Consider the following 54,695-nt stretch of genomic DNA (forward strand, 5'->3'; position numbering starts at 1 on the left):
GTGTGCCCCGGCCCACCTCGGTCAGGCGGCCTTCGTGCGACACGCGCTTGCGCTGGTAGCCGGTGCCTTCGTCAAGCGGTACGGGGTGAATGGGGATGGTCATCGTCTCGGACTCCTGGCGGGCGGCGGTGGGTCGGAGACGGCAGCGCGCGCCAGGCCCTGGCGGCGCCGGGGCGGCATGCGCTTCACGGCCCGGGGTCGGGTCCGTTTGTCTCCATCGGTTTGTGTTTGCGGCGCAGGTTAGGGGCCCCGCGCAAGCACGGCAAGTTGGAAATACGGATACGCGTTATGGCCTTCGCCGATAAAGGGGGCGATGGCTGCGCGCAACAGACCGGGCATGCGCACCACCCGCTGGTGAACAGCGCACACGGCGCGCCAGCTTCGCCGTGCTAACGTCGCGTTTTGTCACATTTGTGCCCGCCGCATGTCCTCCCAGCCTTCCACCCCTCCGCCGCGCGTTGCCCTGGGCACCGGGCTGGCGGCGCTGCCGGCCGACGCCGACCGCGTGGTGTTGACGCTGGACGTACACGACGCCGAGCCCGAGCGCCTGACGCTGTGCGTGCGCGATCTCAAGCAGTTGTCGGCCAGCCCGGCCCAGATCGAGCGCTTCACCGGCTCGGTGTATTTCGCATTCCGCGGGCTGGAGCGCGACCCGCGGCAGGTGCACACCATCCCCGAGTGCCGCGAGGTGCTGCGCGGCCTGCACGGGCGCTGGCCTTATTGGATGCACTTTCTGGCACCCGAGCCCGACCTCTGGACCGTGCTGCTGTTGTGCCTGCTGCCCCTGGGCCCGGGCGTGCGCCTGCCCAGCGGACGCATCGGGCACGAGCTTGACCGCAAGGCGCTGAAGAACCTGGTGCTCGACCTGACCTCGGCCATGCACGAACTGCACGACCAGCACCGGGTGGCGCTGGCCGCGCGCCAGCGCATCTTCAAGAACGCGATGCAGGCCATCGAGCGCGCCACCGGCGCGCGCATCTGAGGCCTGCTTCTCAGGGCTTCGGGCCCACCGCCGGATGGCAGGCGCAGGCCTCGCCATGCGCCGCCGACACCAGCTCTTCCAGGATGCCGCAGGCACCGGCCTCGTTCTCACCGTGGCAGCGCTCACGCAGCCGCAGCAGCTGCTTCTCCAGCGCGCGCAGGCTCTGCAGGCGGGCCCGCACCCGCGCCAGCTGGGCCGCCACCACCTCGTCCACATGCCCGCCGTGGCCGCTGGGGTCGTCGAGCATGGTGAGCAGGCGCTGCACGTCGCTCAGCGGCATGTCGAGCGCGCGGCAATGGCGAATGAAGGCCAGCCGCTCCAGGTGGGGCGTGTCGTACTCGCGGTAGCCGTTGCTGCGCCGCGCGGGCGCCGGCAGCAGGCCTTGCTTCTCGTAGTAGCGAATGGTTTCGACATCGACGCCGGTGGCGTCGGACAAGGCCTTGATCTGCATGGCGGGCTCCGATCGATGGGCGCGGGTTGACACTGTAGCGACTCCAGGGTTTTCAATGGCGCCCTGAATGGAGAACCCCCGATGTCCTTGATGCATTCCCACGACCACGACCACGACACCCTCGAAGCCATCACCCCCGACCGCCTGCCGCGCTACCGCCGCGTGCTGTGGGCCGCCCTGGTCATCAACGCCGCGCTGTTTCTGGTGGAGATCGTGGCCGGCGTGCGCTCGGGGTCGTTGTCGCTGCTGGCCGACGCCATCGACTTCGCGGGCGACGCCGTGAACTACGGCGTGTCGCTGGCGGTGCTGGCCTCGGCGCTGGCGTGGCGCGCACGGGCCGCCTTGTTGAAGTCGGCGTCCATGATGGCTTTTGGCGCCTACATCCTGGGCAGCGCGCTGTGGTCGCTGTGGCGCGGCGACGTGCCCGAGCCGCTGACCATGGGGCTGGTGGGCGTGCTGGCGCTGGTGGCCAACGTGAGCGTCGCGGTGATGCTCTACGCCTTTCGCGAAGGCGACGCCAACATGCGCAGCGTGTGGCTGTGCTCGCGCAACGACGCCATCGGCAACGTGGCGGTGATGCTGGCGGCCCTGGGTGTGTTCGGCACCGGCTCGGCCTGGCCCGACCTGCTGGTGGCCTCGCTCATGGCCTCGCTGGCCCTGCAGGGCGGCTGGGTGGTGTGGCGCCAGGCGCGCCAGGAGCTGGCCAGTGGCACGCCGGCCCCGGCACACGACCACACACAGGGCCACACCCATGCACAGGGCCACGACCACCCTCACTGAACACAGGTAGGCTTGCGGGCAACACAACAAGACTTCAGGAGGTTCCCAGGTGTCCGACGCCCCCGCATTCGCCCCGCTCGAAGGCGGCTGTGACTGTCGCCGTGTGCGCTACCGCCTGCGCCAGTCGCCGCTGATCGTGCACGCCTGCCACTGCCGCTGGTGCCAGCGCGAAAGCGGCAGTGCCTTCGCGCACAACGCCATGATCGAATCCAGCGCGGTCGAGGATCTGGGCGAGCCACCGCTGGTGGTGGACACGCCCTCGGCCAGCGGGCGCGGCCAGCGCATCGCCCGCTGCCCCCATTGCCATGTGGCGGTGTGGAGCCACTATGCGGGCGCCGGTCCGGGGTTCCGTTTTGTGCGCGTGGGCTCGCTCGACGATCCCGACCGCTGCCCGCCCGACGTCCACATCTTCACCGCGTCGAAGCAGCCCTGGGTGGTGCTGCCGCCCGGCATGCCGGCCTTCGAGGTGTTCTACGAGCGCGAGCGGCTGTGGTCGCCCGACGCCCTGGCACGGCGCAGCGCGGCCATCGCCGCCTGGGAGCGCGACCATGGCTGATGGCGAAGCACACAACGACGCGCCCATCGTGATCGTGGGCGGTGGCGCCGGCGGGCTGGAACTGGCCTGCAAGCTGGGGCGCCGGCTCGGGCCGCAGCGCGTGACGCTGGTGGACCGGCAGCTGTTTCACATCTGGAAGCCTTCGCTGCACGAGGTGGCCGCGGGCACGCTTGACATCCACCAGGAGGGCCTGTCCTACGAGATGCTCGCGCACGACAACGGCTTTGTCTTTTGCTACGGCGCGCTGACCGGGCTGGACACGGCGCGCCGCGAGGTCGCCGTGGCCGCGGTGCACGACGAGCAGGGGCAGGAGCTGATCCCCGCACGCACGCTGACCTACAGCGAGCTGGTGCTGTCCATCGGCAGCACCGCCAACCACTTCAACGTGCCGGGCGCGGCCGAGCACACGCTGTCGCTGAACCAGCCGGCCGATGCCGAGCACTTCCGCCTGCGCCTGCTCAAGCTGCTCACCGCCGCCGAGCTGCGCAAGAGCGCAGGCGGCGAGGGGCGTGTGCGGGTGGTGATCATCGGCGGCGGCGCCACCGGCGTTGAACTGGCGGCCGAGTTGCGCGAGGCCAGCCAGGTGCACGCGCGCTACGGCTTTCGGCGGCTGGACCCGCTGCGCGACGTGCCGCTGACCTTGCTCGAAGGGGCCGACCGCATCCTCGCGCCCCTGCCCGAGAAGGTCTCGGCCTCGGCCACGGCCTTGCTGCGCGAGCGCGGTGTCGAGGTGGTGCCGCGCTGCCGGGTGGCGCGCATCACGCCCGAGCAGGTCGAAGACAGCGAAGGGCGGATATTTCCGGCCGACATCGTCGTCTGGGCCGCGGGCATTCAGGCGCCGCCGCTACTGGCCGCGCTGGGGCTGCCGGTCAACAAGGGCGGGCAGATCACCGTGACGCCGACCCTGGGCGTGGTGGGCGTGGCGCATGTGCACGCGCTGGGCGACTGCGCCGCCTGCCCCATGGCCGATGGTCGCCTGGTGCCGCCGCGCGCGCAGGCCGCGCACCAGCAGGCGAGCTTCCTGGCGGCGCGCCTGCCGCGCCTGTTGCGAGGCCAGGCGGTCAGCGACAAGCCCTATGTCTACCGCGACCACGGCTCGCTGGTGTCGCTGGGCACACGCAGCTCGGTGGGCAGCCTCATGGGCAACCTGATGGGGTCGAACTGGTTTGTGCAGGGGCTGCTGGCGCGCACCATGTACGTCAGCCTGCACCTGATGCACCACCAGGCGGTGCTGGGCACCCTGCGCACCGCCGTGCTGGCGTTTGCGCGCTTTCTCGTCAAACGCGCCACACCGCTGGTCAAGCTGCACTGAGCGCGCCGGGCGCCCGGTGCGTTCAGCCCGCGATCACAGCTCGAGCGCGTCGCGCAGCCGCCACCAGTGCATCAGGCCCTCGGGCACGCCCTCGCGCGCGAAGACGGCGGTGTGGGCTTCGCCCGCGGCGTCGAGGCGGGCCACGGCCCAGGCCAGCAGCGCAAAGGCCAGGCCGTGCAGCAGGTCGTCGGCGGTCTCGAGCACGAAGGCCGTGTCACCAGCGCCGCGCGCCAGCCAGCGCGGCAGCAGGCTGCGCGCCTCACCCAGCAGGGCGTTCAGGGCGGGGGCATCGCCCACCTCGGCCTGCAGGCTGGCCAGCAGCTCACCTGCGGCCGCGCCACCGTCGGCCAGCAGCTTGCGCTGGGCCAGGTCGATGGCCTGGATCTGGTTGGTCCCTTCGTAAATCATGGCGATGCGCGCGTCGCGCACCGTCTGCTCGATGCCGTATTCGTGCACGTAGCCGTAGCCGCCCCAGATGCCCAGCGCCTCGGCCGGCCCGTGAAAACCGTGGTGGGTGCAAAAGGCCTTCACCACCGGGGTGAGCAGGGCGGCAAAGCGGCGTTCGCGCGTGCGCACGGCGTCGTCGCGGTGGTGGTCGGCCAGGTCGAGCGCCAGCGCCGCGCGGTAGGCCAGCACGCGCTGCGCCTCGGTGTAGGTGCGCAGGCGCTGCAGGCTGCGGCGCACCGCCGGGTGTTGCGCGATCGGGCGGCCCATCTGCGCGCGCTCTTCGGCATAGCGCTGCGCATTCTGAGCCGCCATCTCCTGGTGTCCCAGGCCTTGCAGGCCCACGTGCAGCCGGGCCGAGTTCATCATCAGGAACATCGCCGCCAGGCCGCGGTGCGGCTCGCCCACCAGCCAGCCGGTGGCGCCTTCGTAGCGCATGGCGCAGGTGGCGCTGGCCTTGATGCCCATCTTCTTCTCGATGCCGTCGCAGTGCACCGCGTTGCGGCTGCCGTCGGGCAGGACCTTGGGCACCAGCGCCAGCGACAGGCCCTTGGTGCCGGGTGGCGCATCGGGCAGGCGACACAGCACCAGGTGCACGATGTTGTCGGTGAGGTCGTGATCGCCCCCGCTGATGAAGATCTTGTTGCCGCTCACGCGCAGGCTGCCGTCGGCCTGCGACTCGGCGCGCGTGCGCAGCTGGCCCAGGTCGCTGCCGGCCTGGGGTTCGGTGAGCGCCATGGCGGCCAGCCATTCACCGCTGGCGATCTTGTGCAGGTAGCGCGCCTTGAGTTCGTCGCTGCCGTGGTGCTTGAGGGTTTCGTAGGCGCCGTGCAGCAGGTCGGGGTACATGTTCCAGCCGTGGTTGCAGGCGTCGAGCATCTCGCGCATGGCAGCATCCAGCAGCAGCGGCAGGCCCTGCCCGCCCCAGGCCGGGTCGCACGGCAGCGCCGGCCAGCCGCCCTGCACAAAGGCCTGGTAGGCCGCCGGAAAACCAGGTGGCGTCTGCACTGCGCCATCGGCCGCACGTGTGCAACCGGCCAGGTCGCCCGTGCCGTTGAGCGGCTGCAGCACTTCGCTGGCAAAGCGCGCGGCCTCCTGCAGCACCGCGTCGGCGGTGTCCATGTCGAGCTCGGCGAAGGCTGGGCACTCGGCCCAGTGCGCCGGTGCGTTGAGCACCTGTTCCATCACGCGTCGCATCGACGCCAGTGGCGCTTCGTAGTGCCAGCTCATGCCTTTTTGGCCCCCAGGTAGGTTTCGATCACGCGCGCATCGCGCGCCAGTTGTGGTGCCGGCCCGGACAGGACCATGTCGCCGGTTTCCAGCACATGGCCTTCGTCGGCCACGTTGAGCGCGGCGCGTGCGTTCTGCTCCACCAGCAGGATGCTCACGCCGCGTTCGCGCAGGGTCTCGATGATGCGGAAGATGTCGCGCACGATCAATGGCGCCAGGCCCAGGCTGGGTTCGTCGAGCATCAGCAGTCTGGGCTGGCCCATCAGGGCGCGACCGATGGCCAGCATCTGGCGCTCGCCGCCCGACAGGGTGCCGGCCGCCTGCGCGCGCCGCTCCTGCAGGCGCGGAAACAGCTCGTAGACCTGGGCCAGGCCGTCGCGCCAGCGCGGTGTGCGCTGCTTCATGGGGCGCCAGCCGCCCAGCACCAGGTTGTCCTCGACGCTCATGGTGCCAAACAGCTCGCGCCGTTCCGGCACCAGGGCCAGGCCGGCCATCACGCGCTCTTCGAGCGTCAGGCGCGCCAGGTCTTCGCCATTGAAACGCAGACCGCCGCGCAGCGGCAGCAGACCCATGAGCGCGTTGAGCAGGGTGGACTTGCCGGCCCCGTTGGGACCGATCACGGTGACCACCTGGCCCGCGCGCACGTCCAGGGTGATGCCTCGCAGCACCTCGGCCTTGCCGTAGCCGGCGTGCAGGTTCTTCACTTCAAGCAGCAACTCGGCCATGTCTAGTGTTCCGTGCCCAGGTAGGCCGCGCGCACCTTGTCGCTGGCCTGGATCTCGGCCGGCGTGCCTTCCTGCAGCGGGGTGCCGAATTCCATCACCAGGATGCGGTCGGTCAGGTTCATCACGAAGTCCATGTCGTGTTCCACCAGCAGCAGGCTCAGGCCTTCGCCCTTGAGCTGGCGCAGCACCTCGGCCAGCGCCTGCTTTTCGCGGTGGCGCAGGCCGGCCGCGGGTTCGTCGAGCAGCAACAGGGCCGGGTCGCTGGCCAGGGCGCGTGCGATTTCCACCAGGCGCTGCGGCCCGAGCGCGAGGTTGCCGGCCAGCTCGTGCATCTGTTCGCCCAGGCCCACACGCCTGAGCTGGCGTTCGGCCTCGGCCATGGCCTGTGCTTCTTCGGCGCGGTCGAGCCGCAGCATGGCGGCCAGCGTGCCGCTGCGCGTGCGCAGGTAGGTGCCCAGGGCCACGTTCTCCAGCACCGTCATGTCGGGCACCAGCTTGACGTGCTGGAAGGTGCGCGAGAGCCCGCGGCGCGCAATGGCCCGCGCCCCCATGCCGTCGACGCGCTCGCCGCGCAGCCAGACCTCGCCGTCCGAGAGCGGCAACACACCCGAGACGAGGTTGAAGGTGGTGGACTTGCCGGCGCCGTTGGGACCGATGAGACCGAAGATCTCACCCGCGCGGATGTCAAAGCTCACGCCGTTGACGGCCACCAGGCCGCCGAAGGTGCGACGCACCGCCTTGACCTGCAGCAGGGCACTGCCCGCCACCGGCTTGTCTCGTGCGGGCAGCGCCTCGGCGGGCGCGGCCACGGTGGGCCGGCGCCGCGTGGGCAGCCAGCGCTCGATCACCGGCCACAGACCGTCGGGCGAGAACTTGAGCACCAGCACCAGCACCACGCCGAAGACGATCACCTCGTAGCTGCCCGAGGTGCCCAGCAGCGCGGGCAGCCAGGTCTGCAATTGGTCCTCGGCGAGCTTGACCAGCGCCGCGCCGGTGAAGGCGCCCCACACATGGCCGACGCCGCCGAGCACTGCCATGAACAGGTACTCGATGCCGAACTTGATGCCGAAGGGCGAGGGGTTGACGCTGCGTTGCATGTGCGCGAACAGCCAGCCCGACACCGAGGCCAGCAAGGCGGCCACCAGAAACATGAGCAGCTTGTGGCGAAACGCCGAAGCGCCCATGGCCTCGGGCATGGTGCTGCCACCGCCGCGGTTGACGTTGAGCGCGCGCATCACGCGCCCGGGGCGCGAGTCGAGCAAACGCGTCACCGCCACCGCACCGAGGACGGCCACCACCCAGATGAGCAGGTACATGCGCCGCTCTTCCTGCAGGCTCAGCCCGAAGACCTCGATCGCCGGCACACCGAGCAGGCCGTCGTACTTGCCCAGGGCGTCGAGGTTGCCCATGGTGTAGAAGAGCGCCAGGCTCCAGGCGATGGTGGCCAGCGGCAGGTAGTGACCCGACATGCGCAGGGTCAGCCAGCCCAGCACCAGGGCCACCACCGTGGTCACACCCAGGCCGACCAGCAGCCCCAGCCAAGGCGAGTACCCGTAGCGGACCGTCAGCCAGGCGGTGGCGTAGGCGCCCAGGCCAGCGAACGCGGCCTGCCCGAACGAGGTCAGGCCGCCGACCCCGGTGAGCAGCACCAGACCCAGCGCCACCAGGCCGAACAGGCCGATGTAATTGAGCTTGGTGATCCAGTAGTCCGGCACCGGCAGGAACGGCACCGCGGCCATGCCCGCGGCGAAGGCCAGCAGGCCGACGCGGCGTGGTGACAGGTCAATGTTCTTCATCGTGCGGATCGATAAATGAGCGCCACAGCAGCACCGGCAGGATGGCGGTAAAGACGATCACCTCCTTGAAGGCGCTGGCCCAGAACGAGCCGAAGGCTTCGATCAGACCCACGCCCAGCGCACCGGCGAGTGCCAGGGGAAAGCTGGTGAGGCCGGCGAACACCGCCGCCACGAATCCCTTGAGCCCGATGAGGAAGCCGCTGTCGAAAAAGATGGTGGTGGTGGGCCCGATGAGCAGGCCCGACAGCGCCCCGATGAAGGCCGCCAGCGTGAAGCTGAGCGAGCCCGCGGCGTCGGTGGAGATGCCCATGAGGCGCGCACCGGTGCGGTTGACCGAGGTGGCGCGCAAGGCCTTGCCGGTGAGCGTGCGGTCGAACAGCACGAACAGCGCAACGATCAGCGCCACCGAGACGCCGACGATGATCAGCGCCTGCCCGCTCAGCGTGACCGGCCCGAGGCTGATGCGCTCGTCCCAGAAGGGCGGGTTGCGAAACCCTTCGGCGCCGAAGAAGGCCAGCCCCAGCCCGGTGAGCGCGAAGTGCACGCCGACCGAGACGATGAGCAACACCAGCGAACTCGCGCTGGCCAGAGAGCGGTAAGCCAGCCGGTACACCAGCGGCCCCATGGGTGTGATCAGCGCCAGCGTGAGCAGCACCTGCACCATGAGCGAGGGCTGGCGCGGCACGGCCCAGGCGGTGAGGGCACAGGCCGCCAGCGGCAGCAGCGCCACCCGGGCCGCCTGCTGCCAACGCCGCCGCCAGGGCCAGCGCTCGCGCCAGCCCTGCACCGCATCGAGCACCAACACCAGCGCCACCATCAGCAGCAGCAGCCACACCGTGCCCGGCAAGGTGCCGCTTTGCATCAGCGCCAGGGTGAGGGCGGCAAACGCCACGTACTCGCCCTGCGGAATGAAGACGACGCGCGTGACCGCAAACACCAGCACCAGGGCAATGGCCACCAAAGCGTAGACGGCGCCGTTAATGACGCCGTCCACGCCCAGGATCGCGGCGATGGTCATGTCCATAGGGGTTCTTTCTTCCGGCACACCGCCGGACCGCGGCTGCGGCCCGGCTGGGGCCTCACTTCTCGAGTTTCCAGTCGCCGTTGACGACCTTCATGACCACACCGGTGTCGGGCACGAAGCCCCAGTGGTCGGTGGCGCTGTAGTCGAGCACACCGTGCGTGACCGGCAGCGCGCCCTGCGATTCGATGGCGTCCTTGAGCGCGGCGCGGAACTCGGGTGTACCGGGCTTGGCCTTCTTGAGGGCCACCGGCACTGTCTTGTCGAGCAGCAGGTAGGCGTCGTAGGAATGGGCCGCGAACTGGTTGCGCAGGCCGGCGCCATGGGTCTTCTCGTAGGCTGCGTTGAAGGCCACGCCCAGCGCCTTGCTGGGGTGGTTGTCGGGCAACTGCTCGGCCACCACCACCGGGCCCGAGGTCACGAAGGTGCCCTCGACAGCCTTGCCACCCACACGCATCAGGTCGCGCGTGGCGGCGGCGTGGGTTTGGTAGAACTTGCCCTTGTAGCCACGGTCGACCAGGCCCAGCTGGGGCATGGCGGCGCCGCTGCCCGAAGCCACGATGACCATGGCGTCGGGGTTGGCGGCCGTGAGCTTGAGCGCCTGGCCGGTGACGCTGGTGTCCGAACGCGCGAAGCGTTCGGTGGCCACCAGCTTGATGCCGGCCTTGTCAAGCAGCGGCGTCAGGGCCTGCAGCCACTGCTCGCCATAGGCATCGGTGTAGCCGATGAAACCCACCGTCTTCACGCCGTGCTTTTGCATGTGGTTGACCATGGCGATGGCCATGACGCCGTTGCTCTGCGGCATGCGAAAGCTCCAGGCGTCCTTGCCGGGCGGCAGGCCGATCGGCGAGAGCGCGAGTTGCGGCGTGCCGGACTCGGCCGCGACTTCGGCCATGGGAATGGCCACCGGCGTGGCGCCCGAGCCCACGATCACGTCGACCTTGTCCTGGTTGACGAAGCGGCGCGCGTTCTGCACGCCCTTGGTCGGGTCGGTGGCGTCGTCCAGGATGATGACGTTGACCTTCTCACCGCCGATCGTGGCCGGCCACATCTTCACGCCGTTGCTCATGGGAATGCCGAGGCCGGACGCAGGGCCGGTGAGCGGCACGCTCACGCCGACGGTGAGGTCGGCCCAGGCGGCCGAGGCCAGCGTGGCGACGACGGCAGCGGCCAGGGTCTGGCGGACGAAGCTCTTCTTCATGGGTTGTCTCCTGAGGTGTTGCGTGTGCTGATGGCCCGCACGCGCGAGGGCTTGGAATCAGTGGGTGGCGGCCGGGTTTTCAAGCAGCAGCGCGATGCCCTGACCACCGCCGATGCAGGCCGAGGCCACGCCCCAGCGCGCACCGATGTCGCGCAGCTGACGCGCGCAGGTGATGGTCAGGCGCACGCCGGTGGCGGCCAGCGGGTGGCCCAGCGCAATGGCGCCGCCGTGTACGTTGAGACGGTCCTGGTCGAGCTGCAGCTCGCGCGCCACGGCCAGGGCCTGCGCGCCCTGCGCTTCGTTGATCTCGAAACGCGCCACGTCGCCCAGTGCCACGCCGGCGCGCTCGAGCAGCAAGCGGATGGCCGGCGCGGGGCCGATGCCCATGATCTCGGGCGGCACGCCCACCACGGCGGCGGCCACCAGACGCGCCAGCGGCGCCTTGCCCGCGGCCTTGACGCCGGCACCGTTGGTGACGAGAGCAGCCGCGGCGGCGTCGGTCAGCGCCGAGCTGTTGCCGCCGGTCTGCACGCCGTCCTTGAACACGGTGCGCAGCTTGGCCAGTACTTCGGGCGGCGTGGGGCGGGGGTGGGTGTCCTTGTCGGCCACGGCGCTCTTGCCGCTCAGGCGCAGCCGACGGGCGCGGTAGCCCTCGCGCTCGAAGTCTTCGTTGGCCACCGGCACGATCTCGCCGTCGAACCAGCCCGCGGCCTGGGCGGCCACGGCGCGCTCGAAGGAGCGCGCCGCGAAGGCGTCGACGTCTTCGCGCGTGAGGCCGTAGCGCTGCGCGAGGTTCTCGGCGGTGCGGATCATGCTGATGTCGGCGGCCGGATCGGTGAGCGCCTCCCACATGTAGTCTTTGAAGCCGATCGGCGCGCCCAGGCGAAAGCCGCCGCGGTGGTCGAAGGCGGCAATCGGATTGCGTGTCATCGATTCGGTGCCGACCACCAGCACCTGGCTGGCGATGCCCGCCGCGAGCTGCTCGCCGGCCTGGCGGAACAGCTCGAAGCCAGTGCCACAGATGCGCTGGGTCATCAGCGCCGGCACCTCGACCGGCACACCGGCGTACAGGCCGATGTGGCGCGGCACATAGAACTGGTCGAAGCCGCCGGGTGCCATGTTGCCGGCGATGACCGAATCAACGGCCTGCGCTGACACGCCGGTGCGCACGAGCACCTCGCGCGCGACCTTGATGCCGAGGTCGATCGGGTTGGCGTCGGCGAAGGCGCCCATGTAATCCACCATGGGGGTGCGCACGCCGTCGAGGATGAAGACGTCGTCGAAGGTCTGGCTCTGGCCGCGGGTCATCGGGAGGCTTTCTCAGGGGTGGCGGGTCGAAGGGTGCCGGGCGCGTCGGCCTGCAAGGCCGCCACCTCATGGGCACGGCGTTGCAGCACGGCGCGCTGGTTGAGGTAGCCCTTGTCGGTGATCTCGCCGGCGTCGGCGTTGGGCGGTTCGTCGAGGACACGGGCGCGGGTGGGCGACTGCGAGGAGCCGCCGCCTTCAGCACGCAGCACGGCCAGGCCGCGCGCGATGTGCTGCTCGAGCAGATCGCGCGGCATCTGCAGGGCGGCGGCGGTGGGGAACACCAGCACGCCGATCTGGTCGCTGTCGTGGCCGGTGATGACCGCGTCTTGCGCGTACGGCGCCAGGGCCGAGACCACGCGCAGGCGCAAGGTGCCCACCGACACCCAGGTGCCGGTGGTGAGCTTGAAGTCCTCGGCCACGCGGCCGTTGAACACCACGCCATGCTCGGGCCGCCCGGCATCGGCCAGCAGCCCGGCGTCGCCGATGCAGTAGTAGCCTTCGTCGTCGAAGGCCTTGGCCGTGAGCTCGGGCGCGTGCCGGTAGCCGGGGAAGATGCTCACGCCCTTGATGCGCATCTCCAGCTTCTCGCCGTTGGGCACGAACTTGAGTGCCAGACCAGGCAGCACGCCACCGATGACGCCGGCACGCTCCATGCGCCAGTGCGCACTGGTGACCGCCGGTGCGGTCTCGGTCGAGCCCCAGGAGGTGGTGAGCCAGATCTCGCGACCCAGCACCTTCCTGGCGAGGGCCTGCAGCCGCTCCCAGCTGGCTTGCGGCAAAGCCGCGCCAGCGTAGAAGACCGCGCGCAGGCGACCTAGCACCCGGCGCGCGAGTTCATCGTCGGCTTCGAGCAGCGGCATGGCCATGTCGAAGCCGCGCGGCACGTTGAACCAGATGGTGGGCTGCATCTCGGCCAGGTTGGCCACGGTCTTGTCGATCAGGCCCGGTGCGGGCCGGCCCTCGTCGATGACCAGCGTGCCGCCGTGGCACATCACCATGTGCAGGTTGTGGTTGCCGCCGAAGGTGTGGCTCCAGGGCAGCCAGTCCACCAGCACCGGCTTCTCGTGGCGCAGGAAGCGCCAGGTCTGGGCAATCATCTGCTGGTTGGCGCACAGCATGCGGTGGGTGTTGATCACCACCTTGGGCGTGCCGGTGGAGCCCGAGGTCAGCAGGTACTTGGCGGTGGTGTCGGGTGTGATGGCCGCAAACGCGGCCTGCACCGCGGGCGTCTCGTCGGTGGCCAGCAGTTGCGCGAAGTCGGTCGCACCGGCGATGCGCCCGGCACCCTGGCTGAAGACCAGAGGCACGTCCAGGCCGCAGGTCTCGAGGGCGTGCCCATAGACGGCCGCATCGGACGCGTAGATCAGCGCCGGCTGCAGCGTGCGCAGGATGCCGTGGATCTTGGTGTGGTCCTGCGTCAGACGGCAGTACGCGCTGGACACCGTGCAGCTGGCGCGCCCGATGTGCTGCGTGGCCAGCACCAGCAGCAGGTGGTCGATGGCGTTGTCGGACACCACCACCACCGGCGCGTCTGGCGGCAGGTCGCGCTCGAGCAGGGCCTGCGCGATGCGCCCGACGGCGCTGCGCAGTTCGGCCCAGCTCATCCGGCGCCAGCCATCACCGGCGCGCTCGGCCACGGCCAGGGCGGCGGGCGTGTGTTGCGCCCAGTGCTCGAGCCAGTCGCCGACACAGCGTGCGTGATCGCCCAGAGGTTCGCTCGAACGCAGCACAAAGCTGCCGTCGGCGCGGTGCTCCACCGTGGCCGAGGGCGCGGCCAGCCAGTCGGTGTTGTTGAGCCAGTCGAGTGCGCTCATTGTCTCCATACAGTTGTGTATGTTGTGAGCGCGGATGCTATCGAGGGTTTCCACCGATGAACTACAGGGTTTTCCCCGAATTCCATACATTTCTGTATGGAAGTGCCGTGGGCGGTGCATAGAATGCCGCGCGATGAACAGCCCGGCCGAACCCAGCGTGCGCCGCCCGCGCAAACCCCGCGCCGGCGGCGAAGTGGCGCGCAATCCCCTGACGCCGGACACCTGGATCGAGGCGGCCACGGAAGTGCTGGTGAACCAGGGCATCGACCACGTGCGCGTCGATCTGCTGGCGCAGCAGCTCGGTGTTACCCGCGGCAGCTTCTACTGGCACTTCAAGGACCGTGAGGACCTGCTGCGCCGCGTGCTGCAGGCCTGGCGCGAAACCGCGACCGAGAACCTGACGGTACGGCTGGAGTCGGCCCATGCGGACCCGCTGGAACAGTTGCGCGATGTGCTCTCGCTGCCATTCCGGGGCCGTGCCGCGGCCCGCGCGGCGCGCATCGAGCTGGCCATCCGTGCCTGGGCGCGGCGCGATCAGATGGCGCGTTTTGCCGTTGACGAGGCCGACGCCAGCCGCATCGGCTACATCGCGCAGCTGTTTTCGGCGATCGGCTTTCCGGTGCTGGAAGCGCGCGCACGCGCCTTCATGCTCTACGGCTACATCGTCTCGGAGTCGCAGATGCCCTCGTTGAGCACCGAGGCGCAAAAGCAGGAGCGCCGCGCCTTTGCCGAGCGGCTGTTCACCCAGCGGCTGGCGCCGCCCGGGGCCTGATCAGACGCCGCGCTTGAACAGCGCGAGCAAGCCGCCCGCAACGACAAAGAGCGAGCCGAACACCCGGTTGAGCGCCCGCACGTGGCTGCTCGACTTGAGCGAGCCCAGCACGCGCGCGGCGAGCGCGGTGTAGCCGGCCATGACCACCAGATCGGTGAAGCCCAGCGTGAGCCCGATGACGAGGTACTGCGGCGCAAGCGGCTGCGCCAGCTCCAGAAACTGGGGCACCACCGCCAGCAGGAAGACCGTGCCCTTGGGGTTGAGCGCGTTGATGATCCAGCCGCGGGCGATCAGGTCGCGCGCGCGGCGGGGCAGCACCTCGGTGCTGGCCTGCACGATGGGTCGCGCCGGCGCACGCCATTGCTGGATGCCCAGCCACACCAGGTAAGCCACGCCGGCCCATTTGATGAGCGTGAACGCCAGGCTGGAAGCGGCCACCAGCGCGCCCAGACCCACGCCCACCACCAGAATCTGCGTCCAGATGCCCAGCACCAGCCCGATGGTGGTCAGGTAACCCCGGCGAAAGCCGTGCGAGAGGCCGGCACTCATGGCCGCTACAGCGCCCGCGCCGGGCGAAATGCTGATGGCCCAGGAAGCAGCGAAAAAGGCGAGCCAGGTGGCGAAATCCATGGAAGTCGGGTGATTGGTCAGCGGGGACGGGATGCTAGCGCGCCCGGCTTACCCCCACCACGCCGCAGGGAGTGGCACCGCTTCGCTCAGAACAGCTTCATCTTGAACTGCAGCAGCAGTGCGCCATCGACGTCGCCAATCGAGGGGATCAGACCCAGGTTGACGCCGAAACGGCGCCCTTCGATGGTGGCCATGGGCAGGGCGGCAAAGAAGGTACCGCCGCGCTCGATGGCGGGATAACCGTTGAGCAGACCGATGGCCGCCCCCAGCTTGACCGGCCCGATGTGCCAGGGCTGCCAATTGACGGCCGCGTATTGCGACGGTTTGCCCAGGCTGTTGTCGTACACCCCGGCCATGACCGCTACCTCGGGGTTGTGCCGCCACTCGATGCCGAAGCCGAGGTTGCTCTCGTTGTAGTTGGCACTGCGGTTGAAGTGGCGGGAAAAACCGCCCACGTTGATCCAGATCTCGGGCTTGCTGGCGGCGGCCGACGCCTCGGCATCGGCGGCGTGCACCCGCGTGGCGCCGAGCGCACCCAGCACCAGCAGACTTCCCATCAGGAAGCCGCGCATCAGCGGCGCGGCCTTCACTCGATTGACCATGGACACCCTTTCAACCGACCTGGTAACAAGTCGTGTGAAAAATGTCGGCCAGTTCGGGGGGTGTCTGTAGTCCGCCGGTCGGTGACGAACGTATCCGGTCGTGAAGCAGGTCCGGATCGGGCCGCTATCAGCGCTTGCGTGGCGCCGACGGGCCTCGGCCGTCGAGGTGACGGAAGTTGATGCGGCCCTTGGTCAGGTCGTAGGGCGACAGTTCCAGGGACACCCGGTCACCCGCCAGGATGCGGATGTGGTGTTTCTTCATCTTGCCGGCGGAATAGGCAATGAGCTGATGCCCGTTGTCGAGGGTCACGCGAAAGCGCGTGTCGGGCAGCACCTCGTTGACGATACCCATCATGTCGATCAGTTCTTCCTTGGCCATGCGGTTCCTTTCATGATGCCGAGCACATCGCGCCACGCCCGACAGCGCACACGGCCGATGGCGACCGTGGCGGTGTGGTGCGGGAAAAGGCCGCCTGCAGAATGGGCTCCGGCATCGGAGCGGCCGGTCGGTCAACCGGGTGCAGGGACTGGCGCGGGGAAGCCGGGATTGTACCGGGCGACCCGTTTTCCCCATCATTCGTCGGGCGAACGGGTGCTTCGCCAGATCGCGCGGACCAGCCAGGCACCCCCGATCACCGCCCCGACAAACCCCAGGAAACCAAACGCCGGCAAGCCCCAGATGCTCGGGCCGCCCTGAACCGTCATCACGATGGAAGAGCCCACGATCAAAGCGGCGATGACCAGCGCCATCGCCACCCGGTTGGCGGCGCGATCGATCTGGTCACCCACGCGCTTGAGATGGGCCAGTTCGATACCGACCTGCAGGCGGCCGTGGCGGGCGTTGCGCAACAGCCTCGACAGATCGGAAGGCAGCTGGTCGGCCACCGCAAGCAGGCCGCGCACGCTGCGCCAGGCGCGCTGGGCCAGCGCCTTTGGCCGGTAGCGGGCCCGCAAGGTTTCGCGCAGCATGGGCAGCGCTTCGCTGGCCATGTGAAAGTCCGGGTCGAGCCCGCGCCCCATGCCTTCGAGCGTGATGAAGGCCTTGACGAGCAAGGCAAGGTCCGACGGAAGGCTCAGCCGGTGGTCGCGCAGCAGCGCCGTCACATCACCCAGCATGGCACCCAGTTGCAACTGGGCCAGCGGCAGGCCCTGGTACTGGTCCACAAAGGTCTCGATCTCGGTTTCGAGCTCGGACAGGTTCACGGCGTGGCCGTTGCCCGCCCAGTCGAGCAGGACATCGATCACCGCCCTCGGCTGTCGTTGCACCAGCCCCAGCAGCAAGTCGAGCAACTCCTCGCGGCGCCGCGCCGACAGCCGTCCCACCATGCCGAAGTCGATGAAGGCGATACGGTTGCCGGGTAGGTAGAACACGTTGCCGGGGTGCGGATCGGCGTGATACACGCCGTCCTGCACGATCATCTTCAGCACCGCCTGTGCGCCCCGACGGGCCAGCAACTGGCGATCGAATCCTTCGGCATCGAGTCGCTTGAGATCGTCGCCGGGCACACCATCGATGAAGTCCTGCACGTTGACGCGCTGGCGGGTGTGCGCCCAATGCACGCGCGGCACCACGATCCAGGGCAACCCCACCAGGTTGGCCGCGACGCGCTCCGCACTGCGGCACTCCTGCGCCAGGTCGAGTTCGCGCTGCAGCGAGCGCGACAGCTCGCGCACCAGCTGTTGCGGACGGTAAGGCTTCAGCCAGGGCAATTCGGCTTCGGCCAGGGCCGCCAGATGCCCCAGCAGTCGCAGATCGGCGGCGATGGTGTCGGTGATGCCCGGGCGGCGCACCTTGACCACCACCTCGGTGCCGTCATGCAAGCGCGCCCGGTGTACCTGGGCGATGGACGCCGCCGCCAACGGGTCGTGGTCGAAGTGGGCAAACACGGTGTCGGGATCGCCACCGAGGTCTTCCTGCAGCTGCGCCATCAGCACATCGGTGGGCACCGGGGCCACATGGCTGTGCAAGCGCTCGAACTGGTCGATCCATTCGGGCGCGAAGAGGTCGGCGCGCCCGGCCAGAATCTGGCCCAGTTTGACGAAGGTGGGTCCCAGTTCTTCCAGCGCCTGGCGCACCTGCTCCGGTGGATTCAGCCGCGCCAGATCGGCCGCGTGGTCACGGTTGATGGCGTGGCCGGCCTTGTCCAGCGATTCGGTCAGCCCGAGCCGGCGCACCGTGTCACCAAACCCATGGCGAACCAGCACGCCCACGATGGCGTTGAGCCTACCGATGTCGCGAGCAGCCCCCAGGGTTTCGATCAGCATGCGGCCATGATAGGGCGCCGCTGATCGATGCCATGTTGATGCTCGTCAACGGCGTTCGGGCAACTCGATCTTGACCTCGAGCACGTCCAGGTTGTCCTGGCGCTCGAGTTGCACCTTGATGTCCTGCGGATCAATGCGGATGTACTTGCCGATCACCGCAACCAGCTCGCGCTGCAGGGCGGGCAGGTAATCGGGCTCGGCAGCACCCCGACCCGCGCGTTCGTGCGCCAGGATGATCTGCAACCGCTCCTTGGCGACGCTGGCGGTCTTTTTCTTCTCGCCGAGCAGGAAAGACAGCAGCGACATGCTCACCTCCCGCCGAAGAGGCGCTTGAAGAAGCCCGACTTTTCGGCTTCGACAAAGCGCAGCGGTTTGTCCGCCCCGAGAAAGCGGTCGATCACGTCGCCATAGGCCTCGGCCACGTCGCTGCCCTTGAGGTGGATGGCGGGCGTGCCCTGGTTGGACGCCGCCAGCACGCTCTCGCTCTCGGGAATGACTCCGATGAGCGGAATGCGCAGGATGTCCTGGATGTCCTGCAGCGACAGCATCTGGCCATCGGCCACGCGGCCGGGGTTGTAGCGGGTGATGAGCAGGTGCTCCTTGACCGGGTCCTTGCCATCGATGGCGCGCTGGGTCTTGCTGGCCAGCATGCCCAGGATGCGATCGGAGTCGCGCACGCTGGAGACCTCGGGGTTGGTCACCACCAGTGCTTCATCGGCGTAGTGCATGGCCATGAGCGCACCGGTTTCGATACCCGCTGGCGAATCACAGACGATGTATTCAAAGCCCATCTCGGCCAGCTCGTCGAGCACGCGCTTGACGCCTTCCTGGTTGAGAGCGTCCTTGTCGCGCGTCTGGCTGGCGGCCAGCACGTACAGCGTGTCGACCTGTTTGTCCTTGATCAGCGCCTGGCCCAGCTTGGCCTCACCGTGGATCACGTTGATGAGGTCGTACACCACGCGTCGCTCGCAACCCATGATGAGGTCGAGGTTGCGCAGGCCGACGTCGAAATCGATCACGGCGGTCTTGTGGCCACGCAGCGCAAGGCCCGAGGCAAAGCTGGCACTGGTGGTGGTCTTGCCAACCCCGCCCTTGCCGGAGGTGACGACGACGATTCGGGTCATGGAGGGGCTCCCTTCGGTACGGTGAATCAGGACGACAAGGCTTCGATCACGAGCTTGTCGCCATCGGGGGTGCTGAGCAGTCGCACTTGCGCCGCCTTGCCATGCAGGTCTGCTGGCAAAGCCACTTCGCTGGTGCGGTAAATGCCGGCGATGGAGATCAGTTCGGGCGCCATGGCCAGCGCAAAGATGCGCGCGTCGGCGTTGCCCCGGGCACCCGCCATGGCTTTGCCGCGCAAGGGCGCATAGACGTGGATGTGGCCGTCGGCAATGACTTCGGCGCCAGGGTTGACTTGCGCCAGCACCACCAGGTCGCGCCCGCGCGCGTACACCTGCTGGCCCGAGCGCAGGGGCTTGTCGATCACCAGGGCACTGGGGGTGACCGGGGTTGGCGCGGGAACAGGCGCTGCCGCAGGCGCCTCGGTGCGCGGCAGGTTCACGCCGTCGGCGATGGGCAGGCCAGCAGCCTGTGCGGCCTCGCGCTGCGCGTCGTCGCGCGCATGCACCGCCACAGCGCGCAGGCGATGGGAATGCAACAACTGGGAAACCACGGCCAGATCGGGTGGCGGCGCTTCGCCCAGGCCGTGCAGATCGATCAACAACGGGTCGTGGTCGAAAAACTCGGGCTGGTCGCCATAGCGCTCACCCAGTTCCCGCTTGAGCAGCTCCAGATCGGGCGATTTGAGCTGCAAGGCCAGCAAGGGCAGGTGGGCGCTCTTGAGATCGAAGCTGGCGGGCGCTTGGCCGCCCAGAGAAACGGGCATGGACGAGAGGCTGGCTCGGCGTGAAAGGCGCGCAGTGTAGCAGCGCCCCAAGGCGGGTTTGGTGAGTGTTGGTGACGGGATGTTGGACAAGGCTGTGGACAGTTCTGGCACAACCCGGCAGTTGTCCACAGAGGCGGCCGCCGATGGCCGGTTTTCCCCAAACCGGAACAGCGCCAACAGGGTGCTTCACACAAGGTTCTTCGTTCCAGAAAGTCCTTGTGCTGCAAAGAGAAAGGGCGCTTGTCCACAAAAGACAGCGCCCTCTACTACCTACCACTATCTTCTATAAAAGCATTCAATAAAGAAGACAGGACAAGTGTCGGTGTCACATCGGGCGGTGTTCGCCGTCGTGGTGACCGTGCATGCCGGGGCCACGCATGCCCGCGCGCATCATGCCCATGCCTTGCTGGGCGTCGAAGGCTTTCTGTTGCGACGGCGTCAGCTGCGCATAGAAGCTGCGAATGGCGTCGTGGCGCTGCGCCATGGCCTTGTCACGCTCGGCCTTGAGGGCCTCCATGCGGTCCAGGCGCTCGGGCGTGCTGAGGCCTTTCCAGGCGTCGCGGTCCATGCGGGGTTGCTCCGGACGGGGTTGCGGTTGCATGCGGGCCACAAAGGCGTTCCAGGCCGGTTCTTGTTGCGGGGTGAGTTGCAGGCTGGCCTTCAGGCGTGCCTGGTGTTCGGCCATGCGTTCCTGCATGTGTTGCAGACGCTCGGCATGGCGTTGCGGATCCATGGGCTTGCCCTTGGCATGGGCGTGGGCTTCACCCATGGGGGGCATTTGCGGCGCAGGGCCGCTTTGTGCGATGGCAGCGATCGAGGCGGCGCCAATGGCGGTGGCCACGGCGGTGAGTGCGAGGCGGCGGCGGGTGAACAGCGAGGTCATGTCGGCTCCTTTGAGGTGAGGGCCACCGGCTGGTGGCGTGGGCTCACTGTGCGCCGGCCCTGTGTCGCCCGGGCGCCGCTTGTGTGAGCGTTGTGTAAAGAAGCTTGTCGGAAGCTGTCTGGCCTGGTGCCCCACCGAGGTCGTCGAGGATGGGGCAGTCCGGGCGCTGATTGCCGGGGCAACGCAGCACCAGGTCCTGCAGGGTGCGGCGCATGGCTTCAAGGCTGGCGATGCGTTCACCGAGTTCGTCGATGTGCTGTTGCGCAATGCGTTTGACGCTCTCGCTGCTGCGGCGCCGGTTGTGCCAGAGGTTGACGAGGTCGCGGATCTCGTCGAGGGTGAAACCCATGTCGCGCGCACGCCGTATGAAGCGCAACGTGTGCACGTCGGCTTCGGCGTACTGGCGGTAGTTGCCGTCGGTGCGGTGGACGGCACCAAGCAGGCCCAATCCCTCGTAGTGGCGCAGCATCTTGGGTGAGATGCCACTCAACCGCGCGGCCTGTCCGATGTTGACCGGCCATGCCACCGCGCTGGGGTTGCTGTGGCCGCTGACGTCGTTCATGACGAGGTCACCGCATAGCCTTCTTCCCGGATGGCTTCGGCCAGCTTGTCGCGTGGCTGGTCGCTGTTGACCTCGACCAGGTTTTGCGGTCGGTCGATGCGCACCTCCGCCTGGGGATCGAGTTGTTTGATCGCGCTGGTGACGGCACGTTCGCAGTGGCCGCAGGTCATGCCTTGGACGGTGAAGGTCTGGTTCATGGGGAATGGCTCCGGTTGAGGGAATGTGGGCATTCTGAACCTTGACACGGTGTCAACGTCAAGTGCTTGGCCTTGGGTCGCCGGGGCTTGACCTTGACCGCATGGGAAGGTGCAACATCGCCCCCATGAACTCGAGCACCACCATGCAGGCCGCACCCGCCGAGGGCGAGCTTTGCGAGATCGATCTCGGCATTGGCGGCATGACCTGCGCGTCCTGTGTCGGCCGGGTGGAGCGCGCCTTGCGCAAGCAGCCGGGCGTGGTGGAGGCGACCGTCAACCTGGCCACCGAGACGGCGCGCATCACCGCCAGCCCGGGCGATGCGGCCCTGGCGGCGCGCTTGAAACGTGCCATTCGCGACGCAGGCTATGAACCCCGGGCCATGGACAGCGACGTGAACCCCGATGCCGACCGGCTGTTGGGCGTGCCGCGCGACGCTTGGCCAGTGTTGCTGGCGGCCTTGTTGTCGGCGCCACTGGCTCTGCCCATGGTGGGTGATCTCTTCGGGCGCCACTGGATGTTGCCGGCCTGGGCGCAGTTCGTGCTGGCCACGCCGGTGCAGTTCGTGCTCGGCGCGCATTTCTACCGCGCGGCCTGGCACGCACTCAAGGCGCGAACCGGCAACATGGAGCTGTTGGTGTCGATCGGCACCACGGCCGGCTGGGCCTTGTCGACCTGGCTGTGGTGGCGGGCCGAGGCCGGCGAGATGGTGCACCTCTACTACGAGGGATCGGCCGTGGTCATCACCCTGGTGATGCTGGGCAAGTGGCTGGAGGCGCGCGCCAAGCGGCAGACCACCGAGGCCATACGCGCGCTGCAGGCCTTGCGGCCCGAGAAGGCACGCCTGCTGCCGGACGGCGTGAAGCGCACCGAGACGATCGAGGTGGCGGTGGAAGAGTTGCTGCCGGGCGATGTGATCCAGATCCTGGCTGGTGAGCGCTTTGCGGCCGATGGCGAAGTGGTCGAGGGCCAGACACAAGCGGACGAATCCATGCTCACGGGGGAGGCGATGCCGGTCAACAAGGCGCCCGGCGACGCGGTGACGGGTGGGTCGCTCAACGGCGAAGGCGTGGTGACGGTGCGCGTGCGGGCCAGTGGCGCCCAGTCGGTGCTGGCCCACATCATTGCGCTGGTGCAGGACGCCCAGGCGGGCAAGGCGCCGGTGCAGCGCCTGGTGGACCGGGTCGCGGCGGTGTTCGTGCCGGTGGTGCTGGTGATTGCGCTGATCACCTGGATCGGCTGGACCGTGGTTGGCGCCGCGCCGGCCGATGCCTTGTTGCACGCGGTGGCGGTGCTGGTGATTGCCTGCCCCTGCGCCCTTGGCCTGGCCACGCCGGCGGCCATCATGGCCGGCACGGGTGTGGCGGCGCGCCACGGCATCCTGATCCGTGACGCCCAGGCGCTGGAGATCGCCCACCGCATCGACACCGTGGCCTTCGACAAGACAGGCACATTGACCGAAGGCCATCCGCGTCTGCTGAGCTGGCAGGTGGCACCGGGTCTGGACGAAGCGGCGGTGTTGTCCAGCGCGGCCTCGTTGCAGGCCGACAGCGCCCACCCACTGGCGCGTGCGGTGGTGCAGGCCGCGCAGGCACGTGGCTTGACCTGGTCGTCGGCGCGGGAGGTTCAGTCCGTGACCGGTCGCGGTGTGCGCGGCGAGGTGCAGGGCGAGACCCTGCTGCTGGGCAGTCTCAAGTGGATGGAAAGCCTGGAATTGACCCTGGGGGCGTTGCAGGCAGCGGCCGATGCGGCGCTTGCGCAGGGTGCGTCGGTGTCGGTGCTGGCCAGAGACAAGGGGCCGGTGCTGGCGGTGCTGGCGTTTGGTGATGAACCGAAAGCGGGAGCCAGCGAAGCAATCGCCGGTCTGCGCGCGCAGGGCTTGCGATTGGCACTGGTGTCGGGCGACAACCGGCCGGCGGCCGAGGCGATGGCCCAGCGTCTGGGTCTGCGTGCAGAGGCCGGTGAGGTGATCGCCGAGGTCTTGCCAGGCGACAAGGCGGCTGTGATCCGCCAGTTGCAGCAAGGTGGCCATGTGGTGGCCATGGTGGGCGACGGCGTCAACGATGCACCGGCGCTGGCCGCCGCCGACGTGGGCCTGGCCATGGGCCACACCGATGGCGCCAGTGCCGACGTGGCCATGCACGCCGCGGGCATCACGCTCATGCGCGGCGAGCCCTTGCTGGTGGCGGCGGCACTGGACATTTCGCGCCGCACCGTGGGCAAGATCCGCCAGAACCTGTTCTGGGCGTTTTTCTACAACGTGGCGGGCATTCCGCTGGCGGCGCTGGGCTTTCTCAACCCGGTGGTGGCCGGTGCGGCCATGGCCTTGAGCTCGGTGAGCGTGATGAGCAACGCGCTGCTGCTCAAGCGCTGGCGCCCTTGACCTTCGTCAAGGCGCACAGGCGGTGGTCGTGGGAAGCTCGCGCCCCCGACCGTGCCCTGTGAGGAGACGCCCATGAAACGCGACGCACTGCGCATCGTGCGCGACGAACACGCCAGCCTGGCGGCCATGCTGCAGGGCATGCTCGCGATGATCCAGCGCGGACCGGAGACCGATGGGCCCGAGCGCTTCTTCGATGTGCTGCGGGCCATGTTGTTCTACGTGGCGGAGTTCCCCGAGAAGCTGCACCACCCCAAAGAGTCCGACCTGCTGTTTCCGCGCGTCGCACGCGTGGCGCCGCACACGCTGGAGGCCATCGAACGGCTCGAGAAGGAACACATGGGCGGTGAGGGCCGGGTGCACGAGTTGATGCACCTGCTGATGGCCTGGGAGTACCTGGGCGAGCCCCGGCGGCAGCCTTTCGTCGACGAAGCCGAAGCCTATGTGCGCTTCTACCTGGCCCACATGCGGCTGGAGGAGCAGGTGGTGTTGCCCGCCGCCGAGCAATCGCTGGGCGAGGCCGATCGGCGCGAGCTTGACGCCGCGTTTGCGGCCCACATCGACCCGCTGAGCCCGGAGGGCTCGCGCGACCCGGCGTTCGACCGCTTGTTCACCCGCATCGTGCGACTGGCACCGTCGCCGGTGGGCGTGGGCTGAGGACGCGGCGCGTTCAGGCCTTCAGTGCCTGCAACAGCTCGTCGAAGACCCCAAGCAGACGCTGAACGTCCGGGGCCGTGGTCGCCGGGCTGATCAGCATCATGCTGTGGAACGGCGTGAGCAGGACGCCGCGGTTGAGCATGAACAGGTGCGTGAGGGCTTCGAGTTCGGTCTGTGCCAGCTCGCGCACATCCTGTGCATGCCGGGGGGTGCGCGGCATGAACTGCAGCTCCATGCGCGCGCCCAGGCGCGTCACCGTCCAGGGCATGGCACCCTGGCGAATGCGTTGCAGCAGGCCCGATTCAAGTGCCGCTGCGGTGCGCAGCATCTGGCTGTAGCTGGCCTCGGTGTGCAGGTGTTTGAGGGCGGCTTCCAGTGCCGCCATGGTGAGCACGTTGCCCGCCAGCGTGGTGCCGATGCCGCTGTGCCCTTCGGGCGCACGCTCCTTGGCGGCCACCATGCGCTCAGCCACATCGTGGGTGAAGCCGTATACCGCGCAGGGCAGGCCACCGGCCACGGCCTTGCCGACCACCAGCATGTCGGGGGCCAGCCGGTGCGCCTTGGCGTAGCCCCCCAGGGCGGTGGAGACGGTGTGGGTCTCGTCCATCACGAACAGCACACCGTGACGGCGGCACAGCTCGCGCGCGGCGCGCCAGTAACCCTCGCGTGGCGGCACCAGTCCGAAGTTGGTCAGTGCGGGTTCGGCCAGCAAGCACGCCACGTCGCCCTGGGCCAGTGCGGCTTCGAGCGCGCCCAGGTCGTTGAACGGCACCACGCGGGTGAAGGCATGGTGGTTGTGCACCTGACCCAGCACCGACGGCCGCGGCAGCGTTGAGCCACTGGTGCGGTCGAGATCGACCAGGGTGTCGTCCACCGCACCGTGGTAACAGCCGTCGAAGACCAGCAGTTGCGTGCGGCCGGTGATGGCCCGCGCCCAGCGCAGCACGAAGCGGTTGGCGTCGCTGGCGGTCAAGGCCATTTGCCACATGGGCAGGCCGAACACGGTTTGCAGGGCTTCGCCCACGGCCACGCTGCGTGTGGACGGCAGCATGCAGGTCAGGCCCTGGGCGGCCTGTTCGGCGATGGCTTTGGCCAGGGGCGCCGGGCTGTGGCCGAACATGGCACCGGTGTCGCCCAGGCAGAAATCCGCGTAGGTCAGACCGTCGGCGCAGGTGAGGGTGACGCCCTGTGCGCGCTCGACCGCCAGAGTGGCCGGGCTGGGCCAGTCGCGCATCCAGTGCAGCGGCACGCCGAACAGGAAGTGCGCGCGTGCGGCTTCGGCCTGCGCCATGGAGCGCGGGTGGGTGGCGATGAAGCGCTCGCGCTCGGCTTGCTGCAGGGTGGCGATGCGCTGCGCGGAAATGGCGTGGGCGGCGGCGGTCATGATCGCACTCTACGGCGCTGGCCGCCGGCGATCGAGTCCAGTGCAGGCAGACCCTGGCGGACCGCTGGCCTTCGGACCGGCGCGACAGCCTGCGTCGACGCAGCCGCCGACAATGCGCGCCGATGACGGCCACCTCTCCCGCTGTAGCGTTTCGACTGGCGCTTGCCCTGGCCTTTGGCGCGGCGGTGTCTTTGGGCATCACGCGTTTTGCCTACGGCCTGTTGCTGCCACCCATGCGCGCCGATCTGGGCTGGAGCTACACGCTGGCCGGCGCGATGAACACGGCCAACGCGGTGGGCTACCTGGTCGGTGCGCTCGCCATGCCCTGGCTCATGCGGCAGCGATCGGCGTCGTGGTGGTTTGTGGTGGGTGGCTGGGTGGCATCAGTGGTGATGGCCGCCAGCGGCTTTCTGGTCGATGCCAACGCCTTGCTGTTGCAGCGCCTGGTGGCCGGTGCGGCCAGCGCCCTGGTGTTCATCGCCGGCGGTCTGCTGGGCGCGCGTGTGGCGGCGCTGCATGCGCCGCGGGCGGGTTTGCTGCTGGGCATCTACTACGGCGGCACGGGCCTGGGCATCGTGGCCTCCGCGCTGGCGGTGCCGGCGCTGTTGGCCGCAGGGTCGGGTTCGCCACCGGCCTGGGCCTGGGGCTGGTGGGGCCTGGCCATGCTGTGCGCGCTGTGCTGCCTGTGCATGGCGTGGCCGGCGCGTGTCCTCGCCCGCCTGGAGGGGCCCGCGCAGGGCACGGCCGCGGCGGCGGCGCCACCCGTGGGCTGGGCGTCGATGGGCTGGGGCCTGGCGGGCTACGCCCTGTTCGGTGTGGGCTACATCGGCTACATGACCTTCTCGGTGGCCCTGCTGCGCGAGCAGGGTCTGTCGGCGCTGGGCATCACGGTGTATTTCTCGGCGCTGGGCGTGGCGGTGATGGTGGCGCCCCGCGTGTGGGCCGGCTTGCTGGACCGCGAACGTGGCGGTGGTGCGCTGGCGCGGCTCAACGGCCTGCTGGCGCTGGCGGCGGTGCTGCCGGTGCTGGGGGGCGGCCTGTCGCTGGCCCTGGTCTCGGGCCTCGTGTTTGGCGGGGTGTTCCTGTCGGTGGTGGCCTCGACCACCGCCTTCGTTCGCCACAACCTGCCGCCCGCGCAATGGGCGCGCGGCATCAGCGCCTTCACGATCTGCTTTGCGGTGGGGCAGATCGTGGGGCCGGTCATCGTGGGCCTGATCAGCGACGGCGCGGGTGGGCTGGCGCGGGGGTTGGTGTTCTCTTCGGGCGCCCTGGCCCTGGGGGCTGTGCTGGCCTGGCGGCAGCGTCCGCTGGCAGGGCACCAGGGGCTTACCAACGGTCACGCCCCTTAGGCGCAGGGAAACACCTGCTCGGCACAATGCCCGCATGGTGTCGATGCGTCGTTGGGCTGTGTGGATCGGGGTGCCGTTGCTGGCGTTGGCGAGCTTGTTGTGGGGCTTGCACCGCTGGATCGGCAGTGATGATTTCCGTGCGCGGCTGGGGGCGGTGGCCAGCGAGACATTGGGTGCTCCGGTGCGTGCCGAGCGCCTGTCACTGGCACTGTGGCCCTTGCCAGCGGTGGCTGTCGACGGTCTGCGCATCGAGGCCCGCACGCCCCTGAGCCTGCAGCGGGTGGAATTGCGGCCGCAGTGGGGGCCGCTGCTTCGCGGTCGCGTGCAGGTGCAGACGCTGGTGGTGCGCAACGCGGTGCTGCCCGAGGCGACCATTGCGCTGATTGGTGCGCGGCTGAACCAGGGCAAGCCCGCTGGCAAACCGGCGGCCTCAGGCGACGGCGAAGCCATCGATTTTTCGGTGTTGCCGCGCGAGTTGGTGCTCGACCATGTGACCTGGGTGGCGGCCGACGGCACGCGCACCGGCTTTGACGCCGCCATGACGCTGGACGCCGACGGCTGGCCACACCGTGCGGACGCGGCCATCGTGGCCGGCGCGCACAAAGGGGCCGAGCTGCAACTGCGGCGCCAGGACGCGGCCACCGCCTGGCAATTGCAGGTGCGCATCGGGGGCGGCCACATCCGCGGCCCACTCAATGTGACCTTGCCCGCCGCCGACGCGCGCGAGCGGCGGGTGACGCTCAAGGGCCGGCTGCAGACCGAGGGCGTGGAGGTGGCGGCGCTCACGGCGCCCAGCCGCCCGCTCAGCGGCAGCCTGCAGGCCGAGACCGACATCAGCGCGCAGTTCAGCGAGCGCGTCAGCGCCGAGGCACTGGTGGCGGCGCTGCGCACCGACACCAGCTTCACCGTGCGCGAGGCCACGCTCAATGGGCTGGACCTGGCCAAGGCCGTCACCACGGTGGGCCTGTCGCGCGGCGGGCTGACCCGCCTGGACACCCTGGCGGGGCGCGTGGCCACACGCGGCAAGGCCATTCAGCTGAGCAACCTGGTGGCCAGCTCGGGCGCGTTGGCGGCCACGGGCGAGGTGGCGATTTCGCCCAGCCGGGCGCTGTCGGGCCGCGTGCGTGTGGACATGACGCGCGGCAAAGGGGGTCAGGTGGTCGGTGTGCCGCTGGCCGTGGGCGGCACGGTGAACGAGCCGCAGGTGACGCTCACCCGTGCTGCCCTGCTGGGCGCAGCGGTGGGCACGGTGGTGATGCCGGGTGTGGGGACCGGTGCGGGCGCCAACCTGGGGGACCGCCTGGGCGAAGGGCTGAAGGGCCTGCTCGGCAAGCCCTGAGGCGCTGACGCTGATGGCGGCGGTGGCAGCGTTCTTGCCGCCTCAGAGCAGCATCAACAACGGCAGCAGCAGGCAGCCCGCCAGCCACAGCAGCAGTGCCTGCCAGTCACGGCGCTGATCGCGGCGCTCACTCTCGGCGTCCAGGGCCGTGTCCCCCGCACCAAATGGGCGGGGGGCGTGCCGGGAACGTGTGACAGCGAACATGGAATCGGGCGGTGGCGTTGACAGCGTGCGAGGGACGATACGTCGCATCGCCTGGTCCGACCAGTGAACAAAGTCACAAGCTTTCCCTCATCGGTGGGAACCGCGGCGCGATCAGCTCTGAAAGTGATCGACGCAACACCGTGGGATCGACCGGCTTGTGCAGCACCGGCACGCCGGCTTCGCGCAACCGCTGCAGCCGCTCGGGCGCGGTCTCTCCGGTGATCAGCAGCCAGGGCAGATTGGGTGCGTGGTGCGCGCGCAGGCGTTGTGCGGCCTGCAGGCCGTCGGCGCCATCGGCCAGCCGGAAGTCGCAGATCAGCGCGTCGAAGGGCTGGCCGTTGTGTTGGGCCTGCCGCAGGGCCTCGCTGGCCCGCGCCTCGTTGTCGACCGCGGTCAGGGCCACACCCCAGCCGGCCAGGAGGGCGCCGGTGGCATCGGCGATGTCGCGTTCGTCATCGATCAAGAGCACCCGCTGGGGCATGGTGCTGACGTCGGTGGTGTCGGTGCTGCCGGTCGGCTGGGCGTTGGCTGCGGGGCGAGCGGCGCGGGGTAGCTCGATGCGAAAGCGTGTGCCCCGACCAACGTGCGAGCGCAGGTCGATCTGCAGTCCGAGCAGCGTGGCCAGACGCCGCACGATGGCCAGGCCCATGCCCAGGCCGCGGGTGCGATCGCGCCCCGGGTTGTCCACCTGGTAGTACTCGTCGAAGACGCGGCCGACGTGCTCGGGTGCGATACCGATGCCGGTGTCGATCACCTCCACCCACACCTGCTCCCCGCGCGCGCGGGCCACCAGCAACACACCGCCGCGTTGCGTGTACTTGATGGCGTTTTCGATCAGGTTGGCGAGCAGCCGTTGCAGCAGGTGTGCGTCGGTGTTGACCCACAGGTCGGTCGCGCGGATGCGCAGCTGCAGGCCGGCCTCCTCGGCGCGCGGACCGAACAGGGGCAGCAGCTGGGTGAACACATCGGCCAGCGCCACGTCCTGGCGCTCGGGCTCGATCACGCCCGCGTCCAGGCGCGAGACATCGAGCATGGTGTCCAGCGAGTTGCCCAGGGCGCGCACGGCGCCCATGAGGCGCTGCGCATGGGTGAGCGCCGATCGCCCTTGCAGCTCACGTTCGATCACCGCACCGAACAGGGCGATGGCGTGCAGCGGTTGTCGCAGGTCGTGGCTGGCGGCGGCGAAGAAGCGGGTCTTCTCCTCGCTGGCACGGCGTGTGATGGCCATCTGCTCGGCCAGCTGATCGGCCAGGGCTTCTTTTTCGAAGCGGGTGCGCAACGCGTCACTGAGCAGGTGATGCAGGTTGCGCGCAAACAGCATGGTGGCCATCAGGTAGACCAGACAACAACCCGCAATGAACCAGTGCAGGGTGTCGCCGTGCCAGGCCAGTGCGGTGATGAGCCCCAGCACCATGGGCAGTGAAAAGGCTAGCACCGAGGCCCAGCGCGAAGCCACCGCCGGCACACCGGCGCTGCTGATGCCCAGGATCACCAGAATGAGCAAGGCAGTGAGGGGTGGGTTGTCCACCGGCATGAAGAACCAGGGCGCCAACCCCCAGGTGAGGCTGTAGAGCAGATGCTCGCGGGCATGCACGCGCGCCCAGTGCGCGCTGCGGGCGTCGGCCTGCGGATCGCGCGCGCGGTTGCCCAGAAAGGGGTAGCGCGCGGTCTGCACGATGTGCAGCAGCCACCAGGCGATCACCCAGGGGTCGCGCAGTTGCCACCAGTACAACGCAGCCATGCCCCAGCCCAGCGCCACGTCGGCCAGCATCGAAGGCAACAGGTTGCGGTACAGCGCGGCGACCTGCGCGCGCTGCACGCGCTCGGCGATGGTCAGCGACGCTGTGGCTGAGGTCACCGCAGCTGGCTGATGAGCTGCGCCCGCGAGCGCACGCCAAAGAGCAGCAGCAGGGCCGAGACGTGGTTCTTGACCGTGCCTTCGCTGAGGTGGGCACGCTCGGCGATGTCGCGGTTGGAGGCCCCCGCGAGCAGCCATTCCAGTACCTGGGCCTGGCGTTCGGTCAAGGTCAGGCGCTGGCCGTTGACGCCGTGCCACGTGGACACCGTGGTCTGTTCCCGGCGCAGTGGTGTGACATCGGCCTGATCGTCGGGACCGAAGCTGCCCTGCGAGCGGATGAAGTCGATCACGTGGCGCAGGTCGCCAGATTTCGGCAGGTAGGCCAGCGCGCCGCGCGCGATGGTGTGCCGCGTCAGGCCGGGGTCGTTCACGCCAGAGAGCACCACCACCGGGGCCTGCGGCCAGGCGCGCAGGAAATCGTCGAGACCACTCATGCCATGGGCATCGGGCAGGTGCAGGTCGAGCAGCACCAGGCGGATCTGGTGGCGGTGATGGCGGTAGAGCTCGATGGCTTCGTGCAGGGTGCGCGCCTCGAACACCGGTACGTCCTCGCCGGTGTCCGCCGCGTGCGACTGCACCAGTGTGAGCAGGCCCAGGCGGACCAGATCGTGGTCGTCGACCAGCAACAGACCGCGCGCACGCTGGTCGGTGGGAGGGTGGTCGAGCAGCGCTTCCATGGCCGGCATGGTAGGCAGCCGCGGGCCCGACGGGAAGTGACCAAAGTCATTGGCTTCCCCCTTGGGTGGGGTGGACGCCGGGGTGTGCCAGCAAATGGCCCCTTGGGAGTGCGGGACGAAGGCGTATCGTCGCCGCCCAGTTCCTCTCCGGTATCCCCCCGCGCGTTCCATGGCTCTCGGTCACTTTGCTTTCGCCAACAACACCAACCGCTTCCTGGCCTGCGAGCCCTTGGGCGATCAACCCTTCGCGGTCTGCGGTGTGCCCTACGACGGGGTGGTGACCAACCGCCCTGGCGCACGCTTTGGCCCGCAGGCCATCCGCGCGGCCAGCCTCATGCTGTGCGACGGTATTCACCCGGTGTTCGATGTGTCGCCGCTGCCGCTGGTGGGCGATGCGCTCGACATGCGCCTGCCCAACGCTTCGCCGTTGGCCGAGGTCCGTGCCCACATCGAACGCCAGGCCAGCGAGCTGATGGCGCGCCACCACTGCGTGTTTCTGGGCGGCGACCATTCGGTCACGCTCTCGCTGTTGCGGGCGGCGCGCGCGCGGCACGGGCAGCCTCTGGCGCTGCTGCATTTCGACGCGCATTGCGACACCTGGGTCGATCATTTTGGCGAGCCCTCGGGCCACGGCACCTGGACCTACGAAGCGATTCAGGAGGGGCTGGTGAGCCCGGCGCACAGCGTGCAGGTGGGCATTCGCTCCAGTGGCGAGCGCTCGGCGCGCGAGTACGTGGCCGATCGGGGTGGCGAAATCTTCACCGCGCGCGCTCTGCGCGGCCTGGATGGCGAGGGCCTGGCGCCGACGCTGCAGTCCATCCGGACACGGTTGGGCAATCGGCCGGCCTATCTGACGCTGGACATCGATGTGCTCGATCCGGCGTTCGCGCCCGGCACCGGCACGCCCGAACCCGGCGGGCTGACCAGCTCACAGGTGCTGACCTTTCTTGAGGGGTTGACCGATCTCAACTGGATCGGCATGGACTGCGTGGAGGTGGCACCTGCCTACGACCACGCCGAGCTGACCAGCAACGCAGCGGCCTGCTTTGTCTGGACTTACCTGGCGGGACAGGTCGCCAAGCAAGGGGCGCGCTGACATGTCCCTCATTGGTTCGGATACCCAGCTCAACCAGCAGAGCTACTACGAAGCCAGCGTGCAGCGGGGGGCGCCACGCGCGCCCCTGCAGGAACACCTCAAGGTCGACGCCGTGGTGGTGGGTGCGGGCTTCAGCGGCTTGTCGGCGGCGCTGGAGATGGCACAGCGCGGCCTGCAGGTGGTGGTGCTGGAGGCCGATCGCATCGGCAGTGGCGCCAGCGGCCGCAACGGTGGCCAGGCCATCGTGGGCTATGCCAGCGGGCAGGCGCCGTTCGAGGCGCAGCTCGGGCGCGAGGACGCCGATCGTGCCTGGGCGATGTCGCTGGAGGCGATCGACCTGATCGACCGGCGCATCGCCGAGCACGGCATCGATTGCGACCGCACGCTGGGCTATGTGTACGTCGCCGAGGGCGCACGCAAGGCGCGCGCGCTGCGCGAGGAAATGGACGGCCTGGCCGCGCGGGGCATTGCCGTGGACTGGGCCGAAGGCCAGGACGTGGCGCGCCACATCCGCACCGAGCGTTACGCCGCGTCGGCGCGCGAGACGCGCAGCGGCCACCTGCACCCGCTGAAGTACGCGTTGGGCCTGGCCCGCGCGGCCGAGGCCGCGGGCGTGCGCATCTTCGAGCACTCGGCGGTGATGGCGCTGCAGCGTGGCGACACCCTGGTGGCGCGCACTGCCCGGGGTCAGGTCACGGCGCGCTTTGGCGTGCTGGCTGGCAACTGCATGCTGCCCGAATACGGCCCCGCGGTGGCGCCCGAGATTGCCGCGCGCATCATGCCGGTGGGCACCTACATCATCGGCACCGAGCCGGTGGACCCCTCGCTCGCCGAGCGGCTCATCCCCGGGCAGGCGGCGGTGTGCGACAACAACTTCGTGCTCGACTACTACCGCTTCAGCGCCGATCACCGCATGCTCTTCGGCGGTCGCGTGAGCTACACCACCCGCACCCCCGCGCGCCTGAAAGAGACCATGCGCGCGCGCATGGCGGCGGTGTTTCCGGCGCTGCGCGAGGTGCCGGTGGCGCATGTGTGGGGCGGCTTCGTCGACATCAGCATGAACCGCGCGCCCGACTTTGGCCGGCTCGGCAGCAACGTGTACTACCTGCAGGGCTTCAGCGGCCACGGCGTGGCGCTGACGGGCCTGGCCGGTCAGCTGGTGGCCGAAGCGGTGCTGGGGCAGGCGGGTCGCTTCGATGTGTTCGCGCGCTTGCGCCATCACCGGTTCCCGGGGGGGCGTTGGATGCGCACGCCCAGCCTGGCGCTGGGCATGTGGTGGCACCGCTTGCGCGACGCGGTGTGACGCGCCAGCGTCCTCAGCCCGGCAGCGCCCGCTGCACGGCCGCCGTCACCATCGGCCCGCAGCGCGCGATTTCGCCCAGCGTGGCGTAGCCGTAGCCGATGACCAGGCCGCGCAGATCGGTGCGGCGCAGGCAGTAGGCCGACAGTGGCCGCACGATCAGGCCCTGTTGCGCAAGTCGGTGGGCGATGGCCTGGTCGTCGGTGCGTGCCGGCAGGCGCAGACACAGGTGCAGGCCCTGTTCGGCACCGCTGATGCGGGGGGCATCGGGGCCGTCGCCCAGCACCGGGCGCAGCGCCTCGAGCAGGCATTGGCGCCGTTCCGCATAGGTCTGGCGGGCGCGGCGCAGCGAGCTGGCGAAGTGGCCCATTTCGATGAACTCGGCCAGGGCTGCCTGGGTCGGCATGTGACCCGGTCGGTGCAGGTCGTAGTGCGCCTGGCGAAAGGCCTCGATCAGGCCTTTGGGCACCACCAGATAGCCCAGCTTGAGGCCGGGGTACAGCACCTTGGAGAAGGTGCCCATGTAGAGCACGCGGCCGTCGGCGTCCAGGCCTTCGAGGCTGGAGATGGGCGGGCCGCTGAAGCGGTACTCGCTGTCGTAGTCGTCTTCGAGCACCCAGGCGCCGTGCTGGCGCGCCGTGGCCAGCAGTTGCTGGCGCCGCGCCAGCGTCATGACCGCGCCGGTCGGGTACTGGTGCGAGGGCGTGACGTAGATGAGCTTCGGCGGCTGCGCATCGTCGGCCTCGCGCGGGTGGATGCCTTCGTCGTCGGTGGCCACCGGGTGCACCGTCAGGCCGGTGGCGATGAAGGCCTTCATCGCGCCCCAGTAGGCCGGGTCCTCGACCCAGACGGTGTCGCCGTGATCGGCCAGCAGCCGCGCGCACAGCTCCAGCGATTGCTGGGTGCCGGTGGTGACGATGACCTGGTCCGCGTCGAGCTGCACGCTGCGAAAGACGCGCAGGTAGTCGGCGATGGCGCGCCGCAGGGGGGCATAGCCGCCCGAGGTGTTGTAGTCGAGCATGTCCGGGTAGGTCATGCGCCAGTGTTTGTTCTGCAGGCGTTGCCACAGCGCCAGCGGAAAGGCGCTGAAGTCGGCGATGCCGGGCGTGAAGGGCTGCACCTCCAGGCTTTGCGCGCTGAAGCGGTGGGCCAGCGCATCGCCGCGTTGGGACAGGCGGGCCGCCTGCAGGTGCGGCACCTGACCCGGTGCGCCCCGGGCAGCGCGGTGGTTCACACGCGGCACGTGGTCGTTGACGTAGGTGCCGCTGCCCACGCGGCTGGCGAGGTAGCCCTCGACGCTGAGCTGATTGATGGCGGCGACCACGGTGTTGCGCGACAGGTCCAGGTCCTGCGCGAGGTCGCGGCTGGAGGGCAGCCGTTCGCCGGCGGCGAGCTTGCCGTCGAGCATGGCGCGGCGCAGGGCTTCGTAGAGCTGGCGGTGCAGGGGCAGGGCGTCCTGGGTGCCCAGTCGCGTCATTTCGGCCAGCAGAAATTCGGAAAGCATCGTCGTGCCCGGATCAAATGGCACCCCGAGATGGGCGCAACTGGCTCTCATTGTGATCCAATTTGCCTCCCACAATGGGTTTCGACCGCTTGGAGACGTCATGAACAAGGCGCCGTGCATGGTGTGGCTGCCCGCCGACCATCGCCTGCTGGGTGACCATGGGCACCAGATGCCCTTTCTGCTGCTGGGTGACAAATACGCGCGCGCCGTGAAGGTGGGTGCCAAGGCCCAGCCGGTGATGTTTCCGCTGGCCGACGCGGAACAGATCGACGAATTGCTGTCGCTGGTGGACGGGGTGATGCTCACCGGCTCGCCGTCGAACGTGCACCCCTCGCACTTCCAGGAAGAGGTGGCCGACCCCAGCCTGCCGCTGGACCCCGAGCGCGACCTGCTCACGCTGGCGCTGGTGAAGGCCTGTGTGCACCAGGGCGTGCCGCTGCTGGGCGTGTGCCGTGGCTTTCAGGAAATCAACGTGGCCCTGGGCGGCGCCTTGCACCAGCGGGTGCACGAGGTACCGGGCATGAACGACCACCGCGAACCCAAGAGCGCGCCACCCGACGAGCAGTACGCACCGCGCCATCCGATCCGCATCGCCGAAGGCAGCCCGTTTGCCGATTGGGCGGGCGGCACCTCAGCGCAGGTCAACTCGCTGCACGGCCAGGGCATTGCGCGCCTGGCCTCGGGCCTGGAGCCACTGGCCTGGGCGCCCGACGGCCTGGTTGAGGCCTTTGCCGTCAAGGGCGCGCGCACCTTTGCCTACGCCATGCAGTGGCACCCCGAGTGGCGCTGCTGGGAGACCCCGTTCTACGCCGCCATCTTCGATGCCTTCGGCCGCGCTTGCCGCCAGCGCATGAGCCTGCGCCTGCAGGCCAGCGACCTGGCGCGCAGCCAGCCCGGTTAGGTTCGCTCTGCTGATCCGTCATCATCCGTCCAGCATTGCGAACCCCCCACACAAGGAACCGGCCATGAGCGCCCCGAAGAACTTCAACGAACTCGAGAACTGGCTCAACGAACACCGTGTCACCGAGGTCGAGTGCCTGGTGCCCGACCTGACCGGCGTGGCGCGCGGCAAGATCCTGCCGCGCGAGAAGTTCACCGAAGACCGCGGCATGCGCCTGCCGCACGCCATCGTCGCCATGAGCGTGACCGGTGAGCAGCCGCCCAGCGGGCCCTACTACGACGTGGTGGAGCCCACCGACCGCGACATGCAATTGCGCCCGGACCCGAGCACGGTGCGCATCGTGCCCTGGGCCAGCGACCCGACTGCGCAGGTTATCCACGACTGCTTTGACGCCAAGGGCAAGCTGGTGCCGTATGCGCCGCGCAGCGTGTTGCGCCGCATCTGCGACCTCTACGCCGCCGAGGGCTGGGAGCCCATCATCGCGCCCGAGCTGGAGTTCTACCTGACCGCGCGCAACACCGACCCCAACACCTTGTTGCGCCCTCCCATCGGGCGCAGCGGTCGCGCCGAGACCTCGCGTCAGGCTTATTCCATCGACGCGGTCAACGAGTTCGATCCGCTGTTCGAAGAGATCTACGAGTACTGCAACCTCATGGGCCTGAACGTCGACACGCTGATCCACGAGATCGGTGCCGGCCAGATGGAGATCAACTTCTTCCACGACCACCCGCTGGGGCTGGCCGACGAGGTGTTCTTCTTCAAGCGCACGGTGCGCGAGTGCGCGCTGCGCCACGATATGTACGCCACTTTCATGGCCAAGCCCATCGCCGGTGAGCCGGGCAGCGCCATGCACATGCACCAGAGCGTCATCAACAAGGGCACCGGCCAGAACATCTTCAGCAACCCCGACGGCACGGCCTCCGAGGCCTTCTTCCACTACATCGGTGGCATGCAGCGCTACATCCCGGCGGCCATGGCACTGGTGGCGCCGTACGTGAACAGCTACCGGCGCCTGTCGCGCCACACGGCCGCGCCCATCAACATCGAATGGGGCCACGACAACCGCACCGTGGGCATCCGCTCGCCGATCGCCTCGCCCGAAGCGCGCCGCATCGAGAACCGCGTCATCGGCGCCGACGCCAACCCGTACGTGGCCATGGCCATGACGCTGGCCTGCGGCTACCTGGGCATCAAGAACAAGATCAAGCCCAAGCCCGAGATGAAAGGCGACGCCTACCTCTCGCCGTACTCGCTGCCACGCAGCCTGGGCGAAGCCCTCGACTGGCTGCGCCGCGAACCCGACCTGCACGACGTGCTCGGCAAGGAGTTCGTGACCATCTACACCGAGATCAAGGAACTGGAATTCGACGAGTTCATGAAGGTGATCTCGCCGTGGGAGCGGGAGCACTTGCTCCTGCACGTGTGATGACGAATGACGCTGCCGCTGCGCGCCAGGCGTGACGCGGCTTCGCCGCTTGACCTGTGCGCCCAACCGTCGCGTCTTCCCTGTCATCCGTCATGAGTGCGCGAAGCGCACGAGATCATCTGTCATCGACCGCAAGGACCGACCATGAACCACCCCACCCTCATCGCCCCGCCCGCCCTGGTCCGCCGCGCCGAACAGCAAGACACCCAGGCCATCCAGGCGCTCGACAGCGCGCACTACATCCACCCCTTCACCGACCACGGTGACCTGGCCACGCGTGGCTCGCGCGTGATCACCCACGGCGAGGGCATTTACGTCTGGGACTCCGAGGGTCACAAGATCCTCGACGCCATGAGCGGCCTGTGGTGTGTCAACGCCGGCTATGGGCGCAAGGAGCTGGCCGATGCGGCGTACCAGCAGCTGATGACGCTGCCCTACTACAACAGCTTCTTCCAGACCACCAACGTGCCGGCGGCCAGGCTGGCGGCCAAGCTCGCCTCGCTGGCGCCGGCGGTGAATGGACGCCGCTTCGACCACGTGTTCTTCTCCAGCAGCGGCTCGGAGAGCAACGACACCAACGTGCGCATGGTGCGCCGCTACTGGGACCTGCTGGGTCAGCCGCAGCGCAAGACCATCATCAGCCGGCACAACGCGTACCACGGCTCCACCATGGCCGGCGCGTCGCTGGGTGGCATGAGCGGCATGCACGCGCAGGGCGATCTGCCGATTCCCGGCATCGTGCACATCGACCAGCCGTACTTCTTCGAGAACGGCCAGCCCGGCGAGAGCGAGGCCGACTTCGGTCTGCGCGCTGCGCGCTGGCTCGAAGAGAAGATCCTCGCGGTCGGCCCCGACAAGGTGGCCGCCTTCATTGCCGAGCCGGTGCAGGGCGCCGGCGGCGTGATCATTCCGCCGGCCACTTACTGGCCCGAGATCCAGCGCATCGTCGACAAGTACGGCATCCTGCTCATTTCCGACGAGGTGATTTGCGCCTTCGGCCGCCTGGGCCACTGGTTTGCCTACGAGAAGTTCGGCTACCGCCCCGACCTGGTCACCTTCGCCAAGGGCGTGACCAGTGGCTATGTGCCGCTGGGCGGGGTGATGGTGGGCGACCGCGTGGCCAAGGTGCTGATCGAGCAGGGTGGCGAGTTCAACCACGGCTACACCTACAGCGGCCACCCGGTAGCGTGCGCGGTGGCGCTGGCCAATCTGGAGCTGATGGAGCGCGAGGACCTGCCCCGCAAGGTGCGCGAGGACATCGGCCCCTACCTGGCGCAGCGCTTTGCCGAGCTCAACGACCACCCGCTGGTGGGCGTGGCCGAGACCTGCGGCTTTGTGGGCGGCCTGGTGCTGGTCAAGGACAAGGCCAGCCGCGCGATGTACGACGGCGATCTCGGCGTGGGCATGATGTGCCGCGCCCACTGCTTCAAGAACGGGCTCATCATGCGCGCCGTGGGCGACCGCATGATCATTGCGCCGCCGCTGGTGATGACACGGGCGCAGATTGACGAGCTGATTGGCCTGATCCGCAAGTGCCTGGACGCCACACTGGCCGAGTTGCGCGAAAAAGGCCTGCACGCGTGACAGCAAGGGCGACAGGCGTGACCAGGGCCTGTTCACACTGTTTTTCCAAGATGCGTTGCGGATCAAAAAGGCCATGCGCAAGGCGCGAAACGCAGACGGGCCGTTGGCCCGGCGAGGCTTTGCAACGCGGCGCATGGCCTTTTTGGCCGCAACCCGCAGGGAACGGGGTGAAAACAGCGCCACTCTTCGTTGCACTCCTAGGCCAGGCGGCCAGCCTGGCCGTCGTCCCGCGCCTCGATTGGCGCTGTTTTCACCCTGTTCGCACTTGGAAAGACAGTGTGAACAGGCCCTAGAATGCCCGTCGATCCCTCTTTTGGGGCATTGCCTCGGCCAGGCACGCCTTCGGCGGGTCTGGAACTTGCATACCCCTGGCGGGTCATCAGCCGCTTTCCCCCTCGGCTGCGCAGTCCTGGTCCCAACCCCCCTCTCACTATGGAGTGAGCATCACCATGAAGAAGCACGTTCTGGTTCTCGCAATGGCGGCCGTGATGGTCGCCGCCTGCGGCAAGAAAGAGGAGCCCGCTCCCGCTCCCGCACCCGCCCCGGTGGCCACCGCCCCGGCACCGGCACCCGCCCCGGCGGGCCCGATGCTCGACGAGGAGAAGGTGCTCAACATCTACAACTGGCCCGACTACATCACCGAGACCATGGTGGCCGACTTCGAGAAGGAGTACGGGATCAAGGTCAACTACGACACCTTCGAGAACAACGAAGCGCTGCACGCCAAGTTGGTGGCTGGCAACTCGGGCTATGACATCGTCATCCCCACCGCCGGCTTCGCCAAGAAGCAGATCGATGGCGGCCTGTACCAGCCCATCGACAAGAGCAAGCTGACCAACTACGGCAACCTCGATCCGGACTTCATGGCCAAGATCGCCGGTGTCGACCCCGACAACAAGCACCTGGTGCCCTGGGCCTGGGGCTTCACCACCGTCGGCATCAACAAGCAGAAGGTCGCGAAGGCGCTGGGTACCATGCCCATGCCCGAGAACGCCTGGGACCTGGTGTTTGATCCCAAGTACGCCGACAGGCTGAAGTCCTGCGGCATCGCCTACCTCGACTCGCCCAGCGAGATCCTGCCGGTGGCGCTGCACTACGTCGGCAAGCCCGCGTACAGCGAGAACCCCGAGGACTTCAAGGCCGCGCTGGCCATGCTGATGAAGGTGCGCAAGGACGTGCGCCTGTTCTCCAGCACCATGATCGACGACATCGCCAGCGGCAAGGCCTGTGCCTTCATCGGCTGGTCCGGCGACATCAACATCGCCGGTGATCGCGTGAAAGAAGCCGGCGGCAAGGACGAGATCGTGCCGCTGCTGCCCACCGGCGGCGGGCTGGTGTTCATCGACACCATGGCCATCCCCAAGGACGCCAAGCACGTCAACAACGCGCACGTCTTCATCGACTACTACCTGCGCGCCGCCAACGGTGCCGCCATGGCCAACGAGCTGAACTACCCGACCGGCAACAAGGCCGCGCTGGCCGACATCAAGGACGAGGTCAAGGGCAACAACACCATCTTCCTGAGCCCGGAAGACACCGCCCGCCTGATCCCCACCGGTGGTTTCTCCAACGAAATCTCGGGTGCGCTCAACGACACCTACAACGCGTTCAAGCGCGGCAAGTAAGTCCGGCGCAACGCTCGGCAACGGGGCTGTTCATCCGCAAGGGTCGAACAGCCCTTTTTCATTTGAGGGATCTTCATGTCCGACAACAACGGCTTTCTGGTCACCGAGAAACTGGTCAAGCGCTTTGATGAGGCGGTGGCTGTCGACGAGGTGTCGCTGTCCATTCGCAAGGGCGAGATCTTTGCCCTGCTGGGCAGCTCGGGTTGTGGCAAGTCCACGCTGCTGCGCATGCTGGCCGGCTTCGAGACGCCGACCTCTGGGCGCATCCTGCTGGGGGGCCAGGACGTGGCCGCGGTGCCGCCGTACGAGCGGCCGGTCAACATGATGTTCCAGAGCTATGCGCTGTTTCCGCACCTGACGGTGTGGGAGAACGTGGCCTTCGGCCTCAAGCGCGAGGGCCTGCCCAAGGCCGAGATCCAGCAGCGCACCGATGAAATGCTGGGCCTGGTGCAACTGACACCGTTTGCCAAGCGCAAGCCACACCAGCTCTCGGGCGGCCAGCAGCAGCGTGTGGCACTGGCGCGCAGCCTGGCCAAGCGGCCCAAGCTGTTGCTGCTCGACGAGCCCCTGGGTGCGCTGGACAAGAAGCTGCGCGAGCAGACCCAGTTCGAGCTGGTCAACATCGTCGAGAAGGTGGGTGTGACCTGCGTGATGGTGACCCACGACCAGGAAGAGGCCATGACCATGGCCAGCCGCATCGCCATCATGAGCAAGGGGCGTGTGCTGCAGGTCGGCTCACCGGCCGAGATCTACGAGCACCCGGTGAACCGCTTCGTGGCCGACTTCATCGGCAATGTGAACCTGTTCGAGGGCAAGCTCGCGGTGGACGAACCCGACCGTTGCGCGGTCGATACCGGCATCGGCCAGATCCAGGTGGGCCACGGCATCACCGGCACCATGGGCATGCCGGTGGCCTTCGCGGTGCGACCCGAGAAGATCGAGATCAGCAAGGGCGCGCCGCCGTCCGACGCCGGCCCGAACGTGTTCAAGGGCAAGGTCAAGGAGATCGCCTACTTCGGCTCCTACAACACCTTCATCGTGCAGGCGGCCAACGGCCAGCGCGTGAAGATCACCGAGGCCAACACCTCGCGCCACGACCTCTCCGACATCACCTGGGAGGACGAGGTGAACTTCTGGTGGAACGACATCGCCGGTGTGGTGCTGAGGGACTGAGCCATGGCCTCGATCGCACTCCCCGGCAAGCGTTTCGTCATCGGCGTGCCCTTCGCGTGGCTGCTGCTGTTCTTCCTTCTGCCGTTTCTGATCCTGCTCTACATCAGCTTCGTGGACATGGGCGGCGACATCAGCCCGTTCAAGGCGCTGTGGGACCCGCAGACCGGCATCATCAGCCTCAAGTACGAGAACTACCTGGCGATCTTCCGCACCGAAGAAGGCGCGCCGCTGTTTCGCACGCTCTACATCGACTCCTACCTGCGCTCGATCTGGTACGCGCTGCTGACGGCCATCTTCTGCCTGTTGATCGGCTACCCCTTCGCCTACTTCATCGCGCGCTCGCCGGCCAGTATCCGGCCCGCTTTGTTGCTGCTGGTGATGCTGCCGTTCTGGACGTCGTTCCTGCTGCGCGTGTACGCGTGGAAGGGCCTCTTGGCCGACCAGGGCGTGATCAACCGCTTCATGATGTTCGTGGGCATCACCAGCGAGCCGATCCCCATGCTCTACACCAACATCTCGATGCTGGTGGGCATGACCTACGTCTACCTGCCGTTCATGATCCTGCCGCTCTACGCCAACCTGGTGAAGATGGATTTCCGCCTGCTCGAGGCGGCGTACGACCTGGGCACCGCGCCGTTCAAGGCCTTCTGGCTGATCACGGTCCCTTTGTCGAAGGCGGGCATCATCGCGGGCTTCATGCTGGTGTTCATTCCCTGCGTGGGCGAGTTCGTGATTCCCTCGCTGCTCGGCGGCCCCGAGAACTACATGATCGGGCGTGTGGTGTGGGACGAGATGTTCACCGCCAACGACTGGCCCAAGGCCACGGCGCTGGCCGTGGTGATGATCGCCATCATCGTCATACCGCTGGCGCTGTACTACAAGTACGCCGGTGATGCGGCCGAGTCGCGCTGAAGGGAGCCGCACATGAAACAACTGATCGAAAAGCACTTCGGCAAGGTCTGGTTGCTGGCGGTCTTCGGCTTTCTGTACCTGCCGCTGGGCTTCATGGTGCTGTTCTCGTTCAACAGCACCCGCACCGACGCACGCTTCACCGGCTTCTCGCTGCGCTGGTACGAATCGCTGCTCAACGACAGCAAGATCGTCGACGGCTTCTTCCTGTCGCTGCGCATTGCCGCCACCACCGGCGTGCTGTCGGCGATCCTGGCCACCTTCGCGGCCTTCGTGCTGGTGCGTTACCGCCGCTTTCTGGGCCGCACCATGTTCAGCGGCATGGTCAACGCACCGCTGGTGATGCCCGAAGTGATCATCGGCCTGTCGCTGTTGCTGCTGTTCGTGGGCTCGCAGAACCTGCTGGGCTGGCCGCAGCGCGGCATGTTCACCATCATCATGGGCCACACGCTGCTGGGCATGGCCTACGGCATGGTGGTGATCCAGAGCCGCTTGATGGAGATGGACCGTGCCATCGAGCAGGCCGCCATGGACCTGGGTGCGCGGCCGCACCAGGTGTTCTTCCTGGTCACGCTGCCCAACATCTTCCAGGCCATCCTGGCGGCGTTTCTGCTGGCGTTCACGCTGTCGTTCGACGACGTGGTCATCACCGAATTCCTCAGCGGCCCGGGTGTGAGCACCCTGCCGCAGGTGATCTTCGGTTACGCCCGCCGAGGCATCAACCCGACCATCTACGCGGCAGCGACCATCCTCATCATCACCGTGACCATCGTGGTGGTGAGCTACGCGGTGTGGGTGGCGCGCCAGACGCGCAAGCGCGAGCGGGAAATGGCGGCGGCGATCCGCAGCTGAGCGGCCAGTGGATGGTGCACCGGCCGGGAAAGTGGATGTTCCCGCCGGTGCTCAAGGGGCGTAGCATGGGGCCAATTTCCACGGCCTGCGGGCCACAACCGCGCCATTGCTGCCATGACCACCACCTCTCTCGACGCCCCGACCCAGACCTTCGACGGCCGCGCCTTCATCAACGGTGAACGCGTCGCCGCGCGCGACGGCCAGACTTTCGATTGCTTTTCACCGGTGGATGGCCGCTTGCTGGCGCCGGTGGCGCGTGGCCAGGCGGCCGACATCGATGCCGCGGTGAGCGCCGCGCGCGCCGCCTTTGAGGACCGCCGCTGGGCGGGCATGCCACCGGCCCGGCGCAAGCGTGTGATGCAGGCCTTTGCCGACCAGCTGCTCAAGCACGCGGACGAGCTGGCCCTGACCGAGACCCTGGACATGGGCAAACCGGTCAAGTACGCCCGCGCGGTGGACGTGAACAGCGCGGCCAACTGCATCCGTTGGTACGGTGAGGCCGTGGACAAGGTGTACGACGAGATCGCGCCCACGCCCGACACGGCGCTGGCGCTGATCACGCGCGAGCCGGTGGGCGTGGTCGGCGTGATCGTGCCCTGGAACTACCCCATGATCATGGCGGCCTGGAAGATTGCGCCGGCGCTGGCGGCGGGCAACTCGGTGGTGCTCAAGCCCAGCGAGAAGAGCCCGCTCACCGCGTTGCGCCTGGCCGAGCTGGCGCTGGCCGCGGGCATTCCGCCCGGGGTGTTCAACGTGGTGCCCGGCTTCGGCGCCGAGGCCGGCAGCCCGCTGGCGCTGCACATGGACGTGGACTGCATCGCGTTTACCGGCAGTACGCGCGTGGGCAAGCAGATCCACGTGATGGCCGGGCAGAGCAACCTCAAGCGCGCCTGGACCGAGCTGGGCGGCAAGTCGCCCAACATCGTGTTTGCCGATTGCCCCGACCTGGACAAGGCGGTCGAGGCCGCGGTCGGCAGCATCTTCTTCAACCAGGGCGAGAGCTGCAACGCCCCGTCGCGCCTGTTCGTCGAGGCGTCCATCAAGGAGGCCTTTCTGGAGAAGGCGCTCAAGATGGTGCCGCAGTACCAGCCGGGCAACCCGCTGGACAAGAACACGGTGATGGGCGCCATCGTCGACAAGGTGCAGATGGACACCGTGCTGCGCTACATCGACAGCGGCAAGAAGGAAGGCGCCAAGCTGCTCGCCGGTGGCGAGGCGGCCGAGCCGGTCAAGGGCGGCTGCTACGTGCTGCCCACGATCTTCGACGGTGTGAAGAACGACATGACCATCGCGCGCGAGGAGATCTTCGGCCCGGTGCTGTCGGTGCTGTCCTTCACCGACGCGGCCGACGTGGTCAAGCAGGCCAACAGCAACGTCTATGGCCTGCAGGCGGCGGTGTGGACGCGCGACATCAACAAGGCCCACGGCGTGGCGCGTGCGCTGCGGGCCGGCACTGTGCACGTGAACCAGTACGACGAGGACGACATCACCGTGCCCTTCGGCGGCTTCAAGCAAAGCGGCGTGGGTCGCGACAAGTCGCTGCACGCGTTCGACAAGTACACGGAAGTGAAGACGACCTGGATCCGGATCGATTCGCCGGTGTGACCGATGACGAATGATCTCGTGCTGCGCGCTCACGACCAATGACCGCGCGCTCGGGTACCTCAGTCATTTGTCATGCAGCGCGCAGCGCAAAGTCATTCGTCATCGTGAGAGGACAGCCATGAACGCCCCACAAAAGCCCGACAACCTGCAAGCCCCCCACACCAACGCCGCCTGGCATGCCCGCCGCCTGGCCGCCACACCGCGCGGTGTGGGCGTGTTCGGCGATTTCTTCATCGAGAAGGCGAAGAACGCCGAGTTCTGGGACATCGAGGGGCGGCGCTTCATTGATTTCGCGGGTGGCATTGCGGTGCTCAACACCGGGCACGTTCACCCCAAGGTGCAGGCCGCCATTGCCGCGCAGCTGCAGCGCTTCACGCACAGCTGCTACCAGGTGGTGCCGTACCCCGAGTACGTGGCACTGGCCGAGCGCATCAACGGCATGGTGCCGATCGAGGGGCCGGTGAAGACGGCCTTCTTCTCGACCGGTGCCGAGGCGATCGAGAACGCGGTGAAGATTGCGCGCGCGGCCACCGGGCGCAGTGGTGTGATCGCCTTTGGCGGCGCTTTCCATGGCCGCAGCCTGTTTGCGGTGTCGATGACCGGCAAGGTGCAGCCCTACAAGGCCGGCTTCGGGCCGTTCCCGCCCGAGATCTATCACGTGCCGTTTCCGATGCACGCCGACACCTTCGAGGAGGCCAAGCGCGCGATCACGCATCTGTTCAAGGCCGACATCGAACCCAGCCGCGTGGCGGCCATCGTGTTCGAGCCGGTGCAGGGCGAGGGCGGCTTCAACCCCATCCTGCCGGCGGCGGCCAAGTGGTTGCGCGAGCTGTGCGACCAGCACGGCATCCTGCTGATCGCCGATGAGGTGCAGACCGGCTTCGCGCGCACCGGGCGCATGTTCGCGATGGAGCACTATGGCGTGAGCCCCGACATCATGACCATGGCCAAAAGCATGGCCGGCGGCACCACGCTGTCGGCGGTGTGCGGCAAGGCCGCGGTCATGGATGGCCCGGCGCCGGGCGGCCTGGGCGGCACCTACGCGGGCAACCCGCTGGCGATCGCGGCCGCGCACGCGGTGATCGACGTCATGCAGGAAGAGCGTTTGTGCGAGCGTGCGCAGACCTTCGGTGACAAGCTGATCGCCCACCTGGGCGGGCTGCGCGGCAGTTACCCGCGCATCGGCGACATCCGCGGCCTGGGCGCCATGGTGGCCAACGAGTTTGTGGACCCCAAGACCGGTGCGCCCGATGCCGAGATGGCCAGACAAGTGCAGATGGCGGCGCTCAAGCGCGGCCTGCTGCTGCTCACCTGCGGCGTCAGCGGCAACGTGATCCGCTACCTGTTCCCGCTCACCATCGAAGACGCCTTGTTCGACGAGGCCTTGTCCATCCTGGACGCGGCCATCGCCGAGGTGGCCGCGTGAACGACCGCAGCGCGGACCCGGGCGCCCCCTTCGAGGCCCTGGAGGCGCGCGTGTCGGCGCTGCGCGCACAGGGCGTGCACTCGGTGCTGGCCACCTTCACCGACCTCGACGGCACACCCAAGGGCAAGCTGGTGCCGCTGGAGGGTCTGGCCGACGCGGTGGCGGTGGGCGCGGGCTTCGCTGGCCCCAGCATCGTAGGCACCGGGCTGCCGCGCATGGGCCCGCGCAGCGAGTACATGGGCCGCGTGCTGCCCGAGACGCTGCGCCCCTTGCCCTTCATGCCCGGGGTGGCGCACGCGGTGTGCGACGGCTTCGCCGGCGGCGAGCCGCTGGCCAGCGACCCGCGCCAGGTGCTCAAACGCCAGGTGGATCGCCTGGCCGCGCGCGGCTGGACGCTGTGGGTCGGCATCGAGCCGGAGTTTTTCCTGCTGCGCCGTGGCGACGGTGGCCGCTGGGTGGTGGCCGATGCGCAGGACACGCTGGCCAAGCCCTCGTACGACCTGCGCGCCATCGGGCGCAACCTGGGTTTTCTGGACGAGATGCGCCAGACCCTGTCGGCGCTGGGCTTCGGTCTGCAACAGATGGACCACGAGGACGCCTGCGGGCAGTACGAGATCAACTACCGCCACGACGCCGCCTTGGCCGCGGCCGATCGATATCAGCTGTTCAAGCTCAGCGCCCACGCGGTGGCCGAGCGCCATGGCCTGCAGTTCTCGACCATGCCCAAGCCGCTGGCGGGTGCGCCGGGCAGCGGGCTGCACTTTCACTTGAGCCTGACCGATGCGCATGGCCTGCCGCTGATGGCCGACGGCGCAGGCGCCTTGGGCCTGAGCGAAACGGGTTGGCGCTTTGCCGCCGGATTGCTGGCCCACGCCGATGCGCTGGCGGCGGTCTGTGCGCCCACGGTGAACAGCTACAAGCGGCTGGCCGCCAGCCGCAGCGCCTCGGGCACCACCTGGTCGCCGGTGTGGAAGGCCATCGGCTACAACAACCGCACCTGCCTGTTGCGCGCGGTGGCGGGGCGCCTCGAGTGGCGCCTGCCCGACCCCAGCTGCAACGTCTACCTGGCCCTGGCTGCCACGCTGGCCGCCGGGCTCGATGGCATGGATGCGGGGCTGACCGCACCCACGCCGTGCGACGACGACCTGTACGAGCGCCACGCTGCTGGGCTGCCCGTGCCGGACCGTTTGCCGCGCGATCTGCACGACGCCTTGCTGGCCCTGCAGAGCGACGCAGTGGTGACGGGCGCGCTGGGCGAAGACGCCACCCGCGAGTTCGTGCAACTCAAGGCAGCCGAGTGGGCGGCCTTTCACGCGCAAGTGAGCGACTGGGAACTGCAGCAGTACGCCGCGCGGTGATCGGGGTCCTGATTCGGGCCCTGAACCGTGCCCCTCGCGCGCGCCGCCTTCAGCTGCGGTAGCCGGTGTCCATCCGGTCGAGTTTGCGCAGCAGTGCCGGCCAGGCCAGCATAGCGCCCTGACCAGCGGTGGCCACGCGCATCACGTCGGCCATGCCGCTGAGGATGCGCGGGTCGACCTGGGTGAGCTCGCTGCCACCGGCCAACGCATCGATCTGGATGCGGCAGGTGTTCTCGAAGGTGTACATCGACAGGAAGGCGTCGGGGATGCTCTTGCCCACGGTCAGCAGGCCGTGGTTGCGCAGCACCAGGAAGTTGGCGGCACCCAGATCGGCTTGCAGACGCGGTTTCTCGTCGGGGCGGAAGGCCACGCCTTCGTAGTCGTGGTACGCCAGCGAGGCCAGCACGAAGGTGCTTTGCTGGCTGATCGGCAGGATGCCGTGCTTTTGTGCGCTCACGCCCACGCCGGCGCGGGTGTGGGTGTGCAGCACGCACTGTGCTTCGGGGCGCGCCTCGTGCACCGCGCTGTGGATGACGAAGCCAGCCGGGTTCACCGGAAAGGGCGAGTCGTGCAGCTTGTTGCAGGCCATGTCGACCTTGACCAGGCTGCTGGCCGTGATCTCGTCGAACATCAGCCCGTAGGGGTTGATCAGGAACTGGTGCTCGCCGCCGGTGACGCTGTCGGGCAGCTTGGCGCTGATGTGGGTGAAGACCAGGTCGCTCCAGCCGTAGGCGGCAACGAGGCGGTAGCAGGCGGCGAGGTCGCAGCGCAGGGCCCATTCTTCGGCGCTGACGACCTCTTTGAGGGAAGGGATGTGCATGGCGTGTCTCCGTGGCACCGCCTCTGAGCGGGCGGGCTGAGACGCACTGTAGGCCGAGGCTGCGTGTCTGTGCTGTCCGTGCAGCGACACGCGCCGTTCAACGAAGGCCCGGGCGGGCCTGCGCCTCAGGCCTTGGTCTTGCAGGTGTTGAAGCCCAGCATGGCGTAGGGTGGGCACCAGCCGACCAGGCCGGTGAGCAGCGGCACCACACCGATGTAGCCCCACAGGCCGACGGTGCCGGTGGCGGCGGCGGCCACCAGGGCCAGGCCGATGACGATGCGCAGGGTGCGGTCGATGCCGCCGACGTTCTTGGTCATGTGAATCTCCTGAAGGGTTGCGGGATGCGGTGAAGGCGATTGCACCGCAGCCGGGCCACAGCGTATGTGACCGCGGTCACCAAGGCCAGCGGCGCGGGGCCGGGCCTTGCGCTGGATCAAGGGCGGCGGGCCGCCTCGGGGCCGGCGCCGGCCAGGGCGCGCAGGGCGGCGCTGTCGCGCACGGTGATGCACTCGCGCGAGAGCTCGACCCAGCCCTCGCGCTCGAAGCGGCGCAGCAGCCGGGTGACGATCTCGCGCACCGTGCCCAGGCCGTCGGCCAGTGCCTGGTGGGTGGTGTGCACCTGCGTGCCGTGGCCCAGCAGGGCATTGGCCAGGCGCGCGTCCAGGCGCTGGAAGGCCACGGCTTCGACCAGGGTGGTGAGTTCGGTCAGCCGCGACGCGAACAGGCCCATGACGAAATCGCGGAACGGGGTCGCGGCCAGGGCCGCCTGAAACACCTCGGGCGGCAGCAGGCTGAGGCGGGTGGGGCGCTGGGTGACGCCGTGGGCGGTGAGCGTGCCCTGCAGGAACAGGCAGCTCGACGACACCAGGCACATTTCGCCCGGCATCACGCGGTAGAGCTCCAGCTCGCGCCCGTTGCTGGCGCTGCGCGACACCCGCACCTCGCCGTCGAGCACGAGGGGAAAACCGCCGCAGGCCTCGGCCTCGCGGAACAGGGTGGTGCCGGCGGGCACCGCCAGCAGGGGCAGCGCGTCGATCTGGGCGGGGGTGAGGGCGTCGCCCAGGCCAGGGTAGAGCGCGGCCAGTGCGGCCCAGTCGGTGGCGTTCATGGCGCGGTCGCGGCCTCCAGCCGGTTCAGCCACAGCATGGCATGTGAGCGCTCGCTCCCACACATCTCTCGACTGGGCTTGAGCCCGCTGCACACTGCAGGCCGTTCGGGCCGGCCGAACAGGCGGCAGCGCAAGGCCTCGTCGAGGTGGGGGCAGGGCATGCCGGCCGGCTTGCCGTGTGGCAGGCCCGGCATGGCGCTGCTGATCGACGGGGCGATGCAGCAGGCGGCGCAGCCGGGTCGGCAGTCCATGCTCAGTCGGGCGTGTTGAGCTTGCGGGCGGCCAGCAGCGCTTGCTCGACCACGCCCTGCACCGAGGCGAGGGCGGTGGCGCTGACCAGCTGTCCTTGCGCGTCAAAGGCCTCGGTGGCCTTGCCGAGCGCGAACTGTTTGGGTGTGACCCAGCACTGGAGGTTGAGCAGCAGCGGCGTCAGGTGCGACAGGCTGCGCAGGCCACCCAGGGCGCCCGGCGAGGCGCTGAGCAGACCCACCACCTTGCCTGCGAAGGGCTTGGTGCCGCTGGACCAGTCCGGGTCGCCCTTGATAGGGCTGGACACCCAGTCGATGGTGTTCTTGAGCAGGCCGGTGTAGCTGCCGTTGTATTCGGGCGAGCAGATGATCCAGGCCGGGTGGGCGTGGAAGATGGCCTTGAGTTCGCGCGACGCGGCGGGCGTGCCGCGCGCTTCGAGGTCGGCGTTGTACAGCGGCAGCTCGTGCTCGGCGAGGTCGAGCAGGGTGACCTTGGCGCCGGTGGCGCGCGCGATGTCGGCGGCCACGCGGGCCAGTTTGCGGTTGTGCGACTGGGCGCGGGTGCTGCCGGCGAAGACCAGCACGGAGGGTTGGGTCGGGTTCATGGGGCGCGATTGTGGCCGATGCCACGGCGCACGCGACCCCGCAGCCGCCACGGACAGTGCCTTGGTGGGACAATCGCGGGCTTGCCCGCGCCAGCCCTGCCTTGGCGGCGTGGCCCCCGGAGCGCTTTGCCATGTTGTACCCCCAGGAATTCGACGTCATCGTTGTCGGCGGCGGCCATGCCGGCACCGAAGCCGCGTTGGCCGCTGCCCGCATGGGCTGCGCCACGTTGCTGCTCACCCACAACATCGAGACGCTGGGGCAGATGAGCTGCAACCCCAGCATCGGCGGCATCGGCAAGGGGCACCTGGTCAAGGAGGTCGATGCGCTGGGCGGTGCCATGGCGCTGGCCACCGACGAAGGCGGCATCCAGTTCCGAATCCTCAACGGCAGCAAGGGGCCGGCGGTGCGCGCCACCCGTGCCCAGGCCGATCGCGTGCTCTACAAGGCCGCGATCCGGCGCATGCTGGAAAACCAGCCCAAGCTGTGGCTGTTCCAGCAGGCGGTGGACGACCTGATGGTCGAGGGTGACCGGGTGGTGGGCGCCGTCACGCAGGTGGGCATCCGTTTCCGCTCGCGCACCGTGGTGCTCACGGCGGGTACCTTCCTGGACGGCAAGATCCACGTGGGCTTGAACAACTACAGCGCGGGCCGCGCGGGCGATCCGCCGGCGGTGTCGCTCTCGGCCCGGTTGAAAGAGTTGCAACTGCCCCAGGGGCGGCTCAAGACCGGCACCCCACCGCGGCTGGACGGGCGGTCCATCGACTGGAGCCGCTGCACCGAACAACCCGGTGACCTGGACCCGGTGCCGGTGTTCAGCTTTCTGGGGCGGGCCGACATGCACCCGCGCCAGGTGCCGTGCTGGATCACCCACACCAATGAGCGCACCCACGAGATCATCCGCAGCGGCTTCGACCGCAGCCCGATGTTTACCGGCAAGATCGAAGGCGTCGGCCCGCGCTACTGCCCCAGTGTGGAAGACAAGATCAACCGCTTCGCCGACAAGGACAGCCACCAGATCTTTCTGGAGCCCGAGGGCCTGACCACGCACGAGGTCTACCCCAACGGCATTTCCACCAGCCTTCCGTTCGACATTCAGTACGCGCTGGTGCGCAGCATGGCCGGCCTGGAGAACGCCCACATCCTGCGTCCGGGCTACGCCATCGAGTACGACTACTTCGACCCGCGCTCGCTCAAGCGCAGCTTCGAGACGCGCCAGATCGGCGGCCTGTTCTTTGCCGGGCAGATCAACGGCACCACCGGCTACGAAGAGGCAGCGGCCCAGGGCCTGTTTGCCGGTGTCAACGCGGCGCTGCAGTGCCGGGGCGAGGACGCCTGGGTGCCGTCGCGCGATCAGGCCTACCTCGGTGTGCTGGTCGACGACCTGGTCACCCAGGGCGTGACCGAGCCGTACCGCATGTTCACCAGCCGGGCGGAGTTCCGCCTGCAGCTGCGCGAGGACAACGCCGACATGCGCCTGACCGAGGACGGCCGGCGCCTGGGGCTGGTGGACGATGTCCGCTGGGACGCGTTCTGCCGCAAGCGCGATGCGGTTTCACGTGAAACCGAGCGGCTCAAATCGACCTGGGTCAACCCGCGCAACCTGCCGGCCAGCGAGAGCGAGCGGGTGCTGGGCAAAGCGATCGATCACGAGCACAACCTGTTCGACCTGTTGCGGCGACCCGGCGTGGGCTACGCGGCCCTCACCGGCATGAGCGACGGCGCCTTCGTGAGCTCGGCGGTTTCACGTGAAACCCTGGGCGAACTGACCGATGCGGTGATCGAGCAGGTAGAAATTGCGGCCAAGTACAGCGGCTACATTGATCGGCAAAAGGCGGAGGTCGAGCGCGCCGCCAGCTTCGAGCACCTGCGTCTGCCCGCCGACATCGATTACCTGAAGGTGACCTCGCTGTCGTTCGAGGCTCGCCAGAAGCTGGACCGCCACCGCCCCGAAACCCTGGGCCAGGCGGCTCGCATCTCGGGCATCACCCCGGCCAGCATTTCGCTGCTGCTGATCCACCTCAAGAAGGGCGGGTTCAAGGGCTTTGCGACCGTCAAGTCGGTCCCCGAGGCGGCGGCCTCATGACCCAGAACTCCCTGCAACAGGCCCTGCGCCGTGAGCTGGAAGCCGAACTGCGGGTCGGTTTGCGCGCACTCGACCTGCACCTGGACGACGCCCAGGTCAACCTGCTGCTGGATTACCTGGCGCTGATTGACAAGTGGACCCAGGTCTACAACCTGACGGCGGTGCGCGAGCCAGGCGAAATGCTGAGCCACCATTTGCTCGACAGTCTGGCGGTGGTGGGCCCCCTGGTGCGCGAGACCGACGGACGCCCGGTGCGTTTGCTGGACGTGGGGTCCGGCGCCGGGCTGCCGGGCGTGGTCATCGCCATCGCATGCCCGCAGATCGAGGTGGTCTGCGTGGACACGGTGGCCAAGAAGGCGGCCTTCATCCAGCAGGTGGCGTCGACCCTGGCCCTGGTCAATCTCGAAGGTTTGCATGCCCGGGTCGAGACGCTGGACCGCCATCGGGGTCATGGCTACGACGTGATCACCTCCCGTGCCTTTGCCTCGCTGGTTGACTTCACCACCTGGTCGCGCGGCGCCCTACAGACTGGGGGTGTCTGGATGGCACTTAAAGGCAAGCACCCGCAGGCCGAACTGCTGGCCCTGCCGCCGGCGGTGGATGTGTTTCACGTGGAACCGATCGCCGTGCCGGGCCTGGACGCCGACCGCTGCATCGTCTGGATGCGCGAACGCCTGGCCTGATTCGCGCCTGGCCGACCCCGTGGATGCGGGGCCGTCACGTACACTCGACCCCTCGTTTTTCGGGGTCACACACCATGTTCGGCATTGCGGATTACGGCGCGTTTGTCGCCGCCATCGTCCTGTTCCTGGCCATCCCAGGGCCGGGCAATCTGGCCTTGATCACCTCCACGGGCAAGGGCGGCATCCGCGGTGGTCTGGCGGCCACGTTCGGCGTCATCGCTGGTGACCAGGTGCTGATGTGGGCCGCGGTGGCTGGTGTTGCCGCCTTGCTGGCCGCCACCCCGGCCCTGTTCGGGGCGGTGCAGTGGCTGGGGGCGGCCTACCTGGCCTGGCTCGGCTGGAAGATGCTGACCGCCAAACCGGGCGATGCCCCGGTCATCCAGATCCAACCGCGCCACTACTTCCGCCAAGCCGCAGCCATCACCTTGCTCAACCCCAAGGCCATCGTGTTCTACATGGCCTTCTTCCCGCTGTTTGTGGACCCGGTGCGCCACCAGGGGCTGATCACCTTTGGCGCCATGGCCGCCACCATCGCGGCGCTGACCTTTCTGTACGGGCTGGGCATGACCTTGCTGGTGCATTTCCTGGCAGAGCGCTTGCGTGCGAACCCGGTGATCGGCCGCACGCTTGAAAAGCTGGCCGGGGTGTTTCTCATCGGGTTCGGCGTCAAGCTGGCCCTCAGCAAGTAAACCAGCATGGCAAAAATATTCTGCGTGGCCAACCAGAAGGGTGGCGTTGGCAAGACCACCACCACCGTCAACCTGGCGGCGGGCTTGGCCAAGGTGGGGCAGCGGGTGCTCATGGTCGACCTCGATCCGCAGGGCAACGCCACCATGGGCTCCGGGGTGGACAAGCGCGCCATGCAGCTCTCGGTCTACGACGTGCTGCTGGAGTCGGCCTCGGTGAATGAGGCGGCGGTGTTCTCGGAGAAGTGCGGCTACCACGTGCTGGGCGCCAACCGCGAACTGGCGGGCGCCGAGGTGGAACTGGTCGAGGTCGAGCGACGCGAGCGCCGGCTCAAGCAAGCGCTGGCCGCCGTGGCGGACCAGTTCGACTTCGTGCTCATCGACTGCCCGCCCAGCCTGAGCATGCTCACCCTCAACGGCCTGTGTTCGGCCCATGGCGT

Annotated in this window: 54 protein-coding genes (2 of these 54 only partly in view); 25 read left to right on the forward strand and 29 right to left on the reverse strand. The window is 68.4% G+C overall.

From position 1 onward, the window contains the following. On the reverse strand, nucleotides 1–103 hold the beginning of the coding sequence (locus KF871_RS03160) for an aromatic ring-hydroxylating dioxygenase subunit alpha (RefSeq protein WP_291138191.1). 1,100 nt of this gene lie to the left of the window's left edge; the window shows 103 of its 1,203 coding nt (coding positions 1–103); the start codon lies at nucleotides 101–103; its stop codon lies beyond the left edge, outside the window. 321 nt (nucleotides 104–424) lie between these two features. Here KF871_RS03160 and KF871_RS03165 point away from each other — a divergent pair, with 321 nt between their 5' ends. Beyond that, nucleotides 425–982: a hypothetical protein gene (locus KF871_RS03165; RefSeq protein ID WP_291138193.1), complete on the forward strand. Its 558-nt coding sequence runs from the start codon at nucleotides 425–427 to the stop codon at nucleotides 980–982. A 10-nt stretch (nucleotides 983–992) separates the two neighbouring features. Here the strand turns inward: KF871_RS03165 and KF871_RS03170 are convergent, their stop codons facing one another. Beyond that, nucleotides 993–1,433: a Cd(II)/Pb(II)-responsive transcriptional regulator gene (locus KF871_RS03170; RefSeq protein WP_291138195.1), complete on the reverse strand. Its 441-nt coding sequence runs from the start codon at nucleotides 1,431–1,433 to the stop codon at nucleotides 993–995. Between the two features lie 90 nt (nucleotides 1,434–1,523). On the opposite strand from KF871_RS03170, the gene KF871_RS03175 reads away from it, so the two are divergent. Genes KF871_RS03175 through KF871_RS03185 form a run of 3 tightly spaced genes read left to right on the forward strand, consistent with a single transcriptional unit; the run spans nucleotide 1,524 to nucleotide 4,081 of the window. Then, a complete protein-coding gene (locus KF871_RS03175) occupies nucleotides 1,524–2,213 on the forward strand; it encodes a cation transporter (protein WP_291138706.1) in 690 nt (229 codons plus the stop codon). A 49-nt stretch (nucleotides 2,214–2,262) separates the two neighbouring features. After that, nucleotides 2,263–2,769 (forward strand): GFA family protein, encoded by a 507-nt coding sequence (locus KF871_RS03180; RefSeq protein WP_291138197.1) that lies wholly within the window; start codon nucleotides 2,263–2,265, stop codon nucleotides 2,767–2,769. Next, nucleotides 2,762–4,081, forward strand: coding sequence for an NAD(P)/FAD-dependent oxidoreductase (locus KF871_RS03185; protein WP_291138200.1), 1,320 nt, complete (start codon nucleotides 2,762–2,764; stop codon nucleotides 4,079–4,081). The genes KF871_RS03180 and KF871_RS03185 overlap by 8 nt, the downstream gene beginning before the upstream one ends. Nucleotides 4,082–4,114: 33 nt before the next feature. Here KF871_RS03185 and KF871_RS03190 read toward each other — a convergent pair whose 3' ends face one another. Genes KF871_RS03190 through KF871_RS03220 form a run of 7 tightly spaced genes read right to left on the reverse strand, consistent with a single transcriptional unit; the run spans nucleotide 4,115 to nucleotide 13,620 of the window. Next, nucleotides 4,115–5,755, reverse strand: a complete 1,641-nt coding sequence (locus tag KF871_RS03190) for an acyl-CoA dehydrogenase family protein (protein ID WP_291138203.1) — start codon at nucleotides 5,753–5,755, stop codon at nucleotides 4,115–4,117. After that, nucleotides 5,752–6,480 carry an ABC transporter ATP-binding protein gene (locus tag KF871_RS03195; protein ID WP_291138206.1) on the reverse strand — a complete coding sequence of 243 codons (729 nt, stop codon included), beginning with the start codon at nucleotides 6,478–6,480 and terminating at the stop codon, nucleotides 5,752–5,754. The genes KF871_RS03190 and KF871_RS03195 overlap by 4 nt, the downstream gene beginning before the upstream one ends. A 2-nt stretch (nucleotides 6,481–6,482) precedes the next feature. Then, nucleotides 6,483–8,276, reverse strand: a complete 1,794-nt coding sequence (locus KF871_RS03200; protein ID WP_291138209.1) for a branched-chain amino acid ABC transporter ATP-binding protein/permease — start codon at nucleotides 8,274–8,276, stop codon at nucleotides 6,483–6,485. After that, nucleotides 8,263–9,300 carry a branched-chain amino acid ABC transporter permease gene (locus tag KF871_RS03205; protein WP_291138212.1) on the reverse strand — a complete coding sequence of 346 codons (1,038 nt, stop codon included), beginning with the start codon at nucleotides 9,298–9,300 and terminating at the stop codon, nucleotides 8,263–8,265. The genes KF871_RS03200 and KF871_RS03205 overlap by 14 nt, the downstream gene beginning before the upstream one ends. A gap of 55 nt (nucleotides 9,301–9,355) precedes the next feature. After that, a complete protein-coding gene (locus KF871_RS03210) occupies nucleotides 9,356–10,498 on the reverse strand; it encodes an ABC transporter substrate-binding protein (protein WP_291138214.1) in 1,143 nt (380 codons plus the stop codon). A 57-nt stretch (nucleotides 10,499–10,555) separates the two neighbouring features. After that, entirely contained in the window at nucleotides 10,556–11,806 is a 1,251-nt protein-coding gene (locus KF871_RS03215; protein WP_291138216.1) for a thiolase family protein, read from the reverse strand. Continuing rightward, nucleotides 11,803–13,620, reverse strand: coding sequence for a feruloyl-CoA synthase (locus tag KF871_RS03220; RefSeq protein WP_291138218.1), 1,818 nt, complete (start codon nucleotides 13,618–13,620; stop codon nucleotides 11,803–11,805). Before KF871_RS03220 ends, KF871_RS03215 begins: the two co-directional genes overlap by 4 nt. 133 nt (nucleotides 13,621–13,753) lie before the next feature. Between KF871_RS03220 and KF871_RS03225 the strand changes: the two genes are divergently transcribed. Then, nucleotides 13,754–14,392: a TetR/AcrR family transcriptional regulator gene (locus KF871_RS03225; RefSeq protein ID WP_291138221.1), complete on the forward strand. Its 639-nt coding sequence runs from the start codon at nucleotides 13,754–13,756 to the stop codon at nucleotides 14,390–14,392. On the opposite strand, the gene KF871_RS03230 is transcribed toward KF871_RS03225, so the two are convergent. The 10 genes from KF871_RS03230 to KF871_RS03275 all read right to left on the reverse strand — a co-directional run bounded on the left by KF871_RS03230 (nucleotide 14,393) and on the right by KF871_RS03275 (nucleotide 21,416). Then, nucleotides 14,393–15,022, reverse strand: a complete 630-nt coding sequence (locus KF871_RS03230; RefSeq protein ID WP_291138222.1) for a LysE family transporter — start codon at nucleotides 15,020–15,022, stop codon at nucleotides 14,393–14,395. It abuts the gene before it with no gap. Nucleotides 15,023–15,108: 86 nt separating this feature from the next. Further along, the gene (locus KF871_RS03235; protein ID WP_291138224.1) at nucleotides 15,109–15,624 is read right to left on the reverse strand and encodes a hypothetical protein; all 516 of its coding nucleotides are present in this window, start codon (nucleotides 15,622–15,624) and stop codon (nucleotides 15,109–15,111) included. 127 nt (nucleotides 15,625–15,751) lie between these two features. After that, nucleotides 15,752–16,003: a translation initiation factor IF-1 gene (infA, locus tag KF871_RS03240; protein ID WP_291138226.1), complete on the reverse strand. Its 252-nt coding sequence runs from the start codon at nucleotides 16,001–16,003 to the stop codon at nucleotides 15,752–15,754. A 194-nt stretch (nucleotides 16,004–16,197) separates the two neighbouring features. After that, nucleotides 16,198–17,889 carry an AarF/UbiB family protein gene (locus tag KF871_RS03245; RefSeq protein ID WP_291138228.1) on the reverse strand — a complete coding sequence of 564 codons (1,692 nt, stop codon included), beginning with the start codon at nucleotides 17,887–17,889 and terminating at the stop codon, nucleotides 16,198–16,200. A gap of 45 nt (nucleotides 17,890–17,934) precedes the next feature. Next, nucleotides 17,935–18,195, reverse strand: a complete 261-nt coding sequence (gene minE, locus KF871_RS03250) for a cell division topological specificity factor MinE (RefSeq protein ID WP_291138231.1) — start codon at nucleotides 18,193–18,195, stop codon at nucleotides 17,935–17,937. A 2-nt stretch (nucleotides 18,196–18,197) separates the two neighbouring features. Continuing rightward, nucleotides 18,198–19,013, reverse strand: coding sequence for a septum site-determining protein MinD (gene minD / locus KF871_RS03255; RefSeq protein ID WP_291138233.1), 816 nt, complete (start codon nucleotides 19,011–19,013; stop codon nucleotides 18,198–18,200). Nucleotides 19,014–19,039: 26 nt separating this feature from the next. Next, the gene (gene minC, locus KF871_RS03260; protein WP_291138235.1) at nucleotides 19,040–19,774 is read right to left on the reverse strand and encodes a septum site-determining protein MinC; all 735 of its coding nucleotides are present in this window, start codon (nucleotides 19,772–19,774) and stop codon (nucleotides 19,040–19,042) included. Nucleotides 19,775–20,099: 325 nt separating this feature from the next. Beyond that, a complete protein-coding gene (locus KF871_RS03265) occupies nucleotides 20,100–20,657 on the reverse strand; it encodes a Spy/CpxP family protein refolding chaperone (RefSeq protein WP_291138238.1) in 558 nt (185 codons plus the stop codon). A 43-nt stretch (nucleotides 20,658–20,700) separates the two neighbouring features. After that, complete coding sequence (cueR, locus tag KF871_RS03270; RefSeq protein WP_291138240.1) at nucleotides 20,701–21,219, reverse strand: Cu(I)-responsive transcriptional regulator; 519 nt, start codon at nucleotides 21,217–21,219, stop codon at nucleotides 20,701–20,703. Next, nucleotides 21,216–21,416 carry a heavy-metal-associated domain-containing protein gene (locus KF871_RS03275; RefSeq protein WP_291138243.1) on the reverse strand — a complete coding sequence of 67 codons (201 nt, stop codon included), beginning with the start codon at nucleotides 21,414–21,416 and terminating at the stop codon, nucleotides 21,216–21,218. The genes cueR and KF871_RS03275 overlap by 4 nt, the downstream gene beginning before the upstream one ends. 125 nt (nucleotides 21,417–21,541) lie before the next feature. Between KF871_RS03275 and KF871_RS03280 the strand changes: the two genes are divergently transcribed. After that, the gene (locus tag KF871_RS03280; protein WP_291138262.1) at nucleotides 21,542–23,797 is read left to right on the forward strand and encodes a cation-translocating P-type ATPase; all 2,256 of its coding nucleotides are present in this window, start codon (nucleotides 21,542–21,544) and stop codon (nucleotides 23,795–23,797) included. 72 nt (nucleotides 23,798–23,869) lie between these two features. Then, nucleotides 23,870–24,451, forward strand: coding sequence for a hemerythrin domain-containing protein (locus tag KF871_RS03285; RefSeq protein WP_291138264.1), 582 nt, complete (start codon nucleotides 23,870–23,872; stop codon nucleotides 24,449–24,451). A 13-nt stretch (nucleotides 24,452–24,464) separates the two neighbouring features. Here KF871_RS03285 and KF871_RS03290 read toward each other — a convergent pair whose 3' ends face one another. Continuing rightward, nucleotides 24,465–25,835, reverse strand: a complete 1,371-nt coding sequence (locus tag KF871_RS03290) for an aspartate aminotransferase family protein (RefSeq protein ID WP_291138266.1) — start codon at nucleotides 25,833–25,835, stop codon at nucleotides 24,465–24,467. Nucleotides 25,836–25,957: 122 nt separating this feature from the next. Between KF871_RS03290 and KF871_RS03295 the strand changes: the two genes are divergently transcribed. Together KF871_RS03295 and KF871_RS03300 are read left to right on the forward strand one after the other, a co-directional pair. Beyond that, nucleotides 25,958–27,184: a YbfB/YjiJ family MFS transporter gene (locus KF871_RS03295; protein ID WP_291138279.1), complete on the forward strand. Its 1,227-nt coding sequence runs from the start codon at nucleotides 25,958–25,960 to the stop codon at nucleotides 27,182–27,184. A gap of 34 nt (nucleotides 27,185–27,218) precedes the next feature. Continuing rightward, on the forward strand, nucleotides 27,219–28,523 hold the full coding sequence (locus KF871_RS03300) for a hypothetical protein (protein ID WP_291138280.1): 1,305 nt from the start codon (nucleotides 27,219–27,221) through the stop codon (nucleotides 28,521–28,523). Between the two features lie 42 nt (nucleotides 28,524–28,565). On the opposite strand, the gene KF871_RS03305 is transcribed toward KF871_RS03300, so the two are convergent. The 3 genes from KF871_RS03305 to KF871_RS03315 form a co-directional block, all read right to left on the reverse strand. Then, nucleotides 28,566–28,727: a hypothetical protein gene (locus KF871_RS03305; protein ID WP_291138282.1), complete on the reverse strand. Its 162-nt coding sequence runs from the start codon at nucleotides 28,725–28,727 to the stop codon at nucleotides 28,566–28,568. Nucleotides 28,728–28,800: 73 nt separating this feature from the next. Then, a complete protein-coding gene (locus KF871_RS03310) occupies nucleotides 28,801–30,585 on the reverse strand; it encodes a hybrid sensor histidine kinase/response regulator (protein ID WP_291138283.1) in 1,785 nt (594 codons plus the stop codon). After that, nucleotides 30,582–31,262: a response regulator transcription factor gene (locus tag KF871_RS03315; RefSeq protein WP_291138284.1), complete on the reverse strand. Its 681-nt coding sequence runs from the start codon at nucleotides 31,260–31,262 to the stop codon at nucleotides 30,582–30,584. The genes KF871_RS03310 and KF871_RS03315 overlap by 4 nt, the downstream gene beginning before the upstream one ends. A 169-nt stretch (nucleotides 31,263–31,431) precedes the next feature. Here KF871_RS03315 and speB point away from each other — a divergent pair, with 169 nt between their 5' ends. Together speB and KF871_RS03325 are read left to right on the forward strand one after the other, a co-directional pair. Then, entirely contained in the window at nucleotides 31,432–32,358 is a 927-nt protein-coding gene (gene speB, locus KF871_RS03320) for an agmatinase (RefSeq protein ID WP_291138286.1), read from the forward strand. A 1-nt stretch (nucleotide 32,359) separates the two neighbouring features. Further along, complete coding sequence (locus KF871_RS03325; protein ID WP_291138295.1) at nucleotides 32,360–33,661, forward strand: FAD-binding oxidoreductase; 1,302 nt, start codon at nucleotides 32,360–32,362, stop codon at nucleotides 33,659–33,661. A gap of 13 nt (nucleotides 33,662–33,674) precedes the next feature. Here the strand turns inward: KF871_RS03325 and KF871_RS03330 are convergent, their stop codons facing one another. Beyond that, nucleotides 33,675–35,162, reverse strand: coding sequence for a PLP-dependent aminotransferase family protein (locus KF871_RS03330; RefSeq protein ID WP_291138296.1), 1,488 nt, complete (start codon nucleotides 35,160–35,162; stop codon nucleotides 33,675–33,677). Nucleotides 35,163–35,262: 100 nt separating this feature from the next. On the opposite strand from KF871_RS03330, the gene KF871_RS03335 reads away from it, so the two are divergent. The 10 genes from KF871_RS03335 to KF871_RS03380 all read left to right on the forward strand — a co-directional run bounded on the left by KF871_RS03335 (nucleotide 35,263) and on the right by KF871_RS03380 (nucleotide 48,021). After that, on the forward strand, nucleotides 35,263–36,063 hold the full coding sequence (locus KF871_RS03335) for a gamma-glutamyl-gamma-aminobutyrate hydrolase family protein (RefSeq protein ID WP_291138297.1): 801 nt from the start codon (nucleotides 35,263–35,265) through the stop codon (nucleotides 36,061–36,063). 64 nt (nucleotides 36,064–36,127) lie between these two features. Next, nucleotides 36,128–37,489, forward strand: coding sequence for a glutamine synthetase family protein (locus KF871_RS03340; protein ID WP_291138299.1), 1,362 nt, complete (start codon nucleotides 36,128–36,130; stop codon nucleotides 37,487–37,489). A 144-nt stretch (nucleotides 37,490–37,633) separates the two neighbouring features. Beyond that, nucleotides 37,634–39,073, forward strand: coding sequence for an aspartate aminotransferase family protein (locus tag KF871_RS03345; RefSeq protein ID WP_291138302.1), 1,440 nt, complete (start codon nucleotides 37,634–37,636; stop codon nucleotides 39,071–39,073). Between the two features lie 449 nt (nucleotides 39,074–39,522). After that, a complete protein-coding gene (locus KF871_RS03350; RefSeq protein WP_291138304.1) occupies nucleotides 39,523–40,698 on the forward strand; it encodes an extracellular solute-binding protein in 1,176 nt (391 codons plus the stop codon). Between the two features lie 75 nt (nucleotides 40,699–40,773). Further along, nucleotides 40,774–41,871, forward strand: a complete 1,098-nt coding sequence (locus KF871_RS03355; RefSeq protein WP_291138307.1) for a polyamine ABC transporter ATP-binding protein — start codon at nucleotides 40,774–40,776, stop codon at nucleotides 41,869–41,871. 3 nt (nucleotides 41,872–41,874) lie between these two features. Then, complete coding sequence (locus KF871_RS03360; RefSeq protein WP_291138310.1) at nucleotides 41,875–42,783, forward strand: ABC transporter permease; 909 nt, start codon at nucleotides 41,875–41,877, stop codon at nucleotides 42,781–42,783. Nucleotides 42,784–42,795: 12 nt separating this feature from the next. Further along, the gene (locus KF871_RS03365) at nucleotides 42,796–43,632 is read left to right on the forward strand and encodes an ABC transporter permease (protein ID WP_291138313.1); all 837 of its coding nucleotides are present in this window, start codon (nucleotides 42,796–42,798) and stop codon (nucleotides 43,630–43,632) included. 114 nt (nucleotides 43,633–43,746) lie between these two features. After that, nucleotides 43,747–45,237 carry an aldehyde dehydrogenase gene (locus KF871_RS03370; protein WP_291138316.1) on the forward strand — a complete coding sequence of 497 codons (1,491 nt, stop codon included), beginning with the start codon at nucleotides 43,747–43,749 and terminating at the stop codon, nucleotides 45,235–45,237. A gap of 118 nt (nucleotides 45,238–45,355) precedes the next feature. Further along, a complete protein-coding gene (gabT, locus tag KF871_RS03375; protein ID WP_291138318.1) occupies nucleotides 45,356–46,663 on the forward strand; it encodes a 4-aminobutyrate--2-oxoglutarate transaminase in 1,308 nt (435 codons plus the stop codon). Then, a complete protein-coding gene (locus KF871_RS03380; protein WP_291138320.1) occupies nucleotides 46,660–48,021 on the forward strand; it encodes a type III glutamate--ammonia ligase in 1,362 nt (453 codons plus the stop codon). Before gabT ends, KF871_RS03380 begins: the two co-directional genes overlap by 4 nt. Before the next feature lie 49 nt (nucleotides 48,022–48,070). On the opposite strand, the gene KF871_RS03385 is transcribed toward KF871_RS03380, so the two are convergent. From KF871_RS03385 to KF871_RS03405, 5 genes are all read right to left on the reverse strand, one after another. Continuing rightward, entirely contained in the window at nucleotides 48,071–48,841 is a 771-nt protein-coding gene (locus KF871_RS03385) for a class II aldolase/adducin family protein (protein ID WP_291138323.1), read from the reverse strand. A 125-nt stretch (nucleotides 48,842–48,966) separates the two neighbouring features. Further along, nucleotides 48,967–49,158, reverse strand: coding sequence for a DUF2892 domain-containing protein (locus tag KF871_RS03390; RefSeq protein ID WP_291138326.1), 192 nt, complete (start codon nucleotides 49,156–49,158; stop codon nucleotides 48,967–48,969). 116 nt (nucleotides 49,159–49,274) lie between these two features. Then, nucleotides 49,275–49,949: a Crp/Fnr family transcriptional regulator gene (locus tag KF871_RS03395; protein ID WP_291138329.1), complete on the reverse strand. Its 675-nt coding sequence runs from the start codon at nucleotides 49,947–49,949 to the stop codon at nucleotides 49,275–49,277. Next, nucleotides 49,946–50,200, reverse strand: coding sequence for a YkgJ family cysteine cluster protein (locus KF871_RS03400; protein WP_291138332.1), 255 nt, complete (start codon nucleotides 50,198–50,200; stop codon nucleotides 49,946–49,948). Before KF871_RS03400 ends, KF871_RS03395 begins: the two co-directional genes overlap by 4 nt. 2 nt (nucleotides 50,201–50,202) lie before the next feature. Then, the gene (locus tag KF871_RS03405) at nucleotides 50,203–50,802 is read right to left on the reverse strand and encodes an NADPH-dependent FMN reductase (protein ID WP_291138335.1); all 600 of its coding nucleotides are present in this window, start codon (nucleotides 50,800–50,802) and stop codon (nucleotides 50,203–50,205) included. Between the two features lie 131 nt (nucleotides 50,803–50,933). Between KF871_RS03405 and mnmG the strand changes: the two genes are divergently transcribed. From mnmG to KF871_RS03425, 4 genes are all read left to right on the forward strand, one after another. Beyond that, the gene (gene mnmG, locus KF871_RS03410; RefSeq protein ID WP_291138338.1) at nucleotides 50,934–52,886 is read left to right on the forward strand and encodes a tRNA uridine-5-carboxymethylaminomethyl(34) synthesis enzyme MnmG; all 1,953 of its coding nucleotides are present in this window, start codon (nucleotides 50,934–50,936) and stop codon (nucleotides 52,884–52,886) included. Further along, the gene (gene rsmG / locus KF871_RS03415; RefSeq protein ID WP_291138341.1) at nucleotides 52,883–53,569 is read left to right on the forward strand and encodes a 16S rRNA (guanine(527)-N(7))-methyltransferase RsmG; all 687 of its coding nucleotides are present in this window, start codon (nucleotides 52,883–52,885) and stop codon (nucleotides 53,567–53,569) included. The genes mnmG and rsmG overlap by 4 nt, the downstream gene beginning before the upstream one ends. Before the next feature lie 74 nt (nucleotides 53,570–53,643). Then, nucleotides 53,644–54,258 (forward strand): LysE family translocator, encoded by a 615-nt coding sequence (locus tag KF871_RS03420; RefSeq protein ID WP_291138344.1) that lies wholly within the window; start codon nucleotides 53,644–53,646, stop codon nucleotides 54,256–54,258. Between the two features lie 6 nt (nucleotides 54,259–54,264). Next, nucleotides 54,265–54,695: the 5' portion of an AAA family ATPase gene (locus KF871_RS03425; protein WP_291138346.1), read on the forward strand. It continues 340 nt past the right edge of the window; the window shows 431 of its 771 coding nt (coding positions 1–431); the start codon lies at nucleotides 54,265–54,267; its stop codon lies off the right edge, out of view.

This window comes from Hydrogenophaga sp., from assembly GCF_019635465.1.
Lineage (GTDB): Bacteria > Pseudomonadota > Gammaproteobacteria > Burkholderiales > Burkholderiaceae_C > Hydrogenophaga.

What these genes read in the sequence shown, in the direction of transcription:
- KF871_RS03335 (WP_291138297.1), top strand. Translation starts at nt 35,263, where the DNA reads ATGAACAAGGCGCCGTGCATGGTGTGGCTGCCCGCCGACCATCGCCTG.
- KF871_RS03205 (WP_291138212.1), bottom strand. Translation starts at nt 9,300, where the DNA reads ATGGACATGACCATCGCCGCGATCCTGGGCGTGGACGGCGTCATTAAC.
- KF871_RS03340 (WP_291138299.1), top strand. Translation starts at nt 36,128, where the DNA reads ATGAGCGCCCCGAAGAACTTCAACGAACTCGAGAACTGGCTCAACGAA.
- KF871_RS03330 (WP_291138296.1), bottom strand. Translation starts at nt 35,162, where the DNA reads ATGCTTTCCGAATTTCTGCTGGCCGAAATGACGCGACTGGGCACCCAG.
- KF871_RS03400 (WP_291138332.1), bottom strand. Translation starts at nt 50,200, where the DNA reads ATGGACTGCCGACCCGGCTGCGCCGCCTGCTGCATCGCCCCGTCGATC.
- KF871_RS03420 (WP_291138344.1), top strand. Translation starts at nt 53,644, where the DNA reads ATGTTCGGCATTGCGGATTACGGCGCGTTTGTCGCCGCCATCGTCCTG.
- KF871_RS03175 (WP_291138706.1), top strand. Translation starts at nt 1,524, where the DNA reads ATGCATTCCCACGACCACGACCACGACACCCTCGAAGCCATCACCCCC.
- KF871_RS03325 (WP_291138295.1), top strand. Translation starts at nt 32,360, where the DNA reads ATGTCCCTCATTGGTTCGGATACCCAGCTCAACCAGCAGAGCTACTAC.
- KF871_RS03185 (WP_291138200.1), top strand. Translation starts at nt 2,762, where the DNA reads ATGGCTGATGGCGAAGCACACAACGACGCGCCCATCGTGATCGTGGGC.
- KF871_RS03230 (WP_291138222.1), bottom strand. Translation starts at nt 15,022, where the DNA reads ATGGATTTCGCCACCTGGCTCGCCTTTTTCGCTGCTTCCTGGGCCATC.
- minC (WP_291138235.1), bottom strand. Translation starts at nt 19,774, where the DNA reads ATGCCCGTTTCTCTGGGCGGCCAAGCGCCCGCCAGCTTCGATCTCAAG.
- KF871_RS03355 (WP_291138307.1), top strand. Translation starts at nt 40,774, where the DNA reads ATGTCCGACAACAACGGCTTTCTGGTCACCGAGAAACTGGTCAAGCGC.
- KF871_RS03275 (WP_291138243.1), bottom strand. Translation starts at nt 21,416, where the DNA reads ATGAACCAGACCTTCACCGTCCAAGGCATGACCTGCGGCCACTGCGAA.
- KF871_RS03300 (WP_291138280.1), top strand. Translation starts at nt 27,219, where the DNA reads ATGGTGTCGATGCGTCGTTGGGCTGTGTGGATCGGGGTGCCGTTGCTG.
- KF871_RS03350 (WP_291138304.1), top strand. Translation starts at nt 39,523, where the DNA reads ATGAAGAAGCACGTTCTGGTTCTCGCAATGGCGGCCGTGATGGTCGCC.
- KF871_RS03370 (WP_291138316.1), top strand. Translation starts at nt 43,747, where the DNA reads ATGACCACCACCTCTCTCGACGCCCCGACCCAGACCTTCGACGGCCGC.
- KF871_RS03405 (WP_291138335.1), bottom strand. Translation starts at nt 50,802, where the DNA reads ATGAACCCGACCCAACCCTCCGTGCTGGTCTTCGCCGGCAGCACCCGC.
- KF871_RS03285 (WP_291138264.1), top strand. Translation starts at nt 23,870, where the DNA reads ATGAAACGCGACGCACTGCGCATCGTGCGCGACGAACACGCCAGCCTG.
- KF871_RS03170 (WP_291138195.1), bottom strand. Translation starts at nt 1,433, where the DNA reads ATGCAGATCAAGGCCTTGTCCGACGCCACCGGCGTCGATGTCGAAACC.
- KF871_RS03245 (WP_291138228.1), bottom strand. Translation starts at nt 17,889, where the DNA reads ATGCTGATCGAAACCCTGGGGGCTGCTCGCGACATCGGTAGGCTCAAC.
- speB (WP_291138286.1), top strand. Translation starts at nt 31,432, where the DNA reads ATGGCTCTCGGTCACTTTGCTTTCGCCAACAACACCAACCGCTTCCTG.
- KF871_RS03200 (WP_291138209.1), bottom strand. Translation starts at nt 8,276, where the DNA reads ATGAAGAACATTGACCTGTCACCACGCCGCGTCGGCCTGCTGGCCTTC.
- KF871_RS03265 (WP_291138238.1), bottom strand. Translation starts at nt 20,657, where the DNA reads ATGACCTCGCTGTTCACCCGCCGCCGCCTCGCACTCACCGCCGTGGCC.
- minE (WP_291138231.1), bottom strand. Translation starts at nt 18,195, where the DNA reads ATGTCGCTGCTGTCTTTCCTGCTCGGCGAGAAGAAAAAGACCGCCAGC.
- minD (WP_291138233.1), bottom strand. Translation starts at nt 19,013, where the DNA reads ATGACCCGAATCGTCGTCGTCACCTCCGGCAAGGGCGGGGTTGGCAAG.
- KF871_RS03360 (WP_291138310.1), top strand. Translation starts at nt 41,875, where the DNA reads ATGGCCTCGATCGCACTCCCCGGCAAGCGTTTCGTCATCGGCGTGCCC.
- KF871_RS03235 (WP_291138224.1), bottom strand. Translation starts at nt 15,624, where the DNA reads ATGGTCAATCGAGTGAAGGCCGCGCCGCTGATGCGCGGCTTCCTGATG.
- KF871_RS03225 (WP_291138221.1), top strand. Translation starts at nt 13,754, where the DNA reads ATGAACAGCCCGGCCGAACCCAGCGTGCGCCGCCCGCGCAAACCCCGC.
- KF871_RS03295 (WP_291138279.1), top strand. Translation starts at nt 25,958, where the DNA reads ATGACGGCCACCTCTCCCGCTGTAGCGTTTCGACTGGCGCTTGCCCTG.
- KF871_RS03210 (WP_291138214.1), bottom strand. Translation starts at nt 10,498, where the DNA reads ATGAAGAAGAGCTTCGTCCGCCAGACCCTGGCCGCTGCCGTCGTCGCC.
- gabT (WP_291138318.1), top strand. Translation starts at nt 45,356, where the DNA reads ATGAACGCCCCACAAAAGCCCGACAACCTGCAAGCCCCCCACACCAAC.
- KF871_RS03215 (WP_291138216.1), bottom strand. Translation starts at nt 11,806, where the DNA reads ATGACCCGCGGCCAGAGCCAGACCTTCGACGACGTCTTCATCCTCGAC.
- KF871_RS03345 (WP_291138302.1), top strand. Translation starts at nt 37,634, where the DNA reads ATGAACCACCCCACCCTCATCGCCCCGCCCGCCCTGGTCCGCCGCGCC.
- KF871_RS03305 (WP_291138282.1), bottom strand. Translation starts at nt 28,727, where the DNA reads ATGTTCGCTGTCACACGTTCCCGGCACGCCCCCCGCCCATTTGGTGCG.
- mnmG (WP_291138338.1), top strand. Translation starts at nt 50,934, where the DNA reads ATGTTGTACCCCCAGGAATTCGACGTCATCGTTGTCGGCGGCGGCCAT.
- KF871_RS03315 (WP_291138284.1), bottom strand. Translation starts at nt 31,262, where the DNA reads ATGGAAGCGCTGCTCGACCACCCTCCCACCGACCAGCGTGCGCGCGGT.
- rsmG (WP_291138341.1), top strand. Translation starts at nt 52,883, where the DNA reads ATGACCCAGAACTCCCTGCAACAGGCCCTGCGCCGTGAGCTGGAAGCC.
- KF871_RS03385 (WP_291138323.1), bottom strand. Translation starts at nt 48,841, where the DNA reads ATGCACATCCCTTCCCTCAAAGAGGTCGTCAGCGCCGAAGAATGGGCC.
- KF871_RS03190 (WP_291138203.1), bottom strand. Translation starts at nt 5,755, where the DNA reads ATGAGCTGGCACTACGAAGCGCCACTGGCGTCGATGCGACGCGTGATG.
- KF871_RS03395 (WP_291138329.1), bottom strand. Translation starts at nt 49,949, where the DNA reads ATGAACGCCACCGACTGGGCCGCACTGGCCGCGCTCTACCCTGGCCTG.
- KF871_RS03165 (WP_291138193.1), top strand. Translation starts at nt 425, where the DNA reads ATGTCCTCCCAGCCTTCCACCCCTCCGCCGCGCGTTGCCCTGGGCACC.
- KF871_RS03280 (WP_291138262.1), top strand. Translation starts at nt 21,542, where the DNA reads ATGAACTCGAGCACCACCATGCAGGCCGCACCCGCCGAGGGCGAGCTT.
- KF871_RS03220 (WP_291138218.1), bottom strand. Translation starts at nt 13,620, where the DNA reads ATGAGCGCACTCGACTGGCTCAACAACACCGACTGGCTGGCCGCGCCC.
- infA (WP_291138226.1), bottom strand. Translation starts at nt 16,003, where the DNA reads ATGGCCAAGGAAGAACTGATCGACATGATGGGTATCGTCAACGAGGTG.
- KF871_RS03390 (WP_291138326.1), bottom strand. Translation starts at nt 49,158, where the DNA reads ATGACCAAGAACGTCGGCGGCATCGACCGCACCCTGCGCATCGTCATC.
- KF871_RS03365 (WP_291138313.1), top strand. Translation starts at nt 42,796, where the DNA reads ATGAAACAACTGATCGAAAAGCACTTCGGCAAGGTCTGGTTGCTGGCG.
- KF871_RS03290 (WP_291138266.1), bottom strand. Translation starts at nt 25,835, where the DNA reads ATGACCGCCGCCGCCCACGCCATTTCCGCGCAGCGCATCGCCACCCTG.
- cueR (WP_291138240.1), bottom strand. Translation starts at nt 21,219, where the DNA reads ATGAACGACGTCAGCGGCCACAGCAACCCCAGCGCGGTGGCATGGCCG.
- KF871_RS03195 (WP_291138206.1), bottom strand. Translation starts at nt 6,480, where the DNA reads ATGGCCGAGTTGCTGCTTGAAGTGAAGAACCTGCACGCCGGCTACGGC.